This window comes from Listeria rocourtiae subsp. hofi, from assembly GCF_963575615.1.
GTDB classification, from domain to species: Bacteria; Bacillota; Bacilli; order Lactobacillales; family Listeriaceae; genus Listeria_A; species Listeria_A hofi.
In genome coordinates, this window is the sequence record NZ_CAUYTL010000001.1 from 57,672 (window position 1) to 115,342 (window position 57,671).

Below are 57,671 nucleotides of genomic sequence, written 5' to 3' on the forward strand. Positions count from 1 at the left end.
AAGGCATTGTATTATCCTTGCCGATATAGCCATCTCTGTCCTGCGCCCAAATAAACGTTAACATCGTCGTCCTCCTCAAACCGAAATCGGTGCTTTAATCGCCGGGTGCGGATTATAGCCTTCAAGCGTCACATCCGCAACATCAAAATCAAAAATGGAAGCCGGCTTTTCCGATAAAACAAGCCTTGGCAAAGCTCTTGGCTCTCGCGCCAGCTGCTCCTTCACCTGTTCGATATGATTATTATATAAATGCGCATCTCCCATCGTATGCACAAATTCACCCACACCGAGTCCCACTTCTCGTGCTATCAAATGTGTCAAGAGCGCGTAAGAAGCAATATTAAATGGCACTCCTAGGAAAATATCCGCACTCCGCTGATACAACTGACAGCTTAATTTCCCGTCCGCTACATAAAACTGAAACAATGTATGACACGGCGGTAATGCCATACTCGGCACATCCTCAGGATTCCAAGCCGAAACAATCAGGCGTCTAGAATTCGGGTTTGTCTTAATCATTTCAATCAAGTCTGCTAACTGATCAATTGTCTCACCAGTTGATGTCCTCCATTCCCGCCACTGCTTCCCATAAATATTTCCAAGTTCTCCGTACTGCGCCGCAAAAGCATCATCCTTCAAAATCCGTTCCTTAAAACGTGCCATTTCATCTAGATAAACTGCTTGAAACACTGCATCTGATTCTGCTCGCAAACCGAAATCTGTCATATCCGGACCAGTATAATCAGAACTTTTTACCCAACGTTCAAAAGCCCATTCATTCCAAATATTATTATTGTGCTCTAAAAGGTAACGAATATTCGTATCGCCATGCAAAAACCAAAGCAATTCACTGACAACCAATTTAAAAGGAACGCGCTTAGTCGTCATAATTGGGAAGCCCTCTGCCAAATCATAGCGCATTTGGTAACCGAATGTACTGATTGTTCCTGTTCCCGTCCTATCACCCTTTTGCGTACCGTTTTCCAACACGAACTTCTCTAAATCTAGATATTGCTTCATCAATTATAACCCCATTTCTAACTTAGTCAGCAAACTGCGATAAATATTCCCAGCGTTCCATCAAGCGTTCCAACTCACTTTCCGCCTCCAAAAGTGCGCTATTCAGCTCATTCGCCCTCGTAAAATCCGCACCTACATTTTCCAAATCGGAACTGATTGCCGTGATTTTAGCTTCCTGCGCCTCAATCACCCCTTCAATCTCTGCCCACTCACGCTTTTCTTCAAATGTGTGCTTCACTTTCTCTTTTGGCTTCTCCACTACAACTTCCTTCTCGGGTTCTGCCGCAAACATTTTTGTTTTTCCTTTTCGCGATTCATAATCCGCTAAGAAATCACTATATTCACCCAAATACGTCTCAATTTGGCCGATTCCAGTGAATACGAGCAGTTTTCTCGCAATCTTATCTAAGAAGTAGCGGTCATGACTAACCGTAATCACCGTGCCATTAAACGTCTCCAAATAATCTTCTAAAACAGTCAATGTCTGTGTATCCAGATCATTCGTCGGCTCATCCAGCAACAGTACATTCGGCCGCTCCATCAAAATTTTCAACAAAAACAAACGACGCTTTTCACCACCAGATAGACTACCGATTTTCTTGCCATGTGTTACAGGTGGGAATAAGAAGCGTTCCAACATATTAGAAACAGAAACCACTTCGCCGTCCGCTGTTTTCACGACTTCACTTGCCTCTTGCAAATAAGCAATCATCCGCTGATCTGGGTCCATTTCTTCATTTTGCTGTGTATAATAGCCAATTCGAACCGTCTGCCCCGTCGAAATTTCACCAACATCAGGTTCCAAGCGACCAGCCAACATATTGAGCAATGTTGATTTCCCCGTACCATTATTCCCAGTAATCCCGATGCGCTCACCAGGTTGAATAATCAAACTGAAATCCTGCAAAACATGCTTCTGTGCAAAACGCTTATCCACATTTTCAAGTGTAAATACTTGTTTACCAAGTCTTGACGTCGCAAAATCGAGCTGTAACTCCGTATCATCCGTTTTTGATTTCACTTTTCCCTCAAGGTCTGCGAATCGATCTTGACGCGCTTTTTGCTTTGTAGAACGAGCTTTCGCACCACGACGCATCCAAGCAAGCTCCTTACGATACAAATTACGATTCTTCTCCCCTTCACGCATTTCATTTTCCATCCGAATCGCTTTGGACTCCATGAATTTCTCATAGTTTCCGACATAGCGATACGCCGTTCCGCGATCAATCTCCAGCATATGATTCGTCACCCGGTCTAAAAAATACCGATCATGCGTCACGAGCAAAACCGCGCCACGGAACCGATTCAAATAATCCTCTAAAAAACGAATTGATGTAAAATCAAGATGGTTGGTAGGTTCATCCAAAATCAGCAAATCTGGCGTCTCAATCATTACTTTCGCGAGACCAACACGCTTGCGTTGCCCACCAGACAAAGAACCAACTTTTGCTGTTAAGTCCGTAATCCCCAACCGATCCAAAATCGTCTTCGCATCCGTATTCACATCCCACGCATTCGTTGCATCCATCTCATGCTGCGCCTTAGTAAAACGGTCATGAAGCAACGTATCATCTGGATTAATAGCCATCTCGAGCAAAACCTGCTCATATTTTCGAACCGCTTGAAGCGCCCGCGTATCTCCTTGGAAAACTTCCTCCAAAACCGTGTGCTCATCCATTAAAACAGGATCTTGCGCCAAGAAACCAATCGTGTAATCTTTGGCTTTCGTGATTTCGCCTTTATCGCCTTCTTCCATACCAGCAATAATTGAAAGCAGTGTTGATTTTCCAGTTCCGTTCACACCAATAACCCCGATGCGCTCCCCTTCTGTAATCGCAAACGTTACATTTTCAAAAAGGCTTTTTTCGCCATATGTTTTCGTCAAATTTTCTACTTTTAATTGTTTCATTTTTTCCCATCCATTCCGTGTCTGTCTTCTCTATTTTAGCGAAGTTTGCGCAAGTAATCAACCAACAAAAAAGCTGGGAAATCTACATTCAGATTCCCAGCTCATTTCACATATAAATTTTTAGAATAACCCCATCGCGTTTCCTTTTTCATCCACGTCCATATTTAGTGCCGCTGGTTTTTTTGGCAACCCTGGCATCGTCATTACGTCACCCGTCAAAGCAACGATAAAGCCAGCTCCAAGTTTCGGAATGAACTCGCGAATATGAATCACGAAATCGGTTGGACGCCCAAGCATCGTTGGATCATCCGTAAGCGAGTATTGCGTTTTTGCCATACAAATCGGATAACGATCCCAGCCATACTTTTTGAATTCCACGATTTGCTTCTGCGCTTTGCTCGAAAGCTCCACACCGAGACCACCGTATACTTTTGTAACGATCGCTTCTAATTTCTCTTCAATTGAATCTGCATCATCATACATCCGCGTATAATTTGCTTTGCCAGTTTCAACTGCCGCAATTACTTTATCCGCCAGTTCAGCGCCACCAGCTCCGCCTTTTTCCCAAACTTCTGTCAAGGAGAACGGGATGTCATGTTCTTTACAAAGCGCCTCTAATTGCGCCACTTCGGCATCAGAATCGGTAATGAATTTATTAATCGCAATCACATAAGGAAGCCCGAATTGTGTCACCGTGTCTACATGCTTTTGTAAATTCGCAAAACCTTTTACGAGTGCCTCTACGTTTTCGGCTCCAAGGTCAGTTTTCGCCACGCCACCATGCATTTTAAGTGCACGAATCGTTGCTACGATAACAACACAATCTGGTGCTTTATCAAGTGCAGGTACCTTAATATCAAGGAATTTCTCTGCACCAAGATCTGCACCAAAACCAGCTTCCGTCACGACATAATCCGCTAATTTAAGCGCCGTTTTTGTTGCCGAGATACTATTACAACCGTGCGCAATATTCGCAAATGGCCCACCGTGCACAATTGCAGGCGTATGCTCAAGAGTCTGTACCAAGTTTGGTTTAAGCGCTTCCTTCAAGAGCAGTGTCAAAGCGCCCTCATAGCCCATTTCACCCACCGTTACAGGCTCGCGATCATAATTATAGCCAATTACAATCTCACTCAATCGATGTTTCAAATCTTTCAAATCGCTCGCCAAACAAATAATTGCCATAATTTCAGAGGCAACCGTAATATCAAAACCATCTTCACGTGGCACGCCTTGAACTGGACCACCAAGCCCTACAATCACTTTTCTTAAAGCACGATCATTTAAATCAACAACACGCTTCCAAACAATACGGCGTTGATCAATTCCTAGCTCATTTCCTTGTTGCATATGATTATCAATAAATGCTGACAACGCGTTATTCGCTGCCGTAATCGCATGAAAATCGCCTGTAAAATGAAGGTTTATATCCTCCATTGGTATAACTTGTGCATAACCGCCACCAGTCGCGCCACCTTTAATACCCATTGTTGGGCCAAGCGATGGTTCACGAAGCGCAATCATTGTTTTTTTCTTTTTCGCGAGAGCGTCCCCAAGTCCAACCGTTACCGTCGATTTACCTTCGCCAGCTGGTGTTGGATTGATCGCTGTCACCAGTATCAATTTCCCATCTTCTTTGTTTACGAGTGAGTGGATTGTATCATAGCTCAGCTTCGCCTTATACTTACCGAACAACTCCAATTCTTCTACACTTAATCCAATTGCCTCTGCAACCTCTGTGATTGGTTTGATTTCTGCTACTGATGCGATTTCAATGTCAGACTTTACTTTGTTTGCCATTTAAATTCCCCTCTCAATATGTAACTATTAAAAAATCCCTGACAGCGTTGTACACCAACAAATACTCATCTTTGACTAAAACATAAGCCTTCGTCGACACACAATGTAACGGCTTTCTTTTTGTTGCACCGGAAATAAACCGGCTTTCATACTAGTATTGAGCCTTCTACAAAATTGCGCGTAAAAAACCGTTAGCACTGACAGGAAATCTTTTTACAAATTAATCTTCTGGATATCGTGATACATGCTGCATTCCTTGGAGTTTCGCAAGAGCATCGGGGTTTTCTTCAAAAAATTGGACAACATCACCAATTCGGTTAATGGAATTCCAACTTAAATGATGCTCAATCCCTTCCACATCCTCGTAAATGCGCGCTTCTTCCACACCAATAATACCGAGAAAATTCTCAAGCAACGCGTGCCGCTCCAGCAATCGTTTCCCAATCGTTTTTCCCTTTGGCGTTAAAATTAAGCCACGATATTTCTCATACACCAGATATTCATCCTTATCTAGTTTCTGAACCATTTTTGTAACAGAAGACGGATGCACTAGAAGCTCCTCCGCGATATCTGATACTCGAGCATAACCTTTATTTTCAATCAATGAATAGATTTTCTCGATATAGTCTTCCATGCTTGGTGTTGGCATTTGTATTTTCCTCCAACCTTGATTTCTTTCACCCCTTCATTCTAACACACCCTGCCAAAAATCGCCTCTCCAAAGGGTTCAAAATCCTGAAAAAAAACGAAACAATGTAATCGCTTCAAAAACAACTTGACGGAATACTAGCCTCAGGTTTATGATTAACGTATCATACTCGCTTGTCGACACACCTTGCCGTATGAAAAAAGGTCTACCTAGTTTCTATTACTAGCCATTTGACCGTACTTAGGAGGAGTTTGTTCAATGCAAAATGGGAAAGTAAAATGGTTTAGCAATGAAAAAGGTTACGGTTTCCTAGAGTTAGAAAATGGCGAGGATATATTCATTCATTTCACTGCCATTCAAGGAGACGGCTACAAGACACTCGATGAAGGGCAAAGCGTCACTTTCGAAATCGTAGAAGGAAACCGTGGCCCACAAGCTACAAATGTCGAAAAAGTATAAAGAACTGGGCGCTAGCATAAAGCTAGCATCCATTATTTGAGGTCGGGACAAAACTCATATTCATGCAAAATAAGCAAGCTATCACAAATCCTTTTTTTTGAGTAGGATGTGAATCTTGCTTAACACAAATCGAGTGAAAGCGTTTGTATTCAGGGGATTTGGTGGAAGCCGGAAGCGGAGCATACTGGTGTATCTGAGAACCGGAAGTCCGCCAAATCCCCTGAATGCGAGCGCTTGTCGCCGATTTATTCGGGTTATGTCCCAGACCCGTGAGGAGGTTCCTACTTGGAAATTTATGCAGATGGTGCCAGTGCTGGTAACCCCGGACCAAGTGGTATCGGCATTGTCATTACAGCTGACGGGGTCCATGAACAAATAAGCATCCCACTCGGTATTTTGAGCAATCATGAAGCAGAATTTATTGCTATCAAAACAGCGCTTGCAAAAGCGATTCCTTACAATCCTAGTTTTATTCGTCTCTACTCCGATTCCAAAGTTGCGGTGGATGCCATTGAAAAACGTTATGTGAAAAACCCGCTATTTCAACCTCATTTAGATGCCATTCTTCATTTCATAGAACCTCTTGATTTATTCTTCATCCAATGGATTCCCAGTGCCTCTAATAAAAAAGCGGATGACCTAGCACGTCAAGCTATCCATAAGTACAAAAAAAACTAATTTTATTCTTGTCTAGGAACAAAAAACAAGCAGGCCGTTGCTTCTTACAGCACAACAACCTGCTTGTTTTTTTATAACATGATATCTCGTCTCAGTGATTTCAATCCGTACTGCTCCACAACGTCCATTGCTTCTGGTAGTATTCCTCGGTAAACACATTGTGTAATATCAAACTCCAATGGCACGCTTGTATGAATTTCGGCTAATTGCCTCGATAAGCGCAATATCTCCAAGTCTTCCTTTAGTTTTGCTTGCTGGCCTGGTTTCAGTTCCTCCATATGCGACAAAATGCCATCAATCGTCTCATATTGCTGAATTAGCTTTAGCGCCGTCTTTTCACCAATACCGCGAACACCTGGATATCCATCGCTCGTGTCGCCCATCAATGCTTTCACATCAATAAACTGCGCTGGCGTAATACCCCACTCCTCGACAAAAACCGCTTCATTGTATTGCTTATAATTCCCGTATCCTTTTTGCAAAATCCATACATCATTCGTTGGAGCAATCAATTGCAATAAATCTTTGTCTCCACTCAGGACTGTCGTGTCAATGCCCGTCCCAGCCATTTTCACCGTCACCGTTCCAATACAATCATCCGCTTCAAATCCCGGAACACCAACATTAATAAAGCCAAAGGAAGTCGCTACTTCCTTCACTAAATCAAATTGCGGAATTAACTCTTCCGGTGGCGCTTTACGCTCCGCCTTATAACCACTGTATAGCTCATTACGAAACGTCTGCGAACCCATGTCCCAACAAATAAGCGTATGAGTCGGATTATTTTGATCGATAGCTGCAAAAAGATGTTTCATAAAACCTTGCACACCATTTGTCGGCACACCGTATTGATTCACCATGAACTGTTTTGAAACTGCTGTTGCGAAAAAAGCACGGAATAGCAAGGCCATGCCATCCACGACTAGTAAATTATCTTTTTGATTCGTCATCTTCGCTCCTCCTAGGTTTCTATGTAACCACCATTATACCATAGAAATCAGTCATAAACGAATGCTACAAATCAATACGCGCCGGCTCCACAGCTTCTTTTTCGTTGCGATGCGGAATAATGTTGAAGATAATATTTAATACAATTGCTGTAATACTCCCAGCCACAATTCCATTACTTGTAAACAATTGAATAAAATCTGGCAACACTTTGAAAAGATCTGGAACAACCGTCACACCAAGTCCAACACCGACAGAACAAGCAATAATTAGCAAGTTTTCCTGTGATGTGAAGTTAACTTTGCCAAGCATCTTAATCCCCTGCGCTACAACCATTCCAAACATGGCAACCATTGCCCCACCGAGAACTGGCGTCGGAATAATTGTCGTCACCGCGCCTACTTTTGGCAATAAACCGAGCACAATCAGAATACCTGCTGTTACGTAAATCACTTTGCGCGTCTTAATGCCAGATAACTGTACTAAACCAACATTTTGAGAATAAGCTGTGTACGGAAACGTGTTGAAAATCCCCCCTAAAACAATAGCCAGCCCCTCTGCACGATATCCTTTTGTTAAATCCGATTTCTCTAGCTTACGTTTTGTAATATCCGAAAGTGCGAAATAAACACCCGTTGACTCCACCATACTGACTAATGCAATCAATATCATCGTCAAAATGGCTGCCCAATTAAATGTCGGCATACCGAAATAAAATGGCGTCGGCACGTGAAACATCGGTGCATCCACAACTGGCTGTACTGAAATACCACGATAAATTGCCGCAAACACAGAACCCGCAACGAGCCCAATCAAAACCGCGATTGCCTTACTAAAGCCACGACCAAAACGATACACTAAAATAATCACGAGTAGCGTCCCAAAACCTAGTCCTAAATTGTAAAGCGAGCCAAAATCCGCAGACCCTTGACCACCAGCCAAATTATTAATCGCAACTGGAATCAATGTCAAGCCAATGATCGTGACAACCGAGCCCGTCACAACAGGTGGGAAGAATCTCACCACCATCGAAAAGAATGGTGCAATTAGAACAACGAAAATTCCCGATACAATAATTGAGCCATAAATCGCCCCGACTCCGTACTGTTCACCAATCAAAATAATCGGTGCAATTGCCTGAACCGCACAACCTAAAACAACTGGCAATCCAATTCCAAAAAAGCGATTCATTGTCAATTGCAAAAGCGTCGCAATCCCACACATAAAAATATCAATTGAAACTAAATACGTCATCTGCGCACTATTAAACCCAAGAGCGCCACCAATGAGAAGCGGAACAATAACTGCCCCAGCATACATCGCTAATACATGTTGAAAACCAAGTGCTGCAATTCTCCCTTTACCTAACATCTCTTATTCCCCCTCCACAAAACGAATTTGTTCATTTTCCAGAGAAGCAATCCGCGCTAATGAATAAATCGGATAACCCGTTTTTTCAAGCAATGCCCGCCCTTGTTGAAAAGATTTCTCAATCACAATACCAATACCTAAAACCTCAGCTCCCGACTGTTCTGCCACTTCTAGCAAGCCTAAGACCGCCTGCCCATTCGCTAAGAAATCATCGATAAGTAGAATTTTATCCGAATTGCCTAAGAAATTTTTTGAAATTGAAATATCATTTGTCTCTTGCTTCGTAAATGAATACACGCTGCTCGTATATAAATTTTCCGTTAACGTCAGTGACTTTTTCTTCCTTGCAAAAACAACCGGAACACCTAATTCTAGCCCAGCAAAAACAGCTGGTGCAATGCCTGATGACTCAATCGTTACAATTTTCGTGATTCCCTTATTTTTAAATCGTTCTGCAAATTCTTTTCCAACGGCCTGCATTAAAACAGGATCAATTTGGTGATTTAAGAAAGAATCGACTTTCAATACATTGCTGGGTAAAACAGTGCCTCGTTTTTTGATATGTTCTTCTAACAATTTCACAGTTTGATGACCCCTCTCTGATTTAAAGAGCGCGGGAACGAAAAACGCCCACTACTCATACTAATAATGAGAAGTAGACGTAAAAAAGCGGTATCATTAACCACTCGATATAAAACGTTACTCTCACTCATAGTCCAGTCATTTACGGTAACCGGGTAGAAACTTGCTGTCCATATCACAGCTTTTATATAAGTGATTTTCCGCGGTACAAAACCGCAATATAATCTAGTTATTCCATTATTATAGCTTTCAACAAATCACGGGTCAACCTTATTTTTCAATGAAAACGCCATCACGCCTCATTTAATTTATAAATGAATTCGTAGCGCTCATTTAGTAGTTGAATTAAATAGTCCGGATTTAAGCCCTCGCCTGTCGTCTCCTTTAGAATCTCTAATGGTTTCTTAAGCATTCCATACTGATGCACATGCTCCGTCAACCACTCGCGAATTGGAGAATAATCATCACTAGAAAGAATTCCCGAAATGTTTGGAATCTCCTTGGAAAGCGTAGCAAACAGTTGTGCCGCATACATATAACCTAGCGCATATGACGGGAAATAACCAAAATCCCCACCAGACCAGTGAATATCTTGTAAAATACCATCTGCATCCGTTTTTGGACGAACACCAAGATACGCCTCATATTTATCATTCCAAGCATCACGTAATTCGTCGACACCAATTTCTCCATTCATAATCGCCTTCTCCAACTCGTAGCGAATCATAATGTGGAGCGGGTAAGTCAGCGTATCCGCCTCAATCCGAATCAGCGAACTTTCTGAAAGATTTACTGCACGATAAAACTCCTGCACAGAAACGTCATCAAATTCCGGTGCCGTAATCTCTTGAAAGTCCTTATAATTGCTCTGCCAAAATTCAAAACTCGAGCCTAAAATAATTTCATAAAATAGCGATTGCGACTCATGAATACCCATTGAAGCGCCATTTGCAAGCGGTGTTCCAACCAATTTAGGACTAATATTCTGTTCGTAAATGGCATGTCCACCTTCGTGAATAATGCCAAAAACCGCCATTTTGAAATTCGCTTCATCATAACGCGTTGTAATACGTACATCACCAATATTAAGACCCGTAGCAAACGGATGCACTGTATCATCCAAACGGCCCGCCTCAAAATCAAATCCCATTTTAGCTAAAATACGCTCGCTAAATTTTTTTTGCTTAGCTCTCGATACTTTTTTATGAAGTAGTGTTTCGTCCGGTTGGTAACTTGCGGCTGCTACCTTTTTGCGCAGCATCAAGATCGCGTTCCTTAGCTTGGCAAAAACCTCATCCAAAACAGCGACTGTCATACCCGGCTCATATTGATCCAGTAACGTATCATAAGGATTATCCTTATAGCCCCAGTATTCGACAAAGTGGCGCTTACTCGCTATAATCTTCTCCAAATATGGCTTAAATAACTCATAATCATTCGTTTCACGCGCTGTTGCCCATACCGTTTCTGCTTGCGCTACTAATTTCGTATACGCCTCATATTCATTCGCTGGAATCTTCTTATTTAAATCATATTCCTTCTTACACACTTCCAAAGAGCGACATGTAACATCAAGCAAATTCGCTCTTTCTATCCAAAGACCCGCAATAAAAGCTGCCATTTCCTCTGAAACCTTCATTTTGAAAATTTCACCGCTCAGCGTCCCAATCACTTCCGAACGTTGTGTCGCTCCTTTTTCAGGTGCACCAGTCCGAAGATCCCAATAAACTAAGCTCAGCGCCTCTTCAAATGCACTAATTTTTTTCACATAATCTAAAAATTCCTGTTCTAGTTCTTGTAAGCTCTCCGACATCCTGATTCCCCACTTTCTTTAATCTCTACGCGGCGGTCTTGGGCCCCAATATTGATACAGGTCCGTGCGTAAATAGCCATTATATAGTTTACGTTTCTTTGTTGCTCGTTTTGCGTAAACCTCCTCAAACATTTCATAACTCGTCAACACATAGACAGACCAAGTCGGCATATCTCGATACACCGCACGCATTTCACGATACAATTCTCGAACCGATTCTTCATCCTCCAAACGCTCACCATAAGGCGGATTGGCAACGATAACCCCGTACTCTTTTTCCGTCGTAAAATCAGCTACTTGCATTTGCTTAAATTCAATCACATCTTCAAGCCCCGCCTCAAAAGCGTTCTGCTTCGAAATTTCAATCATGCGATGATCAATATCCGTACCCACTATATCAAGCGGCTGCTCATAATTCGCCGCAGCTTCAGCTTCCAAACGAGCCTCTTTCCAAATATCCGCGGACATCCAATCCCACGTCTCACAAACAAAATCACGACGCAAACCAGGTGCTATATTCCGTCCAATCCAAGCCGCCTCAATCGGAATTGTCCCAGAACCACAAACTGGATCATAAAATGGGCGATCTGGATGCCAACTCGTAAGTAACACAAGCGCCGCAGCCATCGTTTCCTTTAGCGGAGCACCACCTTGACCAACACGATATCCGCGTTTATGTAATCCTGCACCACTCGTATCCAACGTAATCGTAACCTCGTCCTTTAAAATAGACACCTCAAGCTTAAAAAGTGCCCCTGATTCCATCAAGCGTCCCTGTCTACGATACTTCTCACTCAAACGACTCACAATCGCTTTTTTCGTGATGGCTTGACAATTCGGCACACTAAAAAGCGTTGATTTCACTGATTTCCCAGCAACAGGGAAGTTCGCATCAAGAGGCAATAAATCCTCCCAAGGTAACGCCTTTGTCTGTTCAAATAAATCATCAAATGTCGTCGCCTTAAAACGCCCCACGACAATCTTCACACGATCAGCCACACGAAGCCATAAGTTCGCCTTCGCAATTGCCATTTCGTCTCCTTTAAAATAAACTTTTCCGTTATCTACTTCACACTCATAGCCCAGCCTGCGAACCTCTTTTGCCACAATCGCCTCAAGTCCAGCCGCAGCTGTTGCTACTAATTCAAATTCCCTCATAATCGCCATCCTCACCTTATAAAATCTAAAAAAGAGCTGCTCCAAAGGCACACGCTCCTAGTCACACACAGTGTACTAAGTTATGGCATCTCTTAAATCTAAGAAATCAACCATACGTCCGACTTTGAAACAGCCCTCACTTTTTTTAATTCATCCTGATAATAGCGTTTTGTAAGCCATGTTCTGTACTTCTGTGATTACAGGGTCACACAAAAGTGGTAATCATCTATCTGCACATAACGGTGAAGCTATGTACCTCGTCCCTCGTTGTTATTCCTTGGGAAAAGTGCCCCTACCAATATTTGGGTTTCTCGCTCGTGGGGTTTACCTCGTTCCACTTCCACCATTTCTGATGAAACTTCGTCACTGTGGCACTTTCAAGGTTCGAACACCATATCCGAAGACTTAGGTGCGTCACCTGCCGTCAAACCGGTAAACGGAATGCCCTGGCTTATTGTTTGACCAGGCACGATCACTACGGGCAATTTCAGCACCGTGCGAGCATGGACTTTCCTCTGTTTTCATAGGGAAAACAGCAATTACCCAAACGCTATCTCAATCATTCTAACACGTTTATTGATTGTCGTCTAGCTTATTTCCAAAAACATGTTTTTCTAAGTTACTCAAGCGTTTTAGGATATCAAAATTTGTTGTACCAGCAGGTTGTGAATTTTGTTGAAAACTAGGTGCTACTACCGCTTTTGGTGCATCCTCTAATTCCGAACGAAGGCGCAAATTCTCTTGTTGTAGAGCCTCAATTTCTTGTGAAAAAGTACTGTAATCATTAATCACTTTATCTAGAAATTCATCGACATCTTCCGGATTATAGCCACGAAGACCTGTTTTAAATTCTTTTTCTAAAATCTCTTTGCCAGTTAAATTATATTCAAATTGTTCAGAAGCCATTTAACTTCACCTCTATATCTAGTTTCTATATGCTAACGCCACCAAATGCTAAATTCACGTTACATAACTCCATTTTTTCAAAGTTCTGCTCATTTGTCAATTTATAATCCTTCATTTTCAAAAAAAGACACTTAAAAATCAGCATTTAGCGATTCTACAACTTCCTGCAACTCGTAAAAATCAATTAATAAAATCGGATAATCTCCACTCTCAGCATAAGCCTTTGCCTTTTCATAAAAAAACTTAGGCGCACCCTCCCGCTCCGTATCATAAACAAGCAGCGCTCCGTCCGTATGATCCAACACAAACTGATCCTTCAACTGAAACTGACTCGGATTCTCATACTCCCGCTTAGTCACAGCCGCTATGTAATTCGCTGTTCCAACAACCTCATTGTACCATAGTTGATTGCCCTCATTCCAATTACTTTCTTGATTCAAAAACGGCGTCAAAACTGCTAATTTCAAAGCATACTGCTCTTTATTCAACTCAGCAACAACCTCGCCTGCCCAGAGCTCCACGCCCATTTGCCCCGAAATAATCACCCACTCTAAACCATCGTCCATTAATCCCAGCAACCTACGCTTTATCGCCTCTTTAATAAATACCGCTTCCGGCGCATCTCGCTTAAAAATACCCAATTCAAAATTCTTATATCCTGAAACAAAAACCGACTTCATAACGCCTTCTCCAAAACTCGCTTCAACGTATACTCCACCGACTGATAATGATCATTGAAATGTTTGTAAAACGACTTTCCATTAAATGCACTGACTGCAATCATTTGAATATTGTCAGCCACCTGCTCTAATTGCGCCTGCCCAAGATATGTCGGACGCGCCGTATTCACCCACGGAATAACAAGTGCCAACCACTGATCAGATGTTTCCTTCACTGCATCAACAAACGGCTTCATGTCCTTATAAAAATCAAATGTTTGTTGCTCCGCACGATTGGCCAAATAAAGCTCCCAAATAGCCTCATTATGTTCTAACATATTTATTGTTAAATCTTTTATCTCACTCATATAAAACTCATTCCTTCTATATAAAAGTATGAGGATAGCATAACATATTTTATGGCAATAGCCCATTTTTCTAATGAGGGATGTATTAAAAATTACGGTAAAACATCTAAAACAAAAAAAATATTAACCTTTTTCAAAACAAAGGAATCCAATGCGAAGGTACGTTCTGTCTTGCTTTTCGCTATCTCCTCAAATTTTAAGAAAACACTTCTAGGCAGATTTCCCCTATCATTTTCATTTATATTTGTTATAATAGGTTGTAGTCCAAATTAAGAATGGCTAGTTATGCCGTTCTATCGATTCAAAAGAGGTGAAATACGGATGGCCATACGATATCCTAATGGAAAAAAGTATCAGCCGAATACACCTGCTTCCTCCAATGCACAAAAAAAGACGGTCTCTTACGGAAAGCGTGGCATGTCACTTGAACAAGATCTAAACGACACGAATGCTTACTATCTAACTCATGGGCTAGCTGTGATTCATAAGAAACCCACCCCTGTGCAGATTGTTGGTGTTGACTACCCAAAAAGAAGTAGTGCAAAAATCAAGGAAGCCTACTTTAAAACACCATCCACCACGGACTATAATGGTGTTTACCAAGGAAAGTATATCGACTTTGAAGCAAAAGAGACTAAAAATACGAGCTCTTTTCCTCTTAGTAACTTTCATCAGCATCAATTAACTCATATGGAAAGCGTCCTAAAACAAGGCGGTATCGTTTTTGTTATCATTGCTTTTCAAACACTTGGTGAGGTTTACTTTATGCCTTTCGAATGTTTTCAGCCATTTTGGCAACGAATGCTCGATGGTGGAAGAAAATCAGTAACCCATCAAGAATTAAAGCACGTTGCAGACCAAATTCCTTATGGTCTAAATCCGAGGTTAGACTATCTACAGATTATTAAAAAGCATTATTTTTAAAACAGTCGTCCCTCAACATTAAAGGAGAGAAATTTTCTATGGCAGATAAACCGCAGACAAGATCTCAGTACCGCAATAGCCAAATAAAGCAACCTGAGACAAGCAAACCAAAAGGGAAAGGAAAACTTATCACTGGAAATATTTTTAAAGTGATATTCTTTACTGCACTCTTTCTCGCATTTGCAGGCATTGCCGGTGGTGCAAGCGCATTTTATTCGTATGCAAAAGAAGCGCCAAAACTGACAGATTCCAAATTGCGTGACCCTCTTTCATCAAAGATTTTAGATAAGAATGGAGATGTCTACGCAGAAATCGGTAAAGAACGCCGGGAATATATTGAGTATAAAGATATCCCAAAACAGCTAGAAAACGCAGTCTTATCAACGGAGGATTCCCGCTTTTATGAGCATAATGGAATGGACCCAATACGACTTGCAAGTGCAGCAGTAGGTAATATCACTGGTGGCTTTGGTTCCCAAGGTGCTAGTACGTTAACACAGCAAATCATTAAAATGTCCTACCTAGATTACACAAACAAAACACTAGACCGTAAAGCACAAGAAGCGTGGATGGCTATCCAACTTGAACAAAAATATAGCAAACATGAATTGCTAGAAATCTATATCAATAAAGTATATTTATCCGACGGTATCCATGGTATGGAAACAGCCGCCGAGCATTATTATGGTAAAAAACTAAAAGATTTGAATTTAGCACAAACAGCTTTAATCGCTGGTATGCCACAAAGCCCTAACCGTTTTAATCCGTTTGAGAATCCGGATTTAGCGAAAAAGCGCCGCGATATTGTCTTAACATTAATGTATAACAACGATAAAATTTCAAAGTCAGAAATGGAAGCCACTCAGGCAATTCCTATTACAGACGGCTTAGTAGATGAAGCTACGCGTAAACAAAAAACATATGCTTATGATACGTATGTTGATCAAGTTATTGATGAGATTGGTGATAAATACAACCCGTTTACAGACGGCTTAACAATCTACACCGCACTTGATCCAGATGCCCAAAAATATACAGAAAAAATGTTAAACACGAATGAAGTTATTAACTATCCTGATGCGAAATTCCAAGCTGGTGTTGTTGTCATGGATACAGAAACTGGTCGTGTGCAAGCTCTTGGTGGCGGACGTGATACTAGCAAAAAGAAAGTATCGCGCGGACTTAATCGTGCGACCGATATTAAACGTCAACCAGGTTCTACAATGAAACCAATCTTAGGTTACGCACCAGCTATTGAGTACTTAGACTGGTCAACTGCTCATATTTTAGATGATGCCCCGTATCAATATGCCAGTGGACAAGAATTGCGAAACTATGATTCTGGCTACCTTGGAGAAATGTCGATGCGTCGTGCACTCTATTTATCCCGTAACGTCCCTGCCGTGAAAGCCTCAAAAGAAGTTGGCTATGATCGTGCACGTGACTTTGCGAATAACCTTGGTTTAAATTATAAAGAAGTTTACGAATCAACAGTAATCGGTAGTGGTGAAGCTTCCCCTATTCAAATGGCTGGTGCTTATGCAACATTCGGTAATGGTGGTGTCTACAATAAACCACATACTGTTACTAAGATTCTTCTTTCCGATGGCGAAACAGAAGTCAATATGGAACCTGAATCCGTTGTTGCAATGAAAGCTTCAACAGCCTACATGATTAGCGACATGCTAAAAGACGTTCTGACACAAGGTACCGGTACACGGGCAAATGTCCCTGGCTGGAATATTGCCGGTAAAACTGGTACAACAAACTACGATGAAAACATCCGTATCCAAAATGGCATTCCAAGTGACGGTACACCCGATTCATGGTTTGTTGGTTATTCGCCTCGATACACTGTATCGATATGGACCGGCTATGACGAACCAAATAAGAATTACCTATCACCAAGCGAGACACGTATTGCAGCCTATATGTTTAAAGCAACAATGGAGCATCTCGTTTCTGGCGAGAAAAACCCCGATTTCAAAAAACCTAGCAACGTCAATGAGATTCCGGTTATCATTGGTACCAATCCAATTGTACGTGCAGCATCCGGTGCTAGCGGTGGAAACATCTCTTATGAGCTATTCTTAGATGGAACTACCCCATCACGATCAGCTGCTGAGAAGAAAAAAGATACGAAAACAGATGACGAAAAAGCCGCAGAGGAAGCTGCTAAAAAAGCTGCACAAGAAAAAGAAAAGAAAGAAAAAGAGAAGTCTGAATCTGAAAGACTGAAAAAACAACAAGAAGAAGCCGAAAAACAAGCCGCAGAAGCTGAAGCACAGAGAACAGCATTGCAAGCACCTGCTGGTTTAAATGGCTCTTACAACGCAGCTAGCAAAACCATTTCCGCTAGTTGGGCATCCAATGGTCCTGGTGTCACATACGATGTTAGCGTTAATGGTCAAACCCAGAATTATGCTACAACTTCGATTAGTGTAAGTGGTGGCTCACCTGGTTCTAGCGTCGTCATCATGGTTGTTCCAGTAAAAGATGGTAAACGAGGGTCACCAGCAACAACTACAGTTGCTATTCCTGCTGACCCAACACCGCCTGACACATCCACTAATGATGATACTAATGCGAACAATACACCAAACAATGACACAACGACACCACCTCCCGCTAATTAAAATTGGAGGAAAGCCACTTCTGCTTTTGCAGGGTGGCTTTTTGCTATCAAAAAAAACGCATCTCAAGTTGAAATGCGTTCTCTAGATTCCTTTAAGCACTAGCTTCCTTTGTTCTTGTACCAATTCATTTAATTGTTTAAATGCGGGATAACCGTCTGATTTCTCCATAATAAAATGGAGACGTTCCTCTAAATTCATTGGCACAAGTTCCAGTGTTTTCATATGTTTATCAAGCTCATCTAGCTGTACAGGCCTCCTATTGCTCCAAAAAAGCATCGATAGGTAAATACCTAATCCATCACGAATAATCGACGAATCAGGCGTCTCTCTCAATTTAAAGGAGGCATCCAGCTCTTGCACAACATTTCTCCACTGCTTTGCCAATCGTCGACAAGCTTGCTCTGGGTTTGTATGCCACGGCATCTCACCACGGCCTCGTGTATAAAAAAGTTGTTCCTGCCAAAAAGGCAATCCTGTAACAAAAATCGATCCCTCATCTATTTCTTCTGTCGCCACATGAGGTGTTCTAAACAAAGGGTGCACCAATTCTTTCGCATATTGAAAATCAGCCATCAAAACCTCTCGCTTTCGCTTGTTTTTTACCTTCTCGACAAAGGTATAAGAGTGGACATGTAGAACATTCTGGTTTTTTTGCTTTACAGTGGTAGCGCCCGAAGAAAATCAAATCATGGTGTGCGTCCGACCACATTTCTTTTGGTAGCTTTCGCATTAACGTCTTCTCAACTTCGATTACAGAGTCCTTCCAACGACAAATTCCCAAACGTTTAGAAACTCGCTCTACATGCGTATCAACAGCAATTGCCGGAACTCCAAATCCAACAGAAAGCACAACATTCGCAGTCTTTCTACCGACGCCAGGAAGACTTTCCAACTCCGCATGAGTTCGTGGTACTTCACCATCAAATTCCACCATAATTTTATGAGATAGTGCCTGAATATTTTTCGCTTTGTTGCGATACAAGCCTATGGAACGAATATCATTTTCGAGCTCTTCCACCGGCACACTAGTGTAGTCTTTCGGTTCGTGATATTTCTCAAAAAGCGATGCTGTAACACGATTCACTAAAATATCTGTACACTGCGCAGAAAGGACGACGGCAACTAGTAATTCAAATGTATTCTTATGCTCAAGCTCACAGTGGGCGGCAGGAAACATCTCTGCCATTGTCTTGATGCACATCACAGTTTCTTTATTTGTTAACATGTGTTCACCCTTTTCTCTTGTCTAGCCAATCATAAAGTGGAATCGAATTCTCACTTTTCCTCACTCTCGTCACATTGCTTTTATCTGGCGCATTGCTCGCTACTTGTTCATGAAAAGCTGCAGATGCCGCTCGTGCCTGCTCTGGTGTTTTAATATTTTTCCGATTCCAGTTAAGTAAAATTCGATCCATATAGCGAAAACTTAATTTTTGGGAAAGAACAGCTTCTTTTAAAGCCTCACGAATCAACTCTGGGCTATTAAAATCCTGATCAATCCAAGCAGATAACATTTCGGCTTCCATCGGGGATAGCGGTCGTCCGAATTCCTGCTCAAATTGTGAATACAAACTCATTTGTTCTATCTCTTGGAATACGACATTTTGCTCTTGATACATATTCTCGAAAAAAATCATTAACTTCTCCAAAAGCGGATCTAACGTATAGCTTTCTGTAAAAACCTGTTCCCCTTCGTTCACTTGCTTAATCGATATAAAGCGCTTATTCACTAATGCTTGAATAATGCGAAAAGCCTTTTCTGTACTAAGCGTTGTTCGTTCAGCAATTTCTTCCATCGATGGAAAATAGATTCCTTTTTCAAGAAACGAATGTAATTGTATAATAATGACAAATTCTTGCTCATCCATTCCAATTTTGGCGTAATTCTCCACTAATACTTGTGATAGCGTCACATTACCCGCGTTTAACCATTTTTGCATTATTTTATTGTCCATCATGAAACACCTCATTAAAATTATACCACGAAAAACAATAGAAACGTGATGAAAAAACTTTTTTGGGTGATTTTTTGTTTTTTAGTCTACAGAGAAATAATTTTCAAGTATTTTTGGGAGAAAAACAGCCAGTAACCGCACAAAATAATCTTGTACTGTTACTGGCTGTTTGCATTTTTTACTGATTGAGAGATTTTTTATCCAAGATGCTCGATATTTTTACATGCCTATCCATTATGGGTACAATCTGTTCAGCAGTCTTGGGAATGGTATCGTTTCACGTACATGCTCGGTTCCTGAAATCCAAGCAACCGTTCTTTCCAAACCTAAACCAAAACCAGAGTGTGGCACCGAACCGTAACGAGCTAAATCTAAATACCAACTATAAGCTTCTAAATCTAAGTCAAATTCTTTCATACGTGCCTCTAAAATCGCTAACTCGTGAATACGCTCTGATCCACCGATAATTTCGCCGTATCCTTCAGGTGCGATCAAATCGGCACATAGCACGACCTCACTATTGTTCGGATCTTCTGGCATATAAAATGGCTTGATAGCTTTCGGATAATGTGTAATGAAAACCGGCTTTTCAAAATTATCCGCAATAGCCGTCTCGTGTGGTGCCCCAAAATCGTCGCCCCATTCGATATCTTCAAAGCCCAATTTCTTAAGTAGTGTAATTGCCTCTGTATACGTAATACGTGGGAACGGCGCAACCATTTTTTCTAAATGAGAAATATCTCGGCCTAAGCGGTCTAATTCTAGACGGCAATTCTTAAGCACTGCTGAAACAAGAAATGCTACATAATCTTCTTGCACTTTCAAACTATCCTCTAATTTGTAAAAAGCCATTTCAGGTTCAATCATCCAGAATTCAATTAAATGACGGCGTGTTTTTGATTTCTCAGCACGGAAAGTTGGCCCAAATGAAAATACTTTTCCAAATGCCATCGCTGCGGCTTCCATGTATAATTGACCACTTTGAGATAAGAAGGCATCCTCTTCGAAATATTTCGTATGGAATAACTCAGTTGTTCCTTCTGGTGCACTTCCTGTCAAAATTGGTGGATCAATTTTTAAGAACCCTTCCTTGTTAAAAAATTCGTATGTCGCGCGAATAATCTCGTTACGAATTTTCATAATCGCATGCTGACGGTTAGAACGCAACCATAAGTGACGATGGTCCATCAAAAATTCTGTACCATGTTCTTTTGGTGTAATTGGGTAATCCACAGACTCACTAATTACTTCAATCCCCGTTACCGCCATTTCATAACCAAATGGAGAGCGCGCATCTTCGTGAATCGTCCCAGTTATATAAAGACTCGTTTCCTGCGACATCCCTTTAGCTGTATGAAAAAGCTCTTCACCGACCTCTTCTTTCACAACAACACCTTGCATAAATCCAGTTCCATCACGTAATTGCAGGAAAGCAATTTTACCACTAGAACGCTTGTTGCTGAGCCAGCCTCCAATTTTCACTTCTTTATTCACATAATTTCCAGCTTGATTAATCGTAATTTGCATGTTTACACTCCCTAATTTTTCATAAAATCTTTCATTCGATCAAGCGCTTGTTCAAATAGTGCTGGGTCTGTCGCATAAGAAATCCGAACGTAATCTGGCATACCGAAGCCTGATCCTGGCACAACCGCGACAAACGCATCATCTAACAAACTTTTTGCAAACGCATCAACATCGGCAAAACCTTTCATACGCGTCGCCTCTGCTACATCAATAAAGAAGTAAAAAGCCCCGCTCGGTTTTTTCGGTTTAAATCCAGGAATTGACTCTAATACTGGATAAAAGCGCTCCATTCGCTCTTCAAAAGCTTGGTACATACTTTCAGGTACCGTTTGATTGCCATTATAAGCTTCAGCCGCACCATACTGAGCATTCGCTGTTGGATTACTCGTCATATGATCTGCAAGTTTTCCCATACTCGCAATGATTGGCTCAGCAGCAGCGGCATAACCAATACGCCAGCCAGTCATCGCATAAGCCTTCGACACGCCATTAATCACGATAGTCAATTGATACAGCGCGTCGCTTAATGAAGCAATCGACACTAAATCTTTCTTATCTCCATAATATAACTTCTCATAAATCTCGTCAGAAACAACATAGATACCATGTTCCTCCGCCACTTTTCCAATCGCGATAAGTTCCGCTTTCGAATATGTCATGCCTGTTGGATTATTAGGCGAATTAAGCACAATAGCTCTCGTTTTTGGCGTTACAGCCTTTTCAAAATCTTCTGCGGATATCTTGAAATCCGCATCAAAACCTGTCTCTACAAAAATTGGCACACCGCCAGCAAGCTTGATTTGTTCTGGATAAGTTACCCAGTAAGGTACAGGCACGATAACCTCATCCCCAGGATTCAGAATGGCTTGAAAAGCGCAATAAAGCACATGCTTTGCACCAGTTCCAACAAAGATTTGGTTCGGCTTGTATGCTAGTCCCTGATCTTGTTGTAACTTTCCAATAATAGCCTGCTTTAATTCTGGTATTCCCGATGTTGCAGTGTATTTCGTAAACCCTTTGTTCATCGAATCTACAGCAGCATCAATGATGTTTTGTGGTGTATTGAAGTCTGGCTCCCCAGCTCCAAGACCAATTACATCAATACCAGCCTGCTTCATTTCTCTTGCTTTTGCTGTAATCGCAAGTGTTGGCGACGCAGCAATTTCTTGGACACGTTTCGATAGCGGTAGGTCCATGCACGTTCCCTCCTAAGTTCTACAAAGTTTTATAAATTCTCAATTGCTCGGTACCAATCTCCGGTTTCAAAATCTACATCAAAATAATTCAAATTATTATCTTTATCTAAATAGGAAATCTCCCAAATTGGTACCCCTTTATCCATACCAAGTGTCACATTTAAAATCTTAACGGGATTCTTCTCCTGCTTCACCTTAGCAATTGCCTCATCTTTAGAAATACCATCTTTTGCATATTTGACAACCACTGTTCCCTTCTTACTTTTTGGAACCCAAACAATAATATTTTTATTTTTACTGTTCTTCCCAGTCAGCACATAGTACACACCATTAGCACCATTATACAAATAAAAATCCTCTTGTTCTTTCAAATCAACTTTGCCTTCAATTCGTGCAAGTGCTTCCTTCTCATCTGCGCGAACTGGTTTTTGCGCGCTGTAGAAAAAGATGAAAAATCCTGCTATCACCACAACAATTGCAGCAATACTAATCCAAATCCACTTCCAGTAACTTTTTTGATTACTTTTTCGCAACATATCTACTCTCATTTCTATTAGCTTTACGCTGTTGTCGCCTATTTCTAGCCTAGATTCATTATAGCAATACCTTCACGATATTTGAAGCGAAAAAACAGTTATTCAAAAAATTTCTTCACTTCCTCCAATAATTCTAATTCCTTCCCTTTTATAATTGGGACCTCTGGAATCGAATGCAAAAACGTTTTTCCAAAAGTAGTCGTATCTACTCTGTTATCAAAAACAAAAACAATTCCACGATCTGTCTCTCTGCGAATCAATCTTCCGAATCCTTGCTTGAAACGTAGCACAGCCTCTGGTAAAGAGTATGTCTGGAATGCATTTAAACCCATTTTTTTGCGCAAAGCAATCTGAGCTTTCGTATAAGAATCTTCAAGTGGCGCGAATGGCAAGCGAACAATAACTAGACACGATAAATCGTCTCCTGGAATGTCCACTCCCTCCCAGAAACTCATCGTTCCTAGTAAAATAGCCTTATCAAAAGCGAGGAATTGTTTTGTTAAGCGGGCAGGGCTTCCAGACGATACACCTTGAGCTAAAATACGGTATTCTGCAATAGACGCATCCTGACTCATTTTCCGATATGTTTTTTGAAGCATCTCGTGAGCCGTAAAGAGCACTAACATACGGCCCGATGTTTCTCTCGCAATCGCGCTAAGATACAAAGCTAGCCTACTTGTATATTCCTCCACAGGTGTTCCTTTTACAGGTAACATGTCAGAAGGAATAAGTATCCGCGCATTTTCCTTATAGCAAAATGGTGATTTTATTTGCTCCGTAACAATGTCCTCATCAAGCCCCAGTTCCTTTCTAATATAAGTGAAGGAATCATCTACCGTCAATGTAGCAGATGTCAAAACAACCGATTTTTTAGCATCAAAAAAGTCCTTCTGTAGCGTATGATTCACCTGCACAATATTAGCTCTAAGTCGCACACTGCTCAGCGCTTTATTCCGGTCAGCCTCAATATAAAGCATCATCGCCTCTTCCTTTTCATAAAGCATGCGAGATAATTGATTTTCAGCACGTTTCCAGTCTAACACAAACGAATAAACCTCTTCTATGAACACGGACTCTCCTTCACTAAATTTGTCCGCCTCGCGTTTCCCATAAGCCAAAACATCATCAAGTGTCAAGCTAACTTCTTTCATAAGCAGGTATACTTTCTCGCCAGCAAAAAATAATGCAGTATCCAATTTTTCATCGATTACATTCTCGACCAATAGTAACTCCGTCGTATTTTTGTTCGCCTTTAATAACTTCTGCGCTAACAATAAAAATAGTTCCTCTAATGCTTCTTCCAATTTTAATATCGCAATCTCAATATCAAAAAGTTGGTGTTTTTCGGGAAACATCATTTCTAAGCGTTTTAACATGGCTTCTTTCCCAAGCGTACCTAAACGATTCATGAAAAACTTCATTCGGCGATAAGAAAAAACGAAACTCTGTTGTGCCCTCGCTGCATCCGTGAAATGATGTGCCTCATCAATGATTGCATACTCATAATCTGGTAGCCATTTCCCACCACCAAAATGATCCTGCAAAAGTAACGCATGATTCACGATAATTAAGTCCGCTGCTTTTGCTTGTTTCTGATTGAATAAGTAAAAATCATATGGCAACCAAGGATCTTTTTGCGGGGATAAAAACCAACCCGTATGCTTCATTCGATTCCAAAAAAGTTGTCCACCACTAGATAAATTCACCTCGCCAATATCCCCTGTTGTTGTCTCTGTCAGCCAAACAAGCAACTGCATCTTCGTTAACACAACGTCATACGTCTTATCCATCTCAGATAGTAACTGTTCAAATTTAAATAGATTGATATAGTGATCTCTTCCTTTTAAAACGACAGCCTTTACATCAAAATGAGTCAATGCAGTAAGTAGCGGGATGTCCTTATGAAAAATTTGAGACTGTAAAAGATTCGTATATGTACTAATCACGATCGGAATTTGATGCTCCTTCGCAAAATAAATTGCTGGTAAAGAATATCCTAGCGTTTTTCCAATCCCCGTTCCTGCTTCAATAAGCACGTTAGCTTCATTTTTCCAAGATGCCATAATTGTATCCATCATCAAAAATTGGCCTGTTCGAGGTGTTAATGTTTCATTTACCGCTTGAAAAAGTGCTATTTTCTCCTCCTCTGAATTAGGATAGCACACATTATCCGCTCGACTATATTGCACTTCTTGTATGCTTTTTTGCCGAATCACAATCCCTCTATATTCTGTCCATTTTGTATCTAGCGCCGCCAATTCACGCTCTTTTCGCATCTCTATTTCAAAGAGTAGTTCCGCAAGATAACCAGTCAAATGCTGCGATAACGTTGTCAACTTACGAATAGTCGCTAACGGTAATGTCTCTAACTTCTCTAAAAACAGTAATAAGAGCTCCGCCGTAACACGCGCATCACTATCAGCTCGGTGTGGGGCATCGTGGCCAAATCCGAATTCATCAGCTAAGTCTTGAAGTTTAAAGCTATCAACAGTTGGATACATAATTCGCGCCAATTCCACTGTGTCTAAAAGCTTCATTTTTAATGGCGCTTCACCAGCTTCACGCATCTCCTTTTGAAGAAATGTCCAATCAAAATTCACATTGTGGGCAACAAAAATGCCACCATCAATCAATGCATGAATAATGGAAGACACATCTTCAAAAAGAGGCGCGTCTTTCACATCTTTATCTGATATACCTGTCAGTTCTTTAATAAAAGGAGGAATCCGCTTTTCTGGATTTAAAAACGTGGAAAACTGGTCTATAATTTCGCCTTTCTCAACAATACAAGCCGAAAATTGAATAATCTTATCTGCCTTATTCGCCTGATTCCCAGTAGTCTCCAAATCTACAACAATGTATCTTTTATTTTTCATGCTTATCCCCCCACTTCCTGACTAGGCAACCAGTATCACCGTATCACAATACCGTCTGTGCTTTTTCCTCTGGTAATGTCTTTACAATCTCGTTATCATCATTTAAAACTACAATCTTAGGTTGATGACTCGCTACTTCTTCTTCTGAAAAAATACCATACGCCATAATAATAACTGTATCCCCCACTTGAGTCATCCTAGCAGCTGCACCATTCAAACAAATAATACCACTATTTCGTTCACCTGGTATAATATATGTCTCCAAACGTGCACCATTATTATTGTTTACAATCTGCACCTTCTCATTCGGCAACATATCGACAGCCTCCAGAATGGCCTCATCAATCGTGATACTTCCAACGTAGTTCAAGTTGGCTTCCGTCACTGTGGCTCGGTGAATCTTACCATACATCATCGACCGCATCATGTCAGACACCTCCTATTATTTCATTATCAATAAGTCTAGCTTTGGAATATTGAACACAAACGGCTATCACAATTGGCTTTTCCCAATCTTCAATAGCTTCAAACGATGGATACTGGTACATATCCAAATAAACAATCTTTTTATGCGACCCATTCCGATTAATAATAGTTCTGATATTTGCCAAAATACTAGCCTGATCACGCAATTCTACAACCTCATTTCGAGCCTTTAAAAGCGCTTCATGAATAGTCGCTGCCTCTTTACGTTCTTGCTCCGTCAAATAAACATTCCGCGAACTTTTAGCCAGTCCATCTTCTTCTCTAACAGTTGGAATAACTCGAATAACTAGTGGAAAAAAATAATCGGCCACAAAATCTTGAACAACAGCAACTTGTTGCGCATCCTTCTGCCCAAAATAAGCACTATCCGGTTGCACAAGGTGAAAAAATTTCGCTAAAACCGTTAAAACACCGTCAAAATGTCCTTCACGAAGCGCGCCATCTAATACAGAAACCCTCCTCTTCGCGCGAATTGCCGTCGTTAAACTGTCAGGATACATCATCTCTACAGATGGCAAAAATAAAATATCAATATCATTTTCCTCTGCAAGACTTTTATCTCGCAACTCATCACGCGGATAACTTCCAAAATCTTCCGTTGGTCCAAATTGCGTTGGATTGACAAAAATACTCATGACAACCACATCATTTTCCTCATTAGCAGCTTTAGCAAGAGCTAAATGTCCTTCATGCAAATAGCCCATTGTTGGTACAAAGCCAATCGTTTGGCCATTCTTTTTGTGTGAAGCAATTGCCAATTTTAATGTTTCTATGTCGCGTATGATTTTCATCTCATTCGCCTCCATATAAGCCTTGTAATGTCTCTTCGCTCATCGTGAATGTATGTTCCAATGCAGGAAAAATGCCAGATTTAACGTCACGAACGTAGCTTGAAAGTGCATCATGAATGACACTGTCCACATCACCATAGGTCTTTACAAATTTAGCCACTCGATTTGTACCATATTGAATAATGTCATGATAGACAAGTACTTGACCGTCCACATCTGCGCCTGCACCAATACCAATCGTTGGAATTGAAATGGTCTTGGCTACTTCTTTTACCAGTTGTCTTGGAATGGCTTCTAGCACAAGCGCGATAGCTCCAGCATCCTCGGCCTCTTTCGCCTGCCTTAACAAGTCTTGTGCAGCTTCTTTTGATTTCGCTTGTACTTTATAACTTCCCGTCAATCCAACTGTTTGTGGTGTCAAACCTAGATGAGCAACAACAGCAACTCCTCCCGCACTCAGATGCGATATTTTCGTGAATACATTGCCTGCGCCTTCTAATTTAAGCGCATTGGCTCCCGTTTCTTGAATGATTTGGCGAGCATTCCTAATCGTTTCTTCTACCGAACCGTGGTAACTCAAGAAAGGCATATCCGTAACAATAAATGTATTTGGTGCACCACGCCGAACAGCTTTCGTGTGATGAATCATGTCAGCAACCGTTACAGGAATAGTAGAATCGTACCCCAAAACAACCATCCCTAGAGAGTCTCCCACAAGAATCATATCAACCTTTGCTCTTTCAGCATTCTTGGCAGAAGGATAATCGTAAGCTGTGACCATCGTTATCTTTTCTTGTTCTTTTTTCATCTGCACAAAATCAACAGGTTTTTTCATTTCAATCTACTCCTTTTGTCTCTGTCCATAATGGATCAAAGCAAAATATTTTTAATCAAAGAAAACATGTACCATTCTTATTCAGATACAGCCAATAGTTGCTTTCCTCCTTGCTATAGTATCATATTTCAGGCTGTTTCGAAAGTTCTTAAGCTGGCTACTATAAAGAAAAGAGCGTATATCACAACACGCCGTGACATACGCTTCTCGCTCTCTATTCGTATTTTTCAAACCACGATTTCAAAGCTGCCTTGTCGTCATTGCCATCGTAACGTGCAATTTCCTTGCCATTTTCTAGGTAGAAAATAACCGGAACTGTTTTCACTTTCATATCTTGTAAAAATACTTTTGTCTTATCCTCTTCTTTTTCTCGCGCAGCATCTGTATCAAAGTAAGCTAAACGCATATCCTTATCCTTCAAAACGCTATCTAAAGTAGGTTGAAAAGCTTGACAGTCTGGGCAAGTTGGTCTGCCAATATAAACAAAACCACTCTCTTTATTGTCCAGTTTTGCTTGAAATTCGGCTAATGTTATCTTATCCAATTGTTTGCTGTCCTCTGTATTTTTACTACCACACGCCGCTAGCAATAAAAAAATACCTACCATGCTTATTAATAATAATTTCTTCATTATTGCTTAAATCTCCTCTTCTTAGATTGGTAAAATTAAATGAATATCTAATGGTTCTAATTCAAATAAATACATATCTGGTGGATTTGCTAATTCTGCACCTAAACGTAAGTAAAAATCTACAGTATTCCGAACAGGTGTTGCAGAAATATATAACTCTTTTGCACCAAGTTCTTTAGCCTCTTGCGAAATAATATCGATAAGCCTTCTACCAAGCCCCTGTCCCCGGTAATCATGACTAACATATAACATATCAAGTTTCATTGTTTTACTATCAATTAAGTAACTTTCTAAAGATACTAATCCTACTAGCACATTTTTCTCGTAAGCTCCAATAATGATGCCATCCCGGTCAAAAAGGGATTGTAATCGTTGTTCATAGATAGTCAATTCACTTTCTAACCAACCACTAATATCGTAATACTCCTTCACTAATTGTAGCGTTTGATTCTTCATGTAGTACACTTCTTCTACTAGTTCTTTGCGATCAATCATCCTTAACTGAGATAATTCCTCACGAACCAACCATTTAAACTCCATTCGCCAGCTCTCCTTTTACGCTATTTTTTCTTAGTATAACTGACTACTTGTCAAAAGAAAAAATGCTAAAAAAGGAATTTAACTCAATTCTTGTTAGCAATCGGTTGGTTCTATCACCTGCGTCTCATTTTTTTGAGGCCTTCCATGTTTTTTGACGCTCCATTACCAATTAAAAAAAGAATTTACTATCCTAGCGAAATATCTGCGGAATAAATTGCATGCTCTTCTCCTACAGCGTCTTGAACAATCAGCACACCAGCATCTGATATCCCTTTGACAGTCCCCCGAATCTCACCTTTTAATGTCTTCGCTACAATTTTTTCACTAAAAGGAATGGCTCGTACTTCCCATAATAACTTGATTGGCGCAAAACCTTGATCCAAGAACAGCTTGTAGTATTTCTCTAGTTGAGCAACGATTTCGCCATAAAGCGCTCCCCTAGAAACTGGATGCCCAACTAGAATAGCTAGCGAAGTTGCTTTATCGCGTAATTCTTCGGGGAAAAATGCTTGATTAACATTAATTCCTGTCCCGATGATAATCGCGTTTACTTGCTCTGCTTCTGCTTGCATTTCTGTTAAAACGCCACATACTTTACGCTTATTAATATAAATATCATTTGGCCATTTAATCTGTGGTTCTAATCCTGTTGTATTCTCAATCGCCTCTGCAACAGCTAGCGATGCAATAAACGTGAACTGAGGGACTTGTTGCATTGGGATTTCAGGCTTTAGAATCGTACTCATCCAAATTCCGGTTCCTTTTTGTGAATTCCAAGGTCTTGCTAGACGGCCCTTACCAGCAGTTTGTTGATCCGCAATAACAACAGTCCCGTCCACTGCACCTTCACCAACTAGTTGATGGGCGATGATTTGTGTAGATGTCACTTCTGGATAAAAGGCCACTTGCTGACCAATAAATTCAGTTTTAGCGCGAAAATAAAGCATATCCTCCGTAAAAATTTCTGCAGCGGGTTTAATAGCATAACCACTTCCGCGCTTTGCCTCAATATCAAAGCCAGCTTTTTTTAATTCTTCTATCTGCTTCCATACAGCTGTTCGGCTACAATTCAGTGCATTTGCAATCTCTTGCCCTGAAACTAGCCCGCCGTCAGCTAATCGAAATACATCTAATAATTTACGCCGATTCGTTGATAACATGCTCCACCCATCCTTTAATATCAGCTTGTGTGTTTTTGACTTTCAATTCAATGACCGCTTGATCCAGTTTCGCTAATAACTCTTTTAGCCACGGACCTCCTTTTTTTCCGGTCCATTTCATCACATCATCACCACTCGCATTAATTTCGCTACGTGATTGCACGGGAAGCGATTCAAACCGCAACTTTAAAGCACCCCAATCTGTCTCACTCGCCCGAACAAATCGTGCTTTTTCAATCAATTCCACCGTATGCATTCCGGTAGCAAATAATTCATAATCACTCCACTCTTGCTTATCGGCTAAATCGTAAGCCTTTGCTACTGCTCGAATTAATTTAGTTGGCAATTTCCAGGCGCGCAAAAAAGAAGGGACATTATCTGGTTTAACAGCTAGTGTGACGGCAAGCCACATTGTCTCATCATCGCGAATAGCAGCTAAATTCCAAGCGCCCAAACTACGAATCGCCTCGCCATGATTGTTAAAACCGGGCAAATAAGGCAACATATCGAGATTGGTGATTAATGGTAATGCAACTTTAACCGCCTCACCTCGCATCAATTTTACAAACTCAACAGCAATTCTTTCTATCGCTATGTTTTTTAAAAGGGCTATATTTTGTTGCATTGCCTCATATGTACGCCTTTCCAGCGAGAAACCTAACTGGCTCACAAAACGAACACCGCGCATCATTCGCAGTGCATCCTCATGAAACCGTTCCCAAGGCTCACCAACTGCTCGAATTTGTTTATTCATCATATCTTTTTGACCATCAAATGGATCGATGAAACGACCGTCAAGCCCCATCGCAATAGCATTCATTGTAAAATCACGACGCTCTAAATCTTTCTCCAATGAGCGAATAAAAACCACCTCATCTGGGCGCCTGAAATCGGCATACGTCCCCTCTGTCCGAAATGTCGTAATTTCATATATTTCACCCGCTTCTAACACAGAAACCGTTCCATGCTCAATCCCCGTATCAAAAGTCCGCATGAAAACTCGCTTCACTTCTTCTGGAAAAGCGCTCGTCGCGATATCAATATCTGCTACATCTCGTTCTAGTAACGTATCGCGTACAGAGCCACCGACAAAATAAGCCTCAAAACCAGCCTGCTCTAGTTTCGCTAAAACAGGCACAGCCTTCTTAAAAATTTCTTTCATTCGTAAACTCCTATTCCTCGTTGCGTCTTAAATCGCGCCAATCCATAAACCCTTCCTGCAAACCGCGCAATAAAACTTCCGCTGTTCCGATATTGGTCGCAAGTGGAATCTCATAAACATCACATAATCGAATAAGCGCTGTCACATCAGGTTCATGCGGTTGCGCTGCGAGTGGATCGCGTAAGAAAATCACCAAATCCATCTTGTTCTCTGAAATTCTAGAACCAATTTGTTGATCGCCACCAAGAGGTCCTGACTGAAAGCGGTGTACCGAAAGCCCAGTTGCCTCCATAATCCGCAAGCCAGTCGTTCCAGTCGCGAATAAAGTATGCGGCTCTAAGATGATTTTGTAAGCAAGTGTTAGCTCTATCATCAATTCTTTTTTACGATCGTGTGCGATTAAGGCAATGTTCATGTGTTAACCACTCCTCATCAAATTAAATTTTCTAAACCATAAACTAGCGTATCCAGCTCAGCCGTTTTACGAATCGAAAAAGCAACGCCTGACATGAAAGAAATCCGGTCGTAGGAATCGTGGCGAATCGTGAGACCTTGGCCTTCTGCGCCGAACTGCACTTGCTGATGTGCAATCAAGCCTGGTAAACGCACGCTATGAATACGCATTCCTTCATAATCCGCGCCACGAGCTCCCTGCATTATCTCCTCTTCTCCCGCAGCACCTTGTTGCTTCGACTCACGAACTTCCGCTATCATCTCCGCCGTTTTAACAGCCGTACCACTTGGCGCATCTAATTTGTTATCGTGATGAAGCTCCAATATTTCTACATCTGGGAAATACTTCGCTGCTTTTTGTGCAAACTGCATCATAAGAACTGCTCCAACTGCAAAATTTGGCGCAATAATCGCACCAATTTTTTTCGAGGCGGCGAGCTCTGTTAATTCTGTAATTTGTTCAGGCGTAAAACCAGTCGTACCAACGACGGGACTCACACCATGCGTTAATACTAATTTCGTATTAGAATAACCAACTTTTGGTGTCGTAAAATCAACCACTGCATCTAATTTCACACTCGTCAGCAGCTTTTCCAAGTCACTAAATACCGGTACATCTAGATTTGAAAACCCAGCAATCTCATTAATATTTTTCTCTTGTGGCGCATGGTCGAGTACTGCCACAAGTTCCAAATCAGCTTCACGAAGGACCGTTTTCACAACTTCATGTCCCATTCTACCTTTAAAACCTAATACTGCTACTCTCATTTATTTGTCCTCCTTCTTGGTCCATCTATCGGCGTCACGTTCCTTGAACTTCTTCATAACCGTATCGTGAGCCTCTTCTAAGCTAATATTTAGCGAATTTGCCATACAAATGAGAACAAATAAGACATCTCCGAGTTCAGCAGCAACCGTATTCTCAGGTTCGCTAGCTTTCTTCGGTTTTTCACCGTAATAATGATTAATCTCACGCGCAAGTTCCCCTGTTTCCTCTGTCACACGCGCCATCATCGCTAAAGGAGAGAAATATCCTTCTTCAAATTGACCAATAAACGCGTCTACCTCATCTTGCAATTGTTGCATCGTTTTTGCCATGCTTTGTTTCGCTCCTTTTGTGGTAAACTAACGTAAGGCTTTATTTATCCACTTTACGTCTGCTATAATCATTATAGCTAAGAAAGCCTTGCTACGTCTACAAAAAGGGATTTATACATACCTTTCTAGTAATTCTAAAACAAGGAGTGATGAACTTTGTGGCAAGTTGTTCGTGTAAAAAATATTGTATTCATCTTACTCGGAACGACGATTTATGGATTTGGACTTGTCAACTTCAATATTGCGAATGATCTTGGCGAGGGAGGGCTGACGGGTATCACCTTGTTGCTCCTACATTTCGTAGGTATCGATCCCGCGTATTCGAATCTTATTTTAAATATTCCGCTCTTTTTTATCGGTTGGCGTATTTTAGGGAATCGGGCGCTTATTTATACGATCGTCGGAACAATTGGATTGTCACTGTCCTTATGGGTTTTTCAGCGTGTTCCTTACCGACTTGATTTGCATGACGATCTTTTACTCGTAGCACTTTTTGCTGGTGGCTTTACTGGAATCGGGCTTGGATTTGTCTTCCGGTACGGTGGGACAACAGGTGGTAGTGATATTATCGCCCAAGTACTGCACCGAAAAAAAGGCGTGAGTATGGGAAGAACTCTATTCGCCGTTGATGCTATTGTTTTGGCGCTTTCATTGTCTTATTTAGATGTTCGCCAAGTGATGTATACGCTTGTTGCGGTTTTCATTGGCGCTCGCGTGATTGACTTTATGCAAGAAGGAGCCTATGCTGCCCGTGGTGCACTGATTATTTCTGCCCATAATGACAAGATTGCTGAAAATGTTATGCTAGCGATGAATCGTGGCGTGACAGTACTTGAAGGGCGTGGAGGCTTTTCAAAAAAAGAACAAGATGTGTTGTATATTGTTGTCGCTAAAAATGAAATTGTGCAGTTGAAAAATATCGTCAACGCTACCGATCCACATGCTTTCGTTTCCGTTTCTGTTGTCCATGATGTGATGGGCGAAGGGTTTACGTTAGATGAGAATAAGAATCCTTTAGTTTGAAAAGCGAAATGCTGAAACAACCCGTTTAGCCTTGACAGAAATTATTAGGGGGCTTCCGAAAGAGTCCTCCTTTGACTTTTTCGGAGGCCACAAAATTTTCGAGAGGCTGGCTGTTGAAGCTGGATCCGGAGGCGCTGAACATGATGCAACCCATGGATTACATGCTCACTTCTTTCTCATACATAGTGAGGCTCTAATTCAACTAAGGACGCTTCTCAAGTGCCTCAACAATAACTGCGTTTCACTATTAATTCTATAATATAGGCCTTATTTAACGTCTAAGAGCCACTGATGGATTACATGCTCACTTCTTTCTCATACATAGTGAGGCTCTAATTCAGCAAAGGACGCTTCTTAAGTGCCTCAACAAAGGAGCCTAAACCCATGGAAAAAATACTCATTGTAGAAGATGATCCAAAAATCGCAACTTTATTACAAGATTATTTACGTAAATACAATTTGGACGCCCATATTACAACTGATTTTGACGATGTGATGCCACTTTTCGAAGAACTAAAGCCCCACCTTGTCTTACTTGATATTAATTTACCTAAATATGATGGATACTTCTGGTGTCGCAAAATTCGCGAAACTTCAACCTGCCCTATTATCTTCATTTCAGCACGAGAAGGGGAGCTAGACCAGGTCATGGCCCTTGAAAATGGTGCCGATGATTACATCACTAAGCCGTTCTCCTATCAAGTCGTCATCGCAAAGGTTCGTGCTCAGCTTCGACGCGTCTATGGCGATTTTGCCAACCAATATCAGGAGCCTGAATTTCACGAAGGCACACTTTCCTTTTACCCGCTAAAATTCACAATTGAACGCGCTGGCAAAACACTCGAGCTTAGCAAAAATGAGGCCAAACTACTCGAAGTCATTTGGCGAACTGCTCCAAATGTTGCAAATCGCGATCTCCTTTATGAAGAAATTTGGGATGAGGTAACATTTATCGATGACAACACACTTAGTGTCAATGTTGCTAGACTTCGCAAAAAGCTACTAGATCTTGGTGTTCGAGATTCAATTAAATCTGTTCGTGGCTACGGTTATCAATGGGTCTATAAGGAGGAATCTTGATGCGCTTATTTCTTCGTAGTCATATTTCTCTCCTATTATTCACACTTATTCTTGCACTCGCAACAGTAGGTTTATTCTGGCTAGATGGTTACAAAAACACTCGCCTCATTATCTACGTCTTATTTCTATGGATAACTCTTAGTATATTTTTCTTAGCTATTCGTTACGCGGGATATCGCCGTGTTTATAAACGGCTAGAACAAGCAGATATCGTAGCCTCCGAATTCCATCTAGACGAAGGTTCATCATTTAGCCGAGCTTTCGAATCTTATTTGGCTAAGCAATATCATGCCTATCAAATCGACTTACAGAAATGGCGAGCCAAAGATGCGGATCGCAATATTTTTATCAATCAGTGGGTGCATCAGATGAAAACACCTGTATCGGTTATCGAATTAATGACACAAAACCAATCTGATCCAACGCTTCGAAGTATTCAGGAAGAAACTGATCGCATCCAACAAGGGCTTGAGACTGTCCTTTATACGCTAAGGCTTGAGACATTCGAAAATGATTTCGTGGTTGAGCGCACAGATTTAAAAACACTAGCGTCCGAGGCCATCAACGAACATAGACGGCTATTTATTAGACAGCATCTTTATCCAAAAATCCAAATTGATTCTGATCTCTTTCTAGAAACAGATAAAAAATGGTTTGTTTTTATGTTAGGACAGCTTCTATCCAATGCGATTAAATACTCCCCCGAAAAAGGCAGTAATATCGAAATTAAAGCCACGAAAGAAGCTCGTGAATATGCCTTATCCATACGTGACTACGGTATCGGTATTGAAAAAGCTGACCTCGCGCGTGTATTCCGTCCTTTTTTCACCGGAGAAAACGGTCGAAAATTTCAACAATCAACAGGAATGGGACTTTTCCTCGTATCAGAAATATGTAACAAACTCGGTTATCAAATTTCCATTGAGTCTGAAATCGATGTCGGCACAACTATCCTGATTCGTATACCAAGTAGCAATTAAACTTACAGCAACGTAAGATTTTGTCATAAGAATCGATACAAACCTGCCTGCTTTATTTGCTACACTAGCCCTATCAACAAATAAGGAGGTCTTGTTATGACGCTTTTAAAAGTAGAGCAAGTCAACAAAATATATACAGGGAACGTGCAGTATCAGGCAATTTCTAATTTAGATCTGGCCGTGGAAAAAGGTGAATTTGTCGGGATAATGGGTCCTTCAGGGAGTGGAAAAACAACATTGCTTAACATGATTGCCACGATTGATCCACCGACTAGTGGCACGGTGCAAATCCATGACGCTAATCCATATACCCTTTCGTTTGATAAACTAGCAGAATTTAGACGGAAGGAGCTTGGCTTCATTTTTCAATCCTTTAATTTATTGGATACGCTGACTGTGCGTGAAAATATTTTGCTACCACTCACATTGGATGGTACGCCACTCGCGACAATGAATGAAAAACTGGCTATTATCGCAGAAAAATTGGGTATCACAGCAATTTTAGATAAACGAACCTATCAAATTTCAGGAGGAGAATCGCAACGAACAGCTGTCGCACGCGCCGCGATTCATGAACCGAAGCTATTTCTAGCCGATGAGCCTACTGGTAATTTGGACTCTAAAAATAGTGAAGAAGTCATGCAGCTTCTAAGCCGACTAAACAAAGAAGAAGAAGCGACTATCTTGCTCGTAACACATGATCCACAAGCAGCTTCTTATTGCGATCGTGTTGTCTTTATTAAAGATGGTTCGCTATACAATGAGATTTATCGTGGAGATAATACGGCTGTATTTTATCAACACATAATGGACACATTGACGCTACTAGGAGGAAAACAGCATGTCATTCCGCCAGTTCGTCATTAATAATGTTCGTCGTAATCCGAAAGTTTATGGCCCTTATTTCTTTACTAGTTTTTTCGCAGTAATGATGTTTTTCACCTATGCTTTGCTAATTTTCCATCCCGAATTTAAAACAAATATTGATTCTTCCAGTGATACAATGAGCTATTTCGCCATGGTAGGGTTTCAAATATCACAAGTCATTATCGTCATTTTCTCAGCGTTCGCGATTTTTTACGCTGTTAGTACGTTTTTAAAAACGCGAAAAGCAGAGTTTGGGCTCTTACTTATTCAAGGAATCAACAAGAAGCAACTTGTTAAATTAATTTTTTGGGAGAATATGCTAGCCGGGCTTTCTGCAGTTATTTGTGGCGTTATCTTTGGCTTTATTTTCTCAAAAGTAATTTTACTAGTCTGCTCTAAAATTTTAGCGTTAACAGAAACATTACCCTTTTACTTGCCATGGAAGCCGATTTTACTTACAATTGGTATTTTTGGACTTCTATTTCTTATCGTTTCCTTCGTGACGTCTTTTACAATTCGTGTCAACAATCTAAAAGCGCTACTCCTCTCACAGAAAGAACCTAAAAAAGAAATAAGAGCAGCGTGGTATATCGCGCTCCTTGCTTTGGTACTAACTTTCACAGGATATGGCATTGTACTTTTTTTCACAAATCGGGAATACTTCTCTCTCACTCCAATCTTTATTGGCGTCATTCTAGTCGTGGTTGGGACGTATTTCTTATTTAGCCAGTTGCTTGTTTTTGTGCTAACACGTTTGCGGAAGCGCCAATCGTTCTTTTTCAAGCGAACTAATTTGCTTACTTTTTCTGAGTTGATTTATCAGATGCGCGATAATGTCAGCACCTTTTTTATTGTAGCTGTCATTTCGGCAACTGCAATTACGGCGATGGGAACAAGCTCAGCGATTGGTAGTAGCGGGATTGCAGAAATGTCAGAAAACCCTTATGCGATTACCTATACAGCTTTTGGACAAGATAAAGTTCACCCCGATATTATTTCATACACAAAAAAGCTGCTTCAACAAGATGATACACGCACTTATAAACAAGCAAATGGTCATCTTTTTACTGTGGTCAATGCCAACAACAATAAAAGTTTCACTTTCTTATCTGTCGAGGACTACAACGAGTTGATGAAATTAAGAAATGAGAAAGAAATCCAAATCCCCGTCGGCAGTGTGGCTTTACTTCCCAGCCTAAACTTTAATCCTAGAGAAGGGATACCGAAAAGCATGACGATTCAACTAGAAACTACAAAAATAACGCTGCCCGTGGACCGAGCAACGCCAATTAATCGCTTTTTGTCTAATTATGAGAATATAATGTTAGCTAATAAAGCGGATATTGATACGATATGGAAAACTGCGCAAAAAGCTAACAAAAATCCGGATGAGAATTTTAATTCTATTCAGGCTTATAGTATTTTCCATACCAATGATTGGGAAGAGACAGCGGTCATTGGAAAGAAACTCCAAACTTATATTGGAGATTGGAATACTAAAAACCAAGACACCGAAACAGGAGAATATACCAATTTTGAATCACTCGCCCTGCAATGGCAAAACATACAACAACTAAACGGCATACTTCTCTTACTCACTGTTCTTTGCGGTGCTGTATTCTACACATTTTCGGCAGGTTTCATTTACTTACGCCTGCATAGCGATTTGAAACGAGACGAGCAGCAATACAAAATGCTCTTCAAAATTGGTTTAACTAAACAGGAATTGCATAAAATTGTAGCAAGGCAGTTACGTATTATGTTCTTCTTACCACTTTTTGTAGCCGTTATTCATTCACTTGTAGCATTCGTTGCACTACAAAATTTACTTGATTTCAATATTTGGCAAAATGTTGGTATCGTGATTGGCATTTTCATTGTTGTTCAAGCTATCTATTATTTCTTCGTGAAATGCCAATACTTGAAACAGCTTCGTCGCATCATGAAGTAATAGCATTATTCGGATCAAAACCGGTAATATCTGTTTTCGGTGTCTTCCCTTGAATCAAATCAACAAGAATTTTGGCAACATAAGGCCCTGTTGTGAGCCCCGATGAGCCCAATCCATTCGCTACAAAAATATGCTTGGCAGTCGGCAAGGCTCCAATAACTGGCGTGAAATCTGGTGTAAACGGTCGTGTACCTACCCGGATTTCCGCCAATTTTGCATTTTTCACAGCCGGAGCAAAACGCGCAACTTCTGTTATAATTTCTATCGTAGCCGCTTTGGTTGCTTCTAAATCAAATCCACCTTCATTCTCGTGTGTAGCTCCGATAATCACTCGACCATCGTCAAATGGCACAATACTTTTGGCACTTGGTGGCAATACGACCGGCCAATCATTTGTATCCGTATCCTCCAATTGAAGATGTAATAATTGCCCTTTTTGCGGATGAATCGCAGCTTTTAAACCAATCGGTTGTATTAATTCTGGCAACCATGCACCAGCTGCGAGAATGATTTTATCAGCAAAGATTGTCTGATTTTCCGCTATGACTACAGTCGACTCCCCTTGCTGTTTGAGATGTGCCTTAGCGCGAATAATTTTGGCACCATATTTTTCTGCTCCGTCTGCCAATGCTAAAACCAGTGATTTCCCGTCTACACGTGCGCCCCCGCTCACAAAAACAGCTCCAAATGCTTCATCTACAATTGGAAATTTCGCTTTCGTTTCGGCTTTTGATAAGCGTTTGATTTCACCTATTTCTGGCGCTTCCACACGACGGCTAAGCGCAATTTGTTCAAGCTCGTCTAACTTCGCTTCGTCTTCCCGTAAACAAAGCGCTCCGACCATTTTGTACCCTGTATTTCGCGTCGTATCTTGCGCTAATTCTTGTATCAATAATGGGTAATAATGGGCGCTATCTTTTGCTAACTCATACCATACTTTGTTTCGACGTTTTGATAGCCACGGACAAACAATACCAGCAGCTGCAAGCGTTGCCTGACCTGGTTCCTTTTTATCGATAATAATGACTTCTTTTTGTTGTTTAGCGAGTAAATACGCAGCTGTCATTCCTACGATTCCTCCGCCAATAATAACGATTTTCTCCATTTTATGTACCCACCTCACTCTCCTCATTATACAAATTCCGAACATTTCTGACAAGCGCAGGGAAATTAGTCGATTTTTTAGCTACTTCTAGTGTAAAATATAAACAAGATAACTAAAGGAGTAGGATGCAAAATGATGAATGGATATACACGCTTACATGACCCATTGCAAAATAAGGGAACAGCTTTTACAACTGAGGAACGAAAAAAATGGCGATTGGATGGCTTGATTCCTGCAACAATCGAAACATTAGATCAGCAGGCGGCTCGAGTTTATGGGGCCCTACATTCGAAAACAACACCACTTGAGAAACATTTATTTTTGATGGCGCTTTATAATGAGAATCGGACTTTGTTTTATAAAGTGGTAATTGATCACGTAACGGAATTGATGCCCATTATTTATACACCAACGATTGGTGATGCTGTGATGGACTATCATAAGAATTGGGAAAACCCGCAAGATGCGATTTTCCTACAAGCAGATAGCACGCTCGATTTAATCGCTATTTTCAACAATAATGTGCCAAACCCAGATAACATTAAGATGATTGTAGTTACTGATGGAGAAGGAATTTTAGGCATTGGAGACTGGGGCTTAAACGGCGTCAGCATTGCGATTGGAAAACTGGCTGTGTACACAGTTGCCGCTGGACTTGCGCCGGATTGTGTGTTGCCGATTGTTATTGATGCAGGAACAAATAACAAGGCATTACGCGAGGATTCATGCTACCTTGGAAGCAAGTCGCCACGTTTAGAAACGACTGTATATGATGCTTTTATCGCTCGATTTGTAGATGCTGTTAAAGTTTGTTTCCCCAAAGCAGTCCTTCATTGGGAAGACTTTGGCCGTGATAATGCGAGTCGGATTTTGGAAATGTACCGTGAACAATTATGTACGTTTAATGATGATATTCAAGGCACAGGGGCAATGGTCGTCTCTGCTGCACTTGCAACAACACGTGTTTCTCAAATGCCGTTAAGCGAGCAGCGCATTGTTATCTTTGGGGCTGGGACAGCAGGTATCGGTATTGCGGATCAATTGGTCGCCGAAATGATGGTAAACGAAGGATTAACTGCTGAACAGGCAAAATCTCGTTTTTACTTAGTTGACCGGCCTGGCTTGCTTACTTCCGATTTACCAGACCTTACTTCTGGACAGAGAAAATATGCGCGGGATGCTGGCCAATTCTCAGAACAGTTGACGCATTTACAAAGCATTGTGCAACACATAAAACCAACGATGCTTATCGGGTGTTCCGGTGTGACAGGAGCTTTTTCAGAGGAGATTGTACTAGAAATGAATCGTCATGTTGAGCGCCCGGCCATTTTGCCATTATCCAACCCAACAAGACTCGCGGAAGCTACTGCGCACGATTTAATTACTTGGACAAAAGGTCGCGCCCTCGTTGTCACTGGAAGTCCATCAGAACCAGTTTTATACGATGGCAACACCTATTTTATCGGCCAAGCCAACAACGCCCTACTTTACCCAGGATTAGGTCTAGCGGCAGTTATTACTGAGGCACGTGAAATTACGAATGATATGTTAGCAGCAGCTAGCCATGCGGTCGCTACACAAGTCCAAGATATTCATACAATTGGCGCAGCTTTATTACCATCTGTCGCAACTTTACGCGAAACCTCCCACGCCGTGACACTGGCTGTTGTCGAAAAAACGATTGAGTTAGGTTTAAATAGACGTACCATTTCGGATCCACTGGGAGCAGTAAACGATGCTATCTGGATTCCTGAGTACAAGGAGTGAACGCTTATGTTAGATGCAATGTTAAAAAAGCTAGTCAGCGATGGCATTGTGCCTGGAATCTCATACGCCATTATCACACCTCACCGTACGAAACAACACGTGATTGGGATGAAACAACTACTCCCTGAAAAAGTAATTTTAGAACCTGATGCAGTGTATGATATTGCATCCTTAACGAAAGTAATTGCGACAACAACGCTTATTTTGCAGCAAATAGAATCTGGAAACCTGGAACTATCCGATAAAGTACAGGGCTTCTTACCAGATTTTCGCTACTCGGAAGTTACTATTTTACACCTTCTAACTCATAGTTCGGGATTAGCAAAAAATATTCCGGCGTACACAATTGAATCCAAAGAAGATGTATACCAATATTGTATGGCAACACCGCAAATGACTCCTGCTGGAACAGATGTCACGTATGCGGATGCTAATTTTTTGTTGCTCGGTTACATCATCGAACAGCTTGGTGATGACATAGAAACCCAAGTCACACGCAATATATTGACGCCACTCGGCTTGGAAAATACAAGCTATCATCCCGATTCACCACATACCTGCGTCCCAACCGAAGATCACCCCAGTCGTGGTCTAATTACAGGTATTGTACACGATTTCAAGGCATGGCAAATGGACGGCATTTCCGGCCATGCTGGTTTATTCAGTAATCTTCCGGATCTGATTCGTTATACAAAAGCACTACTTCATGATGGCGCACCAATTCTTACAGAAGAAAGCATCATCCGTATTGCTAAAAATTACACACCTAATCTGAATCGTTCTCGCGGCCTTGGTTGGGATTTAGTCCCATCTGGCGACCATTTTGCCATTTACCACACTGGTTTCACTGGTACTTTTATGGTTATCGATTTGTTTCACAAAAATGCATTAATTGTCCTCACAAACCGCGTTCATCCAAGTCGGGATAATACGATTTTTCTAGAACGCCGTGATCAAATCGTAGCGCAATTTATGCAAGATTTAGGAGGGAAAATATGACGATTGAAGAATATCTTGATGATATAGCTCCCGATAAAAAAGAAGCTTTTGCTCAGTTAATGCATGTAGTTGATATAAATATTCCAGAAGGGTTTGAAAAAGAATTACAATATGGGATGCCGTCCTATGTCGTTCCGAAGTCACGCTATCCAGATGGCTACCACTGTGATCCTAATATATCTCTTCCCTTTTTCGCCATCGCAGCGCAAAAGCAGCACATCTCTGTCTACCACATGGGACTACAGGGTAATGCCCCACTTTTAGAGTGGTTCCAAGCGGAGTATCCTACTCATATGACAACCAAGTTAAATATGGGTAAAGGTTGCATTCGTTTCACAAACCCAAAGAAAATCCCATACAAACTTCTTGGCGAGCTAGCTAGTAAAGTCACTGTAGATGACTGGATTAAGCAATATGAAGCAACATTGAAAAGATAAAAAGAGGCCTAGCGTGATGAGTCGTCACAATCTAGGCCTCTTTCTTCATAAAATAACTATCCTAAAATTCCTAACATGGAAAGTATCATTCCAATTACCATAATTGCTAGTATAATCGCAACTGCATTCTTAGCACTTTTTCTTTTTAATAATACGTAGATTAGTACGGTCACTAATAACGGAAAGAAATTTGGCATAATACCATCAATCATCTCTTGCAGTTTAAACGTAGATTTTCCAACAGAATATTCAATTGGAGTCGTTATTTTAACCGTAGAAACAATTAGCGACCCTACGACCATCATTCCGACAACATTCCCCATCGTTGAAATCCTTCTTAAAATATTACTACTATTATCCCCCGTCAATAATGCTGATCCCTTATTATAGCCTAAAAACAAACCTTTATATTTTATTGGCCATATGGTTGCACTAAATAAGATAAAGAAAAGAATTGGACCAAAAGGATTGCCTTCAATCGCTAAGCCAGCACCAATACTCATGTAGATAGGAACTACTGTCATGGCTAGTAAACTATCTCCAAGACCAGCAAGTGGTCCCATTAAACCTGTTCTAACAGAAATTACAGGTTCTTTTTCGACTTCGGTTGTCTGCTCTTCCATTGCCATCGTTATCCCTAAAATCGGCCCATACACATACGGATTTGTATTAAAAAATTCCAAGTGTCTTCTGATTGCTTCTACTCGTTCTTCCTTTGGGCGATCTGCATATATTCTTTTTAATGCTGGGACTACCGAGTAATACGCACCTAGAGCCTGCATCCGTTCAAAATTACTCGAAGCCATCAAAAAATTAGATCGGATAAACGCTTTATTCAAATCGGATTTCGTGATTCTTTGTTCATTTACCTCACTCATTAAAGATCATACTCCTCATCTATCGTTGAATTCACTGTCTCGTTTTTCTCTTCGTTTTTATTAATAATTAAATCATATATTACAGCAAAACAAATACCTATTATGGAAATAGGAATTGTTCCTAAACCAAGATATGCTGCAAATACAAACCCTAAAAGTAAAAATATCCACATGTTTTTCCCCATCATCATCATGAGTAACATTCCCATACCTACTGCTGGAATGATGCCCGCTGCAACGGTTAAGCCATCAAAAACTTGCTCTGGAATAAATTTTAAAGCTGATTCGACTGCTGGGCCACCGAAATAAGAAGCGACAAATACCGGAATAGCTCCTGCAACAAAGCTTAAAGGAATACCTAATAAATTATAGCGGGCTACTTTATCGAAATCTCCTGTTGCTACAGCCTTATCCGCCCGATGAATCCAAATAATATTTAATGTGTTAGTCAGCATGATGATTTGTTGACACAATAGTGCTGTTGGAATAGCAACTGCTAGTCCTGTCGCCAAGCCGCCACCAGACATAATTGCAATCGCGACACCAATAATGGATCCAGTCGCTTCATTTGGTGGTATGTAGGCCCCAATAGCTGAATTGGCTAGCCACATCATCTGTAATGTACCACTAATAATTAAGCCAGTTGTTATATCACCCATGATGATACCTGCTACCGATCCTGCTATGAGCGCTTTTGGAGTACCAAACCAAAAAGTTCTTTCATCAACGGTACAAATTCCAGCCCATAGCGCTAATAAGATACATTCAAAAAGCATCTATTATTCCTCCTTCCCTAACAACTCAGCAAGTAAGATTGGTTTATCTGCTGGAATCATTTGAACAGATACATCAACCTGTAACTCTGATAATTTTTTTAAAGCTACTTTATCTTCTTCGGTTAATGAGATTGATTTGGTGTATTGCTTTCGTTCAGGAGTATATTTCATCCCACCTAAATTTAGTTTGGAAAAAGAAACCTCACCTACTTTCAGCGCTAATACATCTTTTGGATTTGTCAATAATAGTAATGTTTTCCTCTTTATCTGAGTTTTCTTTGTTATTTGGATAAACTCTTCCACTCCAAAAGTCCGAACATTTACATCTTGCGGTGCCATCATATCAAAGACTGACTTTTGGACCTCATCATTCGCTATTTTATCGTTAATGATTAATATTTGCTCAATTTCTTTTTGCTTCACCCATGTTGTAACTACTTGTCCGTGAATCAAGCGATCATCAATTCTCACTAATTCAATCCCCACCTTAGAGGCCACCTTCCATTACTGTATTTTTTTTATTATTTTTTAACTCTGTCCAACTTAGCTTAGCTGTTTCTTCTATAATTTTTTTGATTTCTACATAATCTTGTTTTCTAGATGCAGATAATTCTAATAAAATGGGTAAATTTAAACCAGAGTAAGCAGTAATTTTTGCTTCTGGATATTTGATTAACATGCCCATAGCAGCATTACTCGGTGTCCCTCCATAAATATCACACACGATAATCGTACCATTCTCATGATTTAATTTTTTATAGGCCTCATCCATTCTTTGTGTAAAATCTGGCAAGTCCTCACCAGGGTGCAAAGATAAAGTATTCACATTGTTTAGTTTTCCTACAATCATTTCTAAACTACTTAGTGCCTCTTTAGCAAAATCCCCATGACTAGCTAAAATTAAAGCTATCTCTTCTTTCATTTCGCGTCCTCCTCTGTTATTATAAGTAAATGTTTACGATTCGATTAACCATCGCTCCCCACAATCTGATAGCTAATTACCAATTCATAAATCCCATCTAAAAGCTTTCTTTCTTGTGCCACAATCATTTTTTCTTTATTTTCTTTTACTACGTAGTCAATACCTAATGGAATATTAACCTTAGCGATATACAAACCTGGAGACTGTTGTTCCCACATCAAACTGATTATTCCATAGTGCGACGCGATTTGTCCGCTAATATCGTGTAATCCTTTTGCAAAAAAAGGCTGAATTGTTAATAAGCTATGATCTCCACTTAATTTCAGACCAACTAAATCTTTAATGAACCATGTGCTAAACGAAGAAAACATTGCATGATTGATAGATGATTTTTCTTGAACAGCAGTAGTAGGGGTTGCAGGGAAATATTCACTAAGAACCCGATTCCCACTTTCTAACATCCCCTGATAACTTTCTGTAGAATCAAGCGTTAACCATTTAAAAATATTCCTGTTTTGTCCTAATTCGGGTAAAATTTCATAAGCCCATGACATCCCGAAAATTCCCATCGTTAACATCCACTTTTTTTCTTCAAGAAGAGCTAATAAATTACGCTCCACCAGTTCTTTATTTTCATCAACCAATCCGCCATATAGCGCAAAAATATAACTTGATTGCGTGCCAGAAGCAAAAAATCCAGCTTCATGATAAAACTCTTCCACAATCTTATTTTTAACAGTTGCTATAGTATGATGCAATCGCTCCATGCGAATATTGTTTGGGTTCAACTTCTCAAATAAAGAACGATACGCTTGTAAAATAATCGCGTACATGGCGGCTGTACAGAAAAGCTGATCTGGAGTGTGTACTTTACCATCTATAATAACTGTATCACTTGAGCCCCAATCACCTAGGCAACAATATTTAATATAGTCATATTCAAAGCTTAGTAAGTAATCAATATGTTTTTCTAGATTGTTTTGATACGATTTAACAAAGGAGAACGATTGAAACCTAGTAAGTAACACGTGTGCTATTTTTGGAAAAACTAATTGCCAACCGATGGATCCTGCACCATTCGAAGGCCCGTGAGTCATTATTCCAACATAAGGTGCTGTTTGAGTAATGCCTCCATGTACAGTCTGATTATTCGCAAAATCAATAAAAACTTTTTCCAATAAATTCTGTACATCAAATGAAACTAATTGTGAATCCAGCAAAGCTACGATATCTCCACCATATCCAAACCTTTCCCGTGAGCAGTCTTCAAAGTAAGAATGTATATTGTTTAATTTGGTATTAATTCCAGCTTGCCATAACTCATTTAAGTCCTGATTGGAGGATGTGAACGTTGCTACTTCCTCTAGGTCTGTATGCACTTTATAAGCCACTAGATTACTAATTAACTGATCTGGAAATACTGCACAGTCCTCTACTTCTATTTTTAAATAGCGGAAAGAGTGGTAGGTATATTCGTTTTCAAAGTGAAGTATTTCATTTTTCGTTTTATAAATGCAATCTACTTGAATAATTGGATCATCATGATTTACTGATTTCGCCCCGTCATCTATCCCGTAAATTCCGCTAATACTTGTAGTGAAATCTAAATCTTGCGCAGCATCTATTGTTTCAGCAAAGCTCACCTTTAGCGCACCTAGAAACGATGGGCTAATATCCATAGCAATTTGCCCCGAAATCAGCTCAGTTACATCATAGATTTGTTCATTCCCCTGCTGCTTCACTAGCTTCGGTCTAAATGCTTTCTTTCGTCTTACTTTAGGTATTTTACTAGGCAGTAATTGACCGCTCGGGCCATGAATGATAACCGTTTGTGCTTCTCCTTTCTCCGCAGTGTCTATATACGTCTCCCCTATGTAGACATCATTGGCTAAGAACTGACCAAATTTCGCTTGCCAGTTTGAGTCTGTGTTTATTATTTCTTTTGTATTGCCTTCGTAGTTTATTGTCACCTGAGCTAGAAGACAAGGTTTCCCAATCGCCAAATGCTTCCGAACATTGTACTTCCCTAAAATATGAAGAGGTGCTGGATTATACCAACCATTTCCCAACTCCACTTGAATTATGTTTTCACCTTGCACAAGACTCTGACTAATGTCAAAAGTATCATAATAAACTGCATTATCATAATTTGTCACATCGCTCGTAAGATAGGTATCGTGTATACGTCTTCCATTGATTTTTAACGTATAATAACCTAATCCTGAAAGATCAATAAAAGCAGTTTGTGGCTTTTTTTCTATCCGAAACAAGCGCTCTAGAATAATCGTTCGCTCTTCTTTAAAATATTCATACTCTTTTTTGATTGGATTATCTAAGCGAGTAATCCAACTAGCCGCTTTGATTCTTGGGTTGATTGAATAGAATTCTTTTTCTAATTCGATTACTTGGCCAGTTCCATCTTCTATAAATAAGACAACAGTGAACCGCTCTCTATCCGCATGCAATAACGAAGCTGGGAGAGTAATCATTGTTCTTTTTTTACCCTCCTCTTGTTTTTTTTCGTGATAAATACACTTCCCATTATGCTTCACTTCTAATTGATAATGCATTTGACAAATATTCTCCTTACTCCAATCAATTACAATTTCTTTACAGATGTCAATTGCGAGTGGTGCGTTCAAACCATTTATTTTTACTTTATTTATTTTTTTCAAATGTACACCCCTTACTGTCTGCTATATTTTAAGCTCATCTTTACCACTGCTTTTTCTAGAGAAATAAAATCGATTAATAACAAATGATGCAGCCTACCATTGACATTTTCAGATGGAGTAGTTAAAGTAATGATAACGCTAACAAATTTATTGTAGCAAAATCCATCACATTTTATAATATCATTTTACGACAAATTGACTAACCGTTTTTTACCCAGGAAGGATTTTATTATGAAAAAAAGCGAAATAAATAATTATCTGCACCAACTAACAGAGCGAGAAAAACTGTACAAAAATAATCAAACATTGGAATCAGCGGATGAGTATTCTGATTTTGAGGTATATACGAATCCATCAGGGGACAGTATTTTCAAATATACATTTGAAAAGCATCTACAAAAGGCTATTGATTCCAACACGCACATATCAACACATCTACGTACTTCTCCACTCTTGGTCTTTAAGCATAATCGCTATGCATACACGCCTTTGCATTCTCATGACTTTATTGAAATTAACTATGTGTATAACGGCCAAGCCCATATCACTATTGACGGCACTACGCTTATATTAGAAAAAGGGGACTTATGTATTTTGGACACGGATGTTGTACATCGAATCTCCAATACTTCTGATTCTGATATTTTAGTGAATATTTTGATGAAAAAAGAGTACTTTTCATCAAATATGTTAAATCGTCTGGCCTCTAATAATATTATTTCAGAATTTGCAGTCCGATCTATTTCTGAAACCCATAGCCATGACCAATACATTATTTTTACCACCGAAGATAGCGAAATAATACAAGATGCAATGAATGGTTTATTAGTATATTATTTGGACCCAGTATCTTACTCACCAGACGCTATCGATGCTTACATGATTATCATTTTTTCTGAGTTATTAAAGTCCTATACACAAAAAAAATCATTAGAATGCCGTAGTACTAATCAGCAGTATATTGGCGATATTCTTCAATATATCGAGAAAAATTATGCAACATGTTCGCTAGCAGATGTCGCAGCTCACTTCAATTTCAATGCTAGCTATCTAAGTCGTTATCTCAAAAAGCAGACAGGTACCACCTTCATGAAAATGATTCAAGATATACGACTCAACCACGCTTGTGCGTTACTTAAAAATTCAACTTATTCTATCGAGGAAATTTGTCAGCAAATTGGCTATCGGAACCTTACCTTTTTTTATAAAAAATTCACCGCAACATTCCACTGTACCCCAAAAAAATATCGAAATAGCTATCGGAAAGTAGTGGAAGAATGATTTTCACTATTAAGTCTACAAAAAAGAAAGAGCTAGCTCATAATCCAAATAAATCGGCGACAAGCCGCTCGCACTGTTGGGCTGTTCGAATAAAATGAGTTACAGCACCAATATGCATGAGAGCAGAGCGAGCATATAACCCATCAGTGGCTGTTCAAAATAAGATTCGTTACAGTCTCAATATAAGCGTGCACAACAAGATACGAAACAAATACTCCCGCTCGTTTTTTGCAAAGCAAGATTCACACCCTACTCGAAAAAAGAATGTGTGATATCTTGCTTTTTTCATGTGAAAAAGTGTTTTATACCTACCTCTTCAAAATTAGCGCAATGCTGCATTATTTCCAGCCAAACGCCCTGTCACAAGCGCACACGTAATATTATAACCACCCGTGTATCCGTTAATATCTAGTATTTCGCCGCAGAAAAATAAGCCTGGCATTAGCTTCGATTGCATCTCTTTGGGCATAATTTCCTTCACAGAAACGCCACCACCTGTCACAAAGGCCTTCTCAAAATCTAGTGTCCCATTCACTTGGAATGTAAATTTCTTCAATGCTTCGATAAATGCCTGCCATTTTTTCTGTGCCACTGAGATACAATCCGCATCGATATCAATTTCCGCACGTTCCAATAAAAATACTAGCATTCGTTCTTGCATGATTGATTTCAGCGCATTTTTCACAGCCTTTTTAGGATTATCCTTCACAAATCCCATTACTTCATGTTCCAACGCTCCCTTTGCTACATCAGGAAAAAAGTCAATCATCATGGTCAATTCCGGAACGGCGAATTTTTTTAATCCTTGGATCACAAATTGACTACATCGAAGTGCTGCTGGTCCTGATACACCGAAATGTGTAAATATCATATCCATTTGGTGCGTGATAATCGGTTTTCCTTTTGGATTCAATACAGAAAGCGCCACGTCACGTAAAGAAATCCCTTGTAATACCCTACTTCTGATGAATGATTCACGCGAAGTAATTGGCACCTCTGTCGGATATAATTCCGTAATGGTGTGCCCTGCCTCTTTTGCCCACGCGTAGCCATCTCCGGTTGAACCAGTTCGTGGTACTGATTTCCCACCAACAGCTATGATAACAGCTGACGCGCCAATTTCCTGTCCATCCATCAGTGTAACCCCAGCAACTTGCCCATCTTGATAGTTCACGCGCTTTACCGGTGTTTTCATGTAAATCTTCACATGTAGCTTATCGAGCCTCGAAATCATCGCATCTGCAACAGAGCGCGCGCTGTCCGTTACGGGAAACATCCGTCCATGATCCTCCTCTTTTAATGCAACGCCTAGTTTTTCAAAAAAGGCAATGATATCTTCATTATTGAACTCCGAAAACGGGCTATACATAAAACGACCATTTCCCGGTATATTCTTAATAATTTCATCTGCTGGCTTACGATTCGTCACATTGCAACGACCGCCACCAGATAAAATCAGTTTTCTACCCAATTTTGGGCCTTTTTCAACGAGCAATACTCGCTTATTCTTCTCTGCTGCTGCGATGGCTGCCATAAGTCCAGAAGGCCCGCCACCGATAACAATGACATCAAAATCCATTATAAACCCCTTCTCCCCAACAAAAAACGCCCATCCCAGAGCGTCTTTTGTTACACTAATTTCGATTCATACCTGTAAAAATTAAAACCAATCTCAAAAGCTCTAAAACGGCTACTGCCATTGCTGCAACGTATGTCATTGCGGCTGCACTTAGCACTTTACGCGCTTGCGGTAATTCATCTGGCTCAACAAGACCGAGCTGATTAATCTGCACAAGTGCGCGTTTAGAAGCATCGAACTCAACTGGCAAAGTAATCAATTGGAACAAGACGCCGATTGCCATTAAAACAATTCCAATTAACATCATATTCGGCAATGTTGCCAACATCCCAATAATTAAGAACACCCATGAGGCATTCGAACTAAACATTGTAATCGGAACAAGCGCTGAACGAAAACGCATGAAGGAATAGTTCTGTGCATCTTGAATTGCATGTCCAACTTCATGTGCCGCTACCGCCGTTCCCGCAATTGAACGACCATTGAAATTCGCTGATGATAAGAAAACTGCTTTTTTACGAGGATCGTAGTGATCGCTCAATACACCACCTGTTTCTTGAACCGGAACATGAGACAAACCGTTCGCATCCAAAATTTGGCGTGCCACTTGCGCACCCGTCAACCCTGTGCGAATCGCAACTTTTGAATAATGTGAATACGTACTTTTCACACGGTATTGCGCCCATAATGGTATTAGCGCTACAATCAAAAAATAAATAATATACATTTGAATACTCATTCTATATCCCCATCCTAACTACTGCGTATTACTATTAATTATATAGGAGAAAGCGCCAAACCTCAACACTTTTTAGCCTTCATGAGGAAATTCTAATTTAAAAGCATTCTTTTTCAGCGTTTTTTCATAAACAGTCCATAGAACAAAAATCGTCAGCCAAAATGTACAATAACCGATCGTTGTCAAATAAACATCTAACCCTCCATAAATGGGCATCTGGCCAAATAAATAGTCAATGACATCATTATGTAAGACCCAAATCGCCGCAATCGCAAAATGCTCAAACTTAATGCGATAAAACGGAGCGTAAACAAGCCCCTGAATTGCCATCAAACCATGCGACGTCAACAGCATTAAGCTCATCATATCTAAATAACCCAGATTTATCATGTAAGCAATATTCATTCCAACTGCCCATAATCCATATTTCACTAAACAAACAAATGCCAATGCCTCCATTAATGGCCAATGTTTCTTTGCTAGCCAAGCCATCAATACAAATACAAAAAACAAAATTGCTGTCGGACTATCCGGTACAAAAATCCAAAACCGCGGTTCGGTAATTTTCAATTGAGGAATGTACCAAATGTATCCATATACAGCCCCCAATAAATTAACAAGGAACAATAATCGCAAAAACGACTTGTTCGCTAAGTAACGATACATCACACACCCCCATCTAAAACGCTCCCTCCTATAATACCAGAAAAGTTACGAAACTTAAATAAAAGCACCTGCCACATATGGAAAGGACAGGTGCTATACGATTCAATTATACTGCTTAAATTGTTCCATCAAACTTTGAAACCGCTCTTCATCATGCGCATCAAGTGCTGCATCGATTTCTAGCAACAATTTCTCTTTTGAAAAATGTTCCACAACTGTGTCCAAAAACTGCGATGCAATTTCCTTCTCCTTATCTGAAATAAGTAGCTCTTCAAATGGGTTATCCTCGCGCACAAAAGCATAACGTGGCGATGTCAAACTCTCTGGAAAATGTAATTGAATATAAATATCCTCATCCCAGTTTAAGCGAATATCATGGAATGCCTTCTCTGGATCTGTTGTTACAATATTTCCTTTAAAGAAACGAAACGGCTCATCATCCACCCCGAGAGCAGTGAGTACCAGTCCACGAGGGCACCCTTCTGCATTATCAACGAAGTGAACATATTTCATAATTTGATCATGACCCGCTATATAATTTAGAATCCACATAGATTCTCTAATTTTCATCTGGTGCTTATTTAATAACCATCTAACAAATTCCTTCTTGTCTTCAATGCTAATTGATGCTTTCATTTCACTCACTCCTTCCCATTAAAATGGGGATTAATAACCTAACAAACTTAAAATTTCCTCATCACCAGGCTCAAACCTCAAATACTTTGCCAATACTTCCTCTGACTTAGCAATATCACCATCTTCACGTAAAAATAAGCCAAACTCTTTTAAGAATGTTGGGTTCTCACTAAAATGAGGATACGCCAATTCATAGCTTTCTTTTGCTTTATTATAGATATCTAGCTCCTGATATGCAACACTTACGTCCCAAAAAATTTGCGGTTCCGTGACAATTTCACTTTCCAACGACTCCACGAGTTCCACAATCCCCTCATAATCATCCTTCTTAAGCAAAATTTTGTTCACTTCTAAAATCGCCTCAATAAACTCTGGATCAAGCGCAATTGCCTGACGGAAATAGTGTTCCGCATCTGCAACCCGATCATTTTTCCAAGCTAATTTTCCAGCTTCTAAAAACAGTTCCTTATTGAATTCATCTTGTTTCAAGCCATCTACTAAAGCTTCTAGCGCCTTCTCTTGCTCGCCGTTTTCTTCATAACTCTTTGCAAGGTACGTATAAAGTGTTGTAAATCCTGGATCATGCTCCTTTAAACGCTCCAAAGACGAAATTGCCTTTGTATAATCTTTCGCCTGAAAACTCGTCAATCCAAGCCCAAATAACGTATTCACATCTTCTTGTTCCGCAATCGCCATCTCATAGTAACGAATCGCTTCTTCAAACGATCCACTACTCGCTAAGCTCTCCGCAATTCGTTCAAAAATTTGACTCCCAGCAATCTCTGTCACACCAGCGTCAAGAACCGCCTGATAACTCTGAACCGCCGATGCGAACTTAGCCGTTGACAAGTAAAACTCACCTAGCGCAAAATCAATCACTGCCTCATTTGGCAATAAACTTTTCGCCTGTTGTAACTTCGCCTCTGTCACTTCGAAAAGACCTTGCATCTGATATAAATCAGCCAATACCAGTAAGCTCTCCGGATACGCCTCATCTTGCGCATTAACCTGTTCTAAATACGCCATAGCACCCTCAATATCATCCTTTTCAATTGCAACCTCTGCTGCGCGAACCAGTAATTCTCCCTCATCCTTGTACTTCGCAAGCAAAAGTTCATACAAATCTTCCGCTTCCTCCAAAAAACCTAATTGCATTAATTGCTCTGCCAGAAAGTATTGTTCTTCATCCGTCCCATCCTGTAAGGTTTGCTTAAAATATTTCTGCGCCTCAGGTAAGTTTTCCTGCTCTAAGGCCGCTAACATCTGCTCTGCAAATTTCATCATTTATCTCCTCACATCTATTCCTAGTTTCGTAGGCTTATTATAACGGAAAGGTCAAAACAAGTCAAACAGTCTTTTTTTTTTGATACTATAATTATGTTGCCTTCTACCATCGAATCAAACAGCTTTTTCTACTTAACTATATCCTACTCATCCAATCTGTGCGATATCCTGAATTTCCACCCATTACACGCATTACCATTGTGGCATGCACAAATTAGATCTTGTTATATTAAATAGTGCATACAAAAAAAATAAAATGTTGCGCACGTTTCTACTACGTGTACAGCATTTTAGTTTTTCAAATTAATATAAAGAAGCCACGTCTTCAAAGAAATTTGGATAAGACACATTGATAGCATCAGCATTTTCCAAAATTACGTCAGAATCTGCAAGTAATGCTGCAATTTGCAAAGTCATTCCCATACGATGATCACCGTATGATTTCACTGTAGCACCATGCAACGTTTGCTGTCCTTCGATAATCATACCATCCTCTGTTCCAACAATTGCTACACCCATTTTTGAAAGTTCTGTAACAACTGCATCGATACGATTCGTTTCTTTCACTTTCAATTCTTCCGCATCTTTAATGGTTGTTTTCCCAGTTGCTTGAGAGGCTAAGAGAGCAATAACAGGTAGTTCATCAATAAGGCGTGGAATAATATCGCCACCTATTTCAATGCCTTTTAGTTCGCTCGTCTCAACAGTGATAGTTCCAGCAGGCTCATCCCCAGCAGCACTTGTTTTTTCCACGATAATTTTACCGCCCATCGCTTTCACAACATCGATTATTCCTGTTCTCGTTGGGTTAATGCCAACATTTTCTAAGCGAATTTTACTGTTAGGAACGATTAAGCCAGCAACAATAAAAAATGCTGCGGAGGAAATATCGCCTGGAACAACCACCGCTTGCCCCTGGAATTGTTGGTTACCTGAAACACGAATCACAAGGTCATCCACGGTAACCTCACCGCCAAACTGACGAATCATCTGCTCTGTATGATCCCGCGTTTTTTCTTTTTCGATAATTGTTGTTTCGCCCTTTGCTTGTAGTGCAGCAAATATAATCGCACTTTTCACTTGAGCGCTAGCAACAGGTAACGTATATTCCACCGGTCGCAAGTTCGTTCCAATAACTTTTACTGGAGCAAAATTATCTTCTTTTGCTTCAAAAGTAGCGCCCATTTCACGAAGCGGTTCCATCACACGGCCCATTGGACGCTTCGCAATCGATGCATCCCCTTCAATCATCGTATCAAACGACCGGCCAGCCAAAATTCCCAACATCAGACGAATCGTTGTTCCCGAATTACCAACATCAAGAATTCCAGTCGGCTTTTGCAGACCATCCCAGCCTTTACCGTGCACCACTATTTTGTCAGGTGATACATCAATTGTGATACCTAGAGCTCGAAATGCGCCAATCGTACTTAAGCAATCTTCACCCATAAGGAAATTCGTCACCGTTGTCGTTCCCTTTGCTAAAGCACCAAACATAATACTTCTATGAGAAATCGACTTATCACCAGGAACTCGAATGGTCCCATTTAACCCTTGCTTATTCGTCATTAACTGCATCGTTATCCTCCTAAAAATGACATTGATAATGGCTATATTTCTCGATACAGCGCTTCGCACGTTCTCGATCTTTTTCATTTTGGAATGTAATCTGTAAAATCCCCATGATGTCTTCTCGTGTTTCTAAGATTTTAATATTAATCAAACTAATTTCTTCTTGCGCTAGAAAACCAGTGACCTCAGAAATAACACCCGGATAATCAGGTACATCAACAAACAAATCGTAAAAAGACGGAATCGCACCTTCTTGATGGACTGGTAGCGAATCACGAAATTCCTTCGCCATATCAAAAAATTGATAAATCCCATCACTATCTTCTTTTTCTAGCATAGCAATTGCTTCATTCATACCATCTCGCCAGTTTCCGAGCAACTTGCGTAACGTATCCTTGTTAGAAAGCGAAATATCCGTCCACATTGTTGGATCAGAAGAAGCAATCCGTGTAATATCACGAAAACCGCCTGCCGCTAAGCGAAATGCAGCTGGATGTTCTTGTGTGAAATCACGCGTCTGGTTAACAAGTGCTGCCGCTACAATATGTGGTAAATGACTCAGCATCCCGGTTATATTATCATGCTCCATCGCCGATAATTCTAAAAATTTCGCGTTCGTTCCTTCTAGCCATTCTCGCAAAAGCGCTATATGTTTCGGGTCTTCACCTTCACTTGGCGTCAACAAATAGTAAGCATTTTCGAATAGCAACGATTTAGCAGCCGTCACACCACTTTTATGAGACCCCGCCATCGGATGACCCCCAATAAACGTGTATCCCGCTTCCTGAACCGCCACTGCATGCTTCATCACTCGCATTTTTGTACTTCCTGTATCTGTTATGAGTAAATTATCTTTCAACGGAAGCCCTGGCAACGCTGCTAAAAATTGCTCTGTTTGCTGTACTGGACAACAAAAAATGAGCAGGTCTGCATCAGCAATTACATCCGCTAAATTCGTCGTCCCCTCATCGATAATACCAAGTGAATCTCCTGCTAAAATCGTTTGTTCTGAAATATCGACACCGATAATACGAGCCTGTGGATGTCGCGCACGAATACAAAGTGCGATAGATCCGCCAATCAGACCAAGACCGACGATAACGACTGTTCCTTTCATCATCCAAAACCCCTTACTTTACTAAGTGTTGCAACAACTTGATAACTGCTGCATTTTCCGACTCTGTACCAACCGTTATCCGGACCGCTGTTGGGAAGCCAAGTGCAGAACCAGAGCGCACAATGTAGCCATTCTTTTCTAAATAACGGAATACATCCTCTGCAGGTTGCCCGATATCCACTAACACAAAATTACCTTGTGAAGGGTAGAC

General features: G+C 40.5%; 57 protein-coding genes, 1 other RNA gene and 1 riboswitch (2 of these 59 cut by a window edge). Of the genes, 13 read left to right on the forward strand and 45 right to left on the reverse strand.

Annotated elements, in window-relative coordinates; all coding sequences use genetic code 11:
- The 5 genes from R8925_RS00295 to mntR form a co-directional block, all read right to left on the reverse strand.
- Positions 1–64, reverse strand: partial view of a dihydrofolate reductase gene (locus tag R8925_RS00295; RefSeq protein WP_430533946.1) — the beginning only. Its footprint begins 422 nt before the window's first position; 64 of the gene's 486 nt are visible here — the first part of the coding sequence; the start codon lies at positions 62–64; its stop codon lies beyond the left edge, outside the window.
- An 11-nt stretch (positions 65–75) separates the two neighbouring features.
- On the reverse strand, positions 76–1,020 hold the full coding sequence (locus R8925_RS00300; RefSeq protein WP_430533947.1) for a thymidylate synthase: 945 nt from the start codon (positions 1,018–1,020) through the stop codon (positions 76–78).
- A gap of 22 nt (positions 1,021–1,042) precedes the next feature.
- Positions 1,043–2,929, reverse strand: coding sequence for an ABC-F family ATP-binding cassette domain-containing protein (locus R8925_RS00305; RefSeq protein WP_430533948.1), 1,887 nt, complete (start codon positions 2,927–2,929; stop codon positions 1,043–1,045).
- Between the two features lie 120 nt (positions 2,930–3,049).
- A complete protein-coding gene (locus R8925_RS00310) occupies positions 3,050–4,729 on the reverse strand; it encodes a formate--tetrahydrofolate ligase (protein WP_430533949.1) in 1,680 nt (559 codons plus the stop codon).
- A 220-nt stretch (positions 4,730–4,949) separates the two neighbouring features.
- Positions 4,950–5,378: a transcriptional regulator MntR gene (mntR, locus tag R8925_RS00315; RefSeq protein WP_036069788.1), complete on the reverse strand. Its 429-nt coding sequence runs from the start codon at positions 5,376–5,378 to the stop codon at positions 4,950–4,952.
- Positions 5,379–5,636: 258 nt separating this feature from the next.
- Between mntR and R8925_RS00320 the strand changes: the two genes are divergently transcribed.
- Complete coding sequence (locus tag R8925_RS00320) at positions 5,637–5,837, forward strand: cold-shock protein (RefSeq protein ID WP_430533950.1); 201 nt, start codon at positions 5,637–5,639, stop codon at positions 5,835–5,837.
- 285 nt (positions 5,838–6,122) lie between these two features.
- On the forward strand, positions 6,123–6,515 hold the full coding sequence (locus tag R8925_RS00325) for an RNase H family protein (protein ID WP_430533951.1): 393 nt from the start codon (positions 6,123–6,125) through the stop codon (positions 6,513–6,515).
- Positions 6,516–6,586: 71 nt separating this feature from the next.
- On the opposite strand, the gene R8925_RS00330 is transcribed toward R8925_RS00325, so the two are convergent.
- The 9 genes from R8925_RS00330 to R8925_RS00370 all read right to left on the reverse strand — a co-directional run bounded on the left by R8925_RS00330 (position 6,587) and on the right by R8925_RS00370 (position 14,320).
- A complete protein-coding gene (locus tag R8925_RS00330; RefSeq protein WP_430533952.1) occupies positions 6,587–7,465 on the reverse strand; it encodes a 5'-3' exonuclease in 879 nt (292 codons plus the stop codon).
- Positions 7,466–7,529: 64 nt separating this feature from the next.
- Positions 7,530–8,834: a nucleobase:cation symporter-2 family protein gene (locus tag R8925_RS00335; protein WP_430533953.1), complete on the reverse strand. Its 1,305-nt coding sequence runs from the start codon at positions 8,832–8,834 to the stop codon at positions 7,530–7,532.
- A 3-nt stretch (positions 8,835–8,837) separates the two neighbouring features.
- Positions 8,838–9,416 carry a xanthine phosphoribosyltransferase gene (locus R8925_RS00340; RefSeq protein ID WP_430533954.1) on the reverse strand — a complete coding sequence of 193 codons (579 nt, stop codon included), beginning with the start codon at positions 9,414–9,416 and terminating at the stop codon, positions 8,838–8,840.
- 110 nt (positions 9,417–9,526) lie between these two features.
- A riboswitch (purine riboswitch) is annotated at positions 9,527–9,628 on the reverse strand.
- Between the two features lie 80 nt (positions 9,629–9,708).
- Positions 9,709–11,229, reverse strand: a complete 1,521-nt coding sequence (locus R8925_RS00345) for a carboxypeptidase M32 (RefSeq protein WP_430533955.1) — start codon at positions 11,227–11,229, stop codon at positions 9,709–9,711.
- Positions 11,230–11,247: 18 nt separating this feature from the next.
- Positions 11,248–12,387 (reverse strand): THUMP domain-containing class I SAM-dependent RNA methyltransferase, encoded by a 1,140-nt coding sequence (locus R8925_RS00350; RefSeq protein WP_430533956.1) that lies wholly within the window; start codon positions 12,385–12,387, stop codon positions 11,248–11,250.
- A gap of 167 nt (positions 12,388–12,554) precedes the next feature.
- An RNA gene (gene rnpB / locus R8925_RS00355) (RNase P RNA component class B) lies at positions 12,555–12,938 on the reverse strand.
- Between the two features lie 22 nt (positions 12,939–12,960).
- Positions 12,961–13,293, reverse strand: a complete 333-nt coding sequence (gene gpsB, locus R8925_RS00360) for a cell division regulator GpsB (protein WP_036069801.1) — start codon at positions 13,291–13,293, stop codon at positions 12,961–12,963.
- A gap of 131 nt (positions 13,294–13,424) precedes the next feature.
- A complete protein-coding gene (locus tag R8925_RS00365; protein ID WP_430533957.1) occupies positions 13,425–13,973 on the reverse strand; it encodes an SLOG family protein in 549 nt (182 codons plus the stop codon).
- Positions 13,970–14,320 (reverse strand): YppE family protein, encoded by a 351-nt coding sequence (locus tag R8925_RS00370; protein ID WP_430533958.1) that lies wholly within the window; start codon positions 14,318–14,320, stop codon positions 13,970–13,972. The genes R8925_RS00365 and R8925_RS00370 overlap by 4 nt, the downstream gene beginning before the upstream one ends.
- A 321-nt stretch (positions 14,321–14,641) precedes the next feature.
- Between R8925_RS00370 and recU the strand changes: the two genes are divergently transcribed.
- Both recU and R8925_RS00380 read left to right on the forward strand, forming a co-directional pair.
- A complete protein-coding gene (gene recU / locus R8925_RS00375) occupies positions 14,642–15,244 on the forward strand; it encodes a Holliday junction resolvase RecU (protein ID WP_430533959.1) in 603 nt (200 codons plus the stop codon).
- Positions 15,245–15,282: 38 nt separating this feature from the next.
- Positions 15,283–17,880: a transglycosylase domain-containing protein gene (locus tag R8925_RS00380; RefSeq protein WP_430533960.1), complete on the forward strand. Its 2,598-nt coding sequence runs from the start codon at positions 15,283–15,285 to the stop codon at positions 17,878–17,880.
- An 81-nt stretch (positions 17,881–17,961) separates the two neighbouring features.
- Here R8925_RS00380 and R8925_RS00385 read toward each other — a convergent pair whose 3' ends face one another.
- From R8925_RS00385 to R8925_RS00465, 17 genes are all read right to left on the reverse strand, one after another.
- On the reverse strand, positions 17,962–18,453 hold the full coding sequence (locus R8925_RS00385) for a YpoC family protein (RefSeq protein WP_430533961.1): 492 nt from the start codon (positions 18,451–18,453) through the stop codon (positions 17,962–17,964).
- Entirely contained in the window at positions 18,446–19,105 is a 660-nt protein-coding gene (nth, locus tag R8925_RS00390; protein ID WP_430533962.1) for an endonuclease III, read from the reverse strand. The genes R8925_RS00385 and nth overlap by 8 nt, the downstream gene beginning before the upstream one ends.
- 4 nt (positions 19,106–19,109) lie before the next feature.
- Complete coding sequence (locus R8925_RS00395) at positions 19,110–19,835, reverse strand: DnaD domain protein (protein WP_430534137.1); 726 nt, start codon at positions 19,833–19,835, stop codon at positions 19,110–19,112.
- A gap of 234 nt (positions 19,836–20,069) precedes the next feature.
- The gene (gene asnS / locus R8925_RS00400; RefSeq protein ID WP_430533963.1) at positions 20,070–21,362 is read right to left on the reverse strand and encodes an asparagine--tRNA ligase; all 1,293 of its coding nucleotides are present in this window, start codon (positions 21,360–21,362) and stop codon (positions 20,070–20,072) included.
- 11 nt (positions 21,363–21,373) lie between these two features.
- Positions 21,374–22,558 (reverse strand): pyridoxal phosphate-dependent aminotransferase, encoded by a 1,185-nt coding sequence (locus R8925_RS00405; protein ID WP_430533964.1) that lies wholly within the window; start codon positions 22,556–22,558, stop codon positions 21,374–21,376.
- Between the two features lie 29 nt (positions 22,559–22,587).
- Positions 22,588–23,106 carry a cell wall elongation regulator TseB-like domain-containing protein gene (locus R8925_RS00410; protein ID WP_430539386.1) on the reverse strand — a complete coding sequence of 173 codons (519 nt, stop codon included), beginning with the start codon at positions 23,104–23,106 and terminating at the stop codon, positions 22,588–22,590.
- Positions 23,107–23,192: 86 nt separating this feature from the next.
- Complete coding sequence (gene dinG, locus R8925_RS00415; protein ID WP_430533966.1) at positions 23,193–25,970, reverse strand: ATP-dependent DNA helicase DinG; 2,778 nt, start codon at positions 25,968–25,970, stop codon at positions 23,193–23,195.
- A 43-nt stretch (positions 25,971–26,013) separates the two neighbouring features.
- Entirely contained in the window at positions 26,014–26,397 is a 384-nt protein-coding gene (gene panD / locus R8925_RS00420) for an aspartate 1-decarboxylase (RefSeq protein WP_430533967.1), read from the reverse strand.
- Position 26,398: 1 nt separating this feature from the next.
- Positions 26,399–27,247: a pantoate--beta-alanine ligase gene (gene panC, locus R8925_RS00425; RefSeq protein WP_430533968.1), complete on the reverse strand. Its 849-nt coding sequence runs from the start codon at positions 27,245–27,247 to the stop codon at positions 26,399–26,401.
- A 1-nt stretch (position 27,248) separates the two neighbouring features.
- A complete protein-coding gene (gene panB, locus R8925_RS00430) occupies positions 27,249–28,082 on the reverse strand; it encodes a 3-methyl-2-oxobutanoate hydroxymethyltransferase (protein WP_430533969.1) in 834 nt (277 codons plus the stop codon).
- Positions 28,083–28,296: 214 nt separating this feature from the next.
- Positions 28,297–28,713 carry a thioredoxin family protein gene (locus R8925_RS00435; RefSeq protein ID WP_430533970.1) on the reverse strand — a complete coding sequence of 139 codons (417 nt, stop codon included), beginning with the start codon at positions 28,711–28,713 and terminating at the stop codon, positions 28,297–28,299.
- A 21-nt stretch (positions 28,714–28,734) separates the two neighbouring features.
- Positions 28,735–29,253, reverse strand: coding sequence for a GNAT family N-acetyltransferase (locus R8925_RS00440; protein WP_430533971.1), 519 nt, complete (start codon positions 29,251–29,253; stop codon positions 28,735–28,737).
- A gap of 185 nt (positions 29,254–29,438) precedes the next feature.
- Positions 29,439–30,413, reverse strand: coding sequence for a biotin--[acetyl-CoA-carboxylase] ligase (locus R8925_RS00445; protein WP_430533972.1), 975 nt, complete (start codon positions 30,411–30,413; stop codon positions 29,439–29,441).
- Entirely contained in the window at positions 30,391–31,575 is a 1,185-nt protein-coding gene (locus R8925_RS00450) for a CCA tRNA nucleotidyltransferase (RefSeq protein ID WP_430533973.1), read from the reverse strand. Before R8925_RS00450 ends, R8925_RS00445 begins: the two co-directional genes overlap by 23 nt.
- Before the next feature lie 10 nt (positions 31,576–31,585).
- Positions 31,586–31,990: a methylglyoxal synthase gene (mgsA, locus tag R8925_RS00455; protein ID WP_430533974.1), complete on the reverse strand. Its 405-nt coding sequence runs from the start codon at positions 31,988–31,990 to the stop codon at positions 31,586–31,588.
- 17 nt (positions 31,991–32,007) lie between these two features.
- Positions 32,008–32,796 (reverse strand): 4-hydroxy-tetrahydrodipicolinate reductase, encoded by a 789-nt coding sequence (dapB, locus tag R8925_RS00460; protein ID WP_430533975.1) that lies wholly within the window; start codon positions 32,794–32,796, stop codon positions 32,008–32,010.
- Positions 32,797–33,126, reverse strand: coding sequence for a nucleotide pyrophosphohydrolase (locus R8925_RS00465; RefSeq protein WP_430533976.1), 330 nt, complete (start codon positions 33,124–33,126; stop codon positions 32,797–32,799).
- Positions 33,127–33,282: 156 nt separating this feature from the next.
- Here R8925_RS00465 and R8925_RS00470 point away from each other — a divergent pair, with 156 nt between their 5' ends.
- The 5 genes from R8925_RS00470 (at position 33,283) to R8925_RS00490 (ending at position 39,027) form a co-directional block, all read left to right on the forward strand.
- A complete protein-coding gene (locus R8925_RS00470; RefSeq protein WP_430533977.1) occupies positions 33,283–34,149 on the forward strand; it encodes a YitT family protein in 867 nt (288 codons plus the stop codon).
- A 384-nt stretch (positions 34,150–34,533) separates the two neighbouring features.
- Positions 34,534–35,229: a response regulator gene (locus R8925_RS00475; protein ID WP_430533978.1), complete on the forward strand. Its 696-nt coding sequence runs from the start codon at positions 34,534–34,536 to the stop codon at positions 35,227–35,229.
- Entirely contained in the window at positions 35,229–36,209 is a 981-nt protein-coding gene (locus tag R8925_RS00480; RefSeq protein WP_430533979.1) for a sensor histidine kinase, read from the forward strand. The genes R8925_RS00475 and R8925_RS00480 overlap by 1 nt, the downstream gene beginning before the upstream one ends.
- Before the next feature lie 96 nt (positions 36,210–36,305).
- Complete coding sequence (locus R8925_RS00485) at positions 36,306–37,076, forward strand: ABC transporter ATP-binding protein (protein WP_430533980.1); 771 nt, start codon at positions 36,306–36,308, stop codon at positions 37,074–37,076.
- Positions 37,051–39,027: an FtsX-like permease family protein gene (locus R8925_RS00490; protein WP_430533981.1), complete on the forward strand. Its 1,977-nt coding sequence runs from the start codon at positions 37,051–37,053 to the stop codon at positions 39,025–39,027. The genes R8925_RS00485 and R8925_RS00490 overlap by 26 nt, the downstream gene beginning before the upstream one ends.
- Here R8925_RS00490 and R8925_RS00495 read toward each other — a convergent pair.
- On the reverse strand, positions 39,017–40,132 hold the full coding sequence (locus tag R8925_RS00495) for an NAD(P)/FAD-dependent oxidoreductase (protein WP_430533982.1): 1,116 nt from the start codon (positions 40,130–40,132) through the stop codon (positions 39,017–39,019). The two genes, R8925_RS00490 and R8925_RS00495, sit on opposite strands and share 11 nt — an antisense overlap.
- 132 nt (positions 40,133–40,264) lie before the next feature.
- Here R8925_RS00495 and R8925_RS00500 point away from each other — a divergent pair, with 132 nt between their 5' ends.
- The 3 genes from R8925_RS00500 to R8925_RS00510 are packed head-to-tail and all read left to right on the forward strand — an operon-like array spanning position 40,265 to position 43,335.
- Positions 40,265–41,899, forward strand: a complete 1,635-nt coding sequence (locus tag R8925_RS00500; RefSeq protein WP_430533983.1) for an NAD-dependent malic enzyme — start codon at positions 40,265–40,267, stop codon at positions 41,897–41,899.
- Positions 41,900–41,905: 6 nt separating this feature from the next.
- On the forward strand, positions 41,906–42,898 hold the full coding sequence (locus R8925_RS00505; RefSeq protein WP_430533984.1) for a serine hydrolase domain-containing protein: 993 nt from the start codon (positions 41,906–41,908) through the stop codon (positions 42,896–42,898).
- Positions 42,895–43,335 carry a DUF1801 domain-containing protein gene (locus tag R8925_RS00510; protein WP_430533985.1) on the forward strand — a complete coding sequence of 147 codons (441 nt, stop codon included), beginning with the start codon at positions 42,895–42,897 and terminating at the stop codon, positions 43,333–43,335. Before R8925_RS00505 ends, R8925_RS00510 begins: the two co-directional genes overlap by 4 nt.
- Positions 43,336–43,391: 56 nt before the next feature.
- Here the strand turns inward: R8925_RS00510 and R8925_RS00515 are convergent, their stop codons facing one another.
- From R8925_RS00515 to R8925_RS00535, 5 genes are read right to left on the reverse strand one after another with little or no spacing between them, the layout of a single operon-like run.
- Positions 43,392–44,213 (reverse strand): PTS system mannose/fructose/sorbose family transporter subunit IID, encoded by an 822-nt coding sequence (locus R8925_RS00515; RefSeq protein WP_430533986.1) that lies wholly within the window; start codon positions 44,211–44,213, stop codon positions 43,392–43,394.
- Positions 44,213–44,989 carry a PTS mannose/fructose/sorbose/N-acetylgalactosamine transporter subunit IIC gene (locus tag R8925_RS00520; RefSeq protein ID WP_430533987.1) on the reverse strand — a complete coding sequence of 259 codons (777 nt, stop codon included), beginning with the start codon at positions 44,987–44,989 and terminating at the stop codon, positions 44,213–44,215. The genes R8925_RS00515 and R8925_RS00520 overlap by 1 nt, the downstream gene beginning before the upstream one ends.
- 3 nt (positions 44,990–44,992) lie before the next feature.
- The gene (locus R8925_RS00525) at positions 44,993–45,475 is read right to left on the reverse strand and encodes a PTS sugar transporter subunit IIB (RefSeq protein ID WP_430533988.1); all 483 of its coding nucleotides are present in this window, start codon (positions 45,473–45,475) and stop codon (positions 44,993–44,995) included.
- 1 nt (position 45,476) lies between these two features.
- The gene (locus tag R8925_RS00530) at positions 45,477–45,911 is read right to left on the reverse strand and encodes a PTS sugar transporter subunit IIA (RefSeq protein ID WP_430533989.1); all 435 of its coding nucleotides are present in this window, start codon (positions 45,909–45,911) and stop codon (positions 45,477–45,479) included.
- 44 nt (positions 45,912–45,955) lie between these two features.
- Complete coding sequence (locus R8925_RS00535) at positions 45,956–48,586, reverse strand: alpha-L-rhamnosidase-related protein (protein ID WP_430533990.1); 2,631 nt, start codon at positions 48,584–48,586, stop codon at positions 45,956–45,958.
- A gap of 231 nt (positions 48,587–48,817) precedes the next feature.
- On the opposite strand from R8925_RS00535, the gene R8925_RS00540 reads away from it, so the two are divergent.
- A complete protein-coding gene (locus tag R8925_RS00540) occupies positions 48,818–49,867 on the forward strand; it encodes an AraC family transcriptional regulator (protein WP_430533991.1) in 1,050 nt (349 codons plus the stop codon).
- 322 nt (positions 49,868–50,189) lie between these two features.
- Here R8925_RS00540 and R8925_RS00545 read toward each other — a convergent pair whose 3' ends face one another.
- From R8925_RS00545 to hisC, 8 genes are all read right to left on the reverse strand, one after another.
- Positions 50,190–51,446 (reverse strand): BaiN/RdsA family NAD(P)/FAD-dependent oxidoreductase, encoded by a 1,257-nt coding sequence (locus R8925_RS00545; protein WP_430533992.1) that lies wholly within the window; start codon positions 51,444–51,446, stop codon positions 50,190–50,192.
- A gap of 55 nt (positions 51,447–51,501) precedes the next feature.
- Positions 51,502–52,185, reverse strand: coding sequence for a zinc metallopeptidase (locus R8925_RS00550; RefSeq protein WP_430533993.1), 684 nt, complete (start codon positions 52,183–52,185; stop codon positions 51,502–51,504).
- 72 nt (positions 52,186–52,257) lie between these two features.
- Positions 52,258–52,854, reverse strand: coding sequence for a lipoprotein heptaprenylglyceryl N-acetyltransferase LhaT (gene lhaT, locus R8925_RS00555; protein ID WP_430533994.1), 597 nt, complete (start codon positions 52,852–52,854; stop codon positions 52,258–52,260).
- Between the two features lie 99 nt (positions 52,855–52,953).
- Positions 52,954–53,487: a ReoY family proteolytic degradation factor gene (locus R8925_RS00560; protein ID WP_430533995.1), complete on the reverse strand. Its 534-nt coding sequence runs from the start codon at positions 53,485–53,487 to the stop codon at positions 52,954–52,956.
- A 30-nt stretch (positions 53,488–53,517) separates the two neighbouring features.
- Complete coding sequence (locus tag R8925_RS00565; RefSeq protein WP_430534138.1) at positions 53,518–54,768, reverse strand: tetratricopeptide repeat protein; 1,251 nt, start codon at positions 54,766–54,768, stop codon at positions 53,518–53,520.
- Positions 54,769–55,074: 306 nt separating this feature from the next.
- Positions 55,075–56,349: a 3-phosphoshikimate 1-carboxyvinyltransferase gene (aroA, locus tag R8925_RS00570; RefSeq protein ID WP_430533996.1), complete on the reverse strand. Its 1,275-nt coding sequence runs from the start codon at positions 56,347–56,349 to the stop codon at positions 55,075–55,077.
- Positions 56,350–56,359: 10 nt separating this feature from the next.
- Positions 56,360–57,460 (reverse strand): prephenate dehydrogenase, encoded by a 1,101-nt coding sequence (locus R8925_RS00575; RefSeq protein ID WP_430534139.1) that lies wholly within the window; start codon positions 57,458–57,460, stop codon positions 56,360–56,362.
- 13 nt (positions 57,461–57,473) lie between these two features.
- Positions 57,474–57,671, reverse strand: partial view of a histidinol-phosphate transaminase gene (hisC, locus tag R8925_RS00580; RefSeq protein WP_430533997.1) — the end only. Its footprint extends 888 nt past the window's final position; the window shows 198 of its 1,086 coding nt (coding positions 889–1,086); the start codon falls outside the window, past its right edge; its stop codon occupies positions 57,474–57,476.

Excerpts from the sequence above, each read along its gene's own strand:
- R8925_RS00300 (WP_430533947.1), bottom strand. The coding sequence starts at position 1,020 with ATGAAGCAATATCTAGATTTAGAGAAGTTCGTGTTGGAAAACGGTACG.
- R8925_RS00305 (WP_430533948.1), bottom strand. The coding sequence starts at position 2,929 with ATGAAACAATTAAAAGTAGAAAATTTGACGAAAACATATGGCGAAAAA.
- R8925_RS00310 (WP_430533949.1), bottom strand. The coding sequence starts at position 4,729 with ATGGCAAACAAAGTAAAGTCTGACATTGAAATCGCATCAGTAGCAGAA.
- mntR (WP_036069788.1), bottom strand. The coding sequence starts at position 5,378 with ATGCCAACACCAAGCATGGAAGACTATATCGAGAAAATCTATTCATTG.
- R8925_RS00320 (WP_430533950.1), top strand. The coding sequence starts at position 5,637 with ATGCAAAATGGGAAAGTAAAATGGTTTAGCAATGAAAAAGGTTACGGT.
- R8925_RS00330 (WP_430533952.1), bottom strand. The coding sequence starts at position 7,465 with ATGACGAATCAAAAAGATAATTTACTAGTCGTGGATGGCATGGCCTTG.
- R8925_RS00335 (WP_430533953.1), bottom strand. The coding sequence starts at position 8,834 with ATGTTAGGTAAAGGGAGAATTGCAGCACTTGGTTTTCAACATGTATTA.
- R8925_RS00345 (WP_430533955.1), bottom strand. The coding sequence starts at position 11,229 with ATGTCGGAGAGCTTACAAGAACTAGAACAGGAATTTTTAGATTATGTG.
- R8925_RS00350 (WP_430533956.1), bottom strand. The coding sequence starts at position 12,387 with ATGAGGGAATTTGAATTAGTAGCAACAGCTGCGGCTGGACTTGAGGCG.
- gpsB (WP_036069801.1), bottom strand. The coding sequence starts at position 13,293 with ATGGCTTCTGAACAATTTGAATATAATTTAACTGGCAAAGAGATTTTA.
- R8925_RS00365 (WP_430533957.1), bottom strand. The coding sequence starts at position 13,973 with ATGAAGTCGGTTTTTGTTTCAGGATATAAGAATTTTGAATTGGGTATT.
- R8925_RS00370 (WP_430533958.1), bottom strand. The coding sequence starts at position 14,320 with ATGAGTGAGATAAAAGATTTAACAATAAATATGTTAGAACATAATGAG.
- recU (WP_430533959.1), top strand. The coding sequence starts at position 14,642 with ATGGCCATACGATATCCTAATGGAAAAAAGTATCAGCCGAATACACCT.
- R8925_RS00380 (WP_430533960.1), top strand. The coding sequence starts at position 15,283 with ATGGCAGATAAACCGCAGACAAGATCTCAGTACCGCAATAGCCAAATA.
- R8925_RS00385 (WP_430533961.1), bottom strand. The coding sequence starts at position 18,453 with ATGGCTGATTTTCAATATGCGAAAGAATTGGTGCACCCTTTGTTTAGA.
- nth (WP_430533962.1), bottom strand. The coding sequence starts at position 19,105 with ATGTTAACAAATAAAGAAACTGTGATGTGCATCAAGACAATGGCAGAG.
- R8925_RS00395 (WP_430534137.1), bottom strand. The coding sequence starts at position 19,835 with ATGGACAATAAAATAATGCAAAAATGGTTAAACGCGGGTAATGTGACG.
- asnS (WP_430533963.1), bottom strand. The coding sequence starts at position 21,362 with ATGCAAATTACGATTAATCAAGCTGGAAATTATGTGAATAAAGAAGTG.
- R8925_RS00405 (WP_430533964.1), bottom strand. The coding sequence starts at position 22,558 with ATGGACCTACCGCTATCGAAACGTGTCCAAGAAATTGCTGCGTCGCCA.
- R8925_RS00410 (WP_430539386.1), bottom strand. The coding sequence starts at position 23,106 with ATGAGAGTAGATATGTTGCGAAAAAGTAATCAAAAAAGTTACTGGAAG.
- dinG (WP_430533966.1), bottom strand. The coding sequence starts at position 25,970 with ATGAAAAATAAAAGATACATTGTTGTAGATTTGGAGACTACTGGGAAT.
- panD (WP_430533967.1), bottom strand. The coding sequence starts at position 26,397 with ATGATGCGGTCGATGATGTATGGTAAGATTCACCGAGCCACAGTGACG.
- panC (WP_430533968.1), bottom strand. The coding sequence starts at position 27,247 with ATGAAAATCATACGCGACATAGAAACATTAAAATTGGCAATTGCTTCA.
- panB (WP_430533969.1), bottom strand. The coding sequence starts at position 28,082 with ATGAAAAAACCTGTTGATTTTGTGCAGATGAAAAAAGAACAAGAAAAG.
- R8925_RS00435 (WP_430533970.1), bottom strand. The coding sequence starts at position 28,713 with ATGAAGAAATTATTATTAATAAGCATGGTAGGTATTTTTTTATTGCTA.
- R8925_RS00440 (WP_430533971.1), bottom strand. The coding sequence starts at position 29,253 with ATGGAGTTTAAATGGTTGGTTCGTGAGGAATTATCTCAGTTAAGGATG.
- R8925_RS00445 (WP_430533972.1), bottom strand. The coding sequence starts at position 30,413 with ATGTTATCAACGAATCGGCGTAAATTATTAGATGTATTTCGATTAGCT.
- R8925_RS00450 (WP_430533973.1), bottom strand. The coding sequence starts at position 31,575 with ATGAAAGAAATTTTTAAGAAGGCTGTGCCTGTTTTAGCGAAACTAGAG.
- mgsA (WP_430533974.1), bottom strand. The coding sequence starts at position 31,990 with ATGAACATTGCCTTAATCGCACACGATCGTAAAAAAGAATTGATGATA.
- dapB (WP_430533975.1), bottom strand. The coding sequence starts at position 32,796 with ATGAGAGTAGCAGTATTAGGTTTTAAAGGTAGAATGGGACATGAAGTT.
- R8925_RS00465 (WP_430533976.1), bottom strand. The coding sequence starts at position 33,126 with ATGGCAAAAACGATGCAACAATTGCAAGATGAGGTAGACGCGTTTATT.
- R8925_RS00475 (WP_430533978.1), top strand. The coding sequence starts at position 34,534 with ATGGAAAAAATACTCATTGTAGAAGATGATCCAAAAATCGCAACTTTA.
- R8925_RS00480 (WP_430533979.1), top strand. The coding sequence starts at position 35,229 with ATGCGCTTATTTCTTCGTAGTCATATTTCTCTCCTATTATTCACACTT.
- R8925_RS00485 (WP_430533980.1), top strand. The coding sequence starts at position 36,306 with ATGACGCTTTTAAAAGTAGAGCAAGTCAACAAAATATATACAGGGAAC.
- R8925_RS00490 (WP_430533981.1), top strand. The coding sequence starts at position 37,051 with ATGTCATTCCGCCAGTTCGTCATTAATAATGTTCGTCGTAATCCGAAA.
- R8925_RS00495 (WP_430533982.1), bottom strand. The coding sequence starts at position 40,132 with ATGGAGAAAATCGTTATTATTGGCGGAGGAATCGTAGGAATGACAGCT.
- R8925_RS00500 (WP_430533983.1), top strand. The coding sequence starts at position 40,265 with ATGATGAATGGATATACACGCTTACATGACCCATTGCAAAATAAGGGA.
- R8925_RS00505 (WP_430533984.1), top strand. The coding sequence starts at position 41,906 with ATGTTAGATGCAATGTTAAAAAAGCTAGTCAGCGATGGCATTGTGCCT.
- R8925_RS00510 (WP_430533985.1), top strand. The coding sequence starts at position 42,895 with ATGACGATTGAAGAATATCTTGATGATATAGCTCCCGATAAAAAAGAA.
- R8925_RS00515 (WP_430533986.1), bottom strand. The coding sequence starts at position 44,213 with ATGAGTGAGGTAAATGAACAAAGAATCACGAAATCCGATTTGAATAAA.
- R8925_RS00520 (WP_430533987.1), bottom strand. The coding sequence starts at position 44,989 with ATGCTTTTTGAATGTATCTTATTAGCGCTATGGGCTGGAATTTGTACC.
- R8925_RS00530 (WP_430533989.1), bottom strand. The coding sequence starts at position 45,911 with ATGAAAGAAGAGATAGCTTTAATTTTAGCTAGTCATGGGGATTTTGCT.
- R8925_RS00540 (WP_430533991.1), top strand. The coding sequence starts at position 48,818 with ATGAAAAAAAGCGAAATAAATAATTATCTGCACCAACTAACAGAGCGA.
- R8925_RS00545 (WP_430533992.1), bottom strand. The coding sequence starts at position 51,446 with ATGGATTTTGATGTCATTGTTATCGGTGGCGGGCCTTCTGGACTTATG.
- R8925_RS00550 (WP_430533993.1), bottom strand. The coding sequence starts at position 52,185 with ATGAGTATTCAAATGTATATTATTTATTTTTTGATTGTAGCGCTAATA.
- R8925_RS00560 (WP_430533995.1), bottom strand. The coding sequence starts at position 53,487 with ATGAAAGCATCAATTAGCATTGAAGACAAGAAGGAATTTGTTAGATGG.
- R8925_RS00565 (WP_430534138.1), bottom strand. The coding sequence starts at position 54,768 with ATGAAATTTGCAGAGCAGATGTTAGCGGCCTTAGAGCAGGAAAACTTA.
- aroA (WP_430533996.1), bottom strand. The coding sequence starts at position 56,349 with ATGCAGTTAATGACGAATAAGCAAGGGTTAAATGGGACCATTCGAGTT.
- R8925_RS00575 (WP_430534139.1), bottom strand. The coding sequence starts at position 57,460 with ATGAAAGGAACAGTCGTTATCGTCGGTCTTGGTCTGATTGGCGGATCT.